The organism is Streptomyces sp. NPDC050738 (assembly GCF_040654175.1).
Lineage (GTDB): Bacteria > Actinomycetota > Actinomycetes > Streptomycetales > Streptomycetaceae > Streptomyces.
Map to the genome: position 1 here is coordinate 115344 of NZ_JBFAHN010000007.1, position 57671 is coordinate 173014.

The 57671-nt window shown below is 69.0% G+C and carries 54 protein-coding genes, 1 pseudogene and 1 riboswitch (1 of these 56 only partly in view); of the genes and pseudogenes, 38 read left to right on the plus strand and 17 right to left on the minus strand.

The features are described 5' to 3' along the window. Positions 1-50 carry the 5' portion of a helix-turn-helix domain-containing protein gene (locus AB0H78_RS19690; RefSeq protein WP_363235745.1) on the minus strand. It extends 709 nt beyond the left edge of the window, so only the first 50 of its 759 coding nucleotides appear in the window; it begins with the start codon at positions 48-50; its stop codon lies beyond the left edge, outside the window. Positions 51-290: 240 nt separating this feature from the next. Next, a complete protein-coding gene (locus tag AB0H78_RS19695; RefSeq protein ID WP_363235746.1) occupies positions 291-1166 on the minus strand; it encodes an extensin in 876 nt (291 codons plus the stop codon). Positions 1167-1219: 53 nt separating this feature from the next. Between AB0H78_RS19695 and AB0H78_RS19700 the strand changes: the two genes are divergently transcribed. Continuing rightward, a complete protein-coding gene (locus AB0H78_RS19700) occupies positions 1220-1726 on the plus strand; it encodes a hypothetical protein (protein WP_363235747.1) in 507 nt (168 codons plus the stop codon). A gap of 121 nt (positions 1727-1847) precedes the next feature. Here the strand turns inward: AB0H78_RS19700 and AB0H78_RS19705 are convergent, their stop codons facing one another. From AB0H78_RS19705 to AB0H78_RS19740, 8 genes are all read right to left on the minus strand, one after another. Next, on the minus strand, positions 1848-2768 hold the full coding sequence (locus tag AB0H78_RS19705; RefSeq protein WP_363235748.1) for a bifunctional lytic transglycosylase/C40 family peptidase: 921 nt from the start codon (positions 2766-2768) through the stop codon (positions 1848-1850). Then, complete coding sequence (locus AB0H78_RS19710) at positions 2765-3772, minus strand: replication-relaxation family protein (RefSeq protein WP_363235749.1); 1008 nt, start codon at positions 3770-3772, stop codon at positions 2765-2767. The genes AB0H78_RS19705 and AB0H78_RS19710 overlap by 4 nt, the downstream gene beginning before the upstream one ends. A 71-nt stretch (positions 3773-3843) precedes the next feature. Then, positions 3844-6255, minus strand: a complete 2412-nt coding sequence (locus AB0H78_RS19715) for a DUF87 domain-containing protein (protein WP_363235750.1) — start codon at positions 6253-6255, stop codon at positions 3844-3846. Continuing rightward, entirely contained in the window at positions 6252-8153 is a 1902-nt protein-coding gene (locus AB0H78_RS19720; RefSeq protein ID WP_363235751.1) for a DUF87 domain-containing protein, read from the minus strand. The genes AB0H78_RS19715 and AB0H78_RS19720 overlap by 4 nt, the downstream gene beginning before the upstream one ends. Further along, a complete protein-coding gene (locus AB0H78_RS19725) occupies positions 8150-9070 on the minus strand; it encodes a PrgI family protein (protein ID WP_363235752.1) in 921 nt (306 codons plus the stop codon). Before AB0H78_RS19725 ends, AB0H78_RS19720 begins: the two co-directional genes overlap by 4 nt. Continuing rightward, positions 9057-10988: a hypothetical protein gene (locus AB0H78_RS19730; protein WP_363235753.1), complete on the minus strand. Its 1932-nt coding sequence runs from the start codon at positions 10986-10988 to the stop codon at positions 9057-9059. Before AB0H78_RS19730 ends, AB0H78_RS19725 begins: the two co-directional genes overlap by 14 nt. Beyond that, on the minus strand, positions 10985-11230 hold the full coding sequence (locus AB0H78_RS19735; protein WP_363235754.1) for a pilin: 246 nt from the start codon (positions 11228-11230) through the stop codon (positions 10985-10987). Before AB0H78_RS19735 ends, AB0H78_RS19730 begins: the two co-directional genes overlap by 4 nt. A gap of 494 nt (positions 11231-11724) precedes the next feature. Beyond that, a complete protein-coding gene (locus tag AB0H78_RS19740) occupies positions 11725-12552 on the minus strand; it encodes a hypothetical protein (protein WP_363235755.1) in 828 nt (275 codons plus the stop codon). Here AB0H78_RS19740 and AB0H78_RS19745 point away from each other — a divergent pair. The 7 genes from AB0H78_RS19745 (at position 12547) to AB0H78_RS19775 (ending at position 20283) form a co-directional block, all read left to right on the plus strand. After that, positions 12547-12678: a hypothetical protein gene (locus tag AB0H78_RS19745; RefSeq protein WP_363235756.1), complete on the plus strand. Its 132-nt coding sequence runs from the start codon at positions 12547-12549 to the stop codon at positions 12676-12678. The two genes, AB0H78_RS19740 and AB0H78_RS19745, sit on opposite strands and share 6 nt — an antisense overlap. Before the next feature lie 261 nt (positions 12679-12939). Continuing rightward, on the plus strand, positions 12940-14337 hold the full coding sequence (locus AB0H78_RS19750; protein WP_363235757.1) for a pentapeptide repeat-containing protein: 1398 nt from the start codon (positions 12940-12942) through the stop codon (positions 14335-14337). Positions 14338-14843: 506 nt separating this feature from the next. Then, positions 14844-16412, plus strand: coding sequence for a hypothetical protein (locus AB0H78_RS19755; protein WP_363235758.1), 1569 nt, complete (start codon positions 14844-14846; stop codon positions 16410-16412). Further along, complete coding sequence (locus AB0H78_RS19760; RefSeq protein ID WP_363235759.1) at positions 16339-17154, plus strand: hypothetical protein; 816 nt, start codon at positions 16339-16341, stop codon at positions 17152-17154. The genes AB0H78_RS19755 and AB0H78_RS19760 overlap by 74 nt, the downstream gene beginning before the upstream one ends. A gap of 1 nt (position 17155) precedes the next feature. Beyond that, positions 17156-17851: a DUF6308 family protein gene (locus AB0H78_RS19765; protein WP_363235760.1), complete on the plus strand. Its 696-nt coding sequence runs from the start codon at positions 17156-17158 to the stop codon at positions 17849-17851. Positions 17852-18650: 799 nt separating this feature from the next. Continuing rightward, entirely contained in the window at positions 18651-19478 is an 828-nt protein-coding gene (locus AB0H78_RS19770; RefSeq protein WP_363235761.1) for a hypothetical protein, read from the plus strand. Positions 19479-19521: 43 nt separating this feature from the next. Further along, entirely contained in the window at positions 19522-20283 is a 762-nt protein-coding gene (locus AB0H78_RS19775) for a hypothetical protein (RefSeq protein ID WP_363235762.1), read from the plus strand. Positions 20284-20611: 328 nt separating this feature from the next. Here the strand turns inward: AB0H78_RS19775 and AB0H78_RS19780 are convergent, their stop codons facing one another. Further along, a complete protein-coding gene (locus AB0H78_RS19780) occupies positions 20612-20977 on the minus strand; it encodes a hypothetical protein (protein ID WP_363235763.1) in 366 nt (121 codons plus the stop codon). Then, entirely contained in the window at positions 20974-21237 is a 264-nt protein-coding gene (locus tag AB0H78_RS19785) for a hypothetical protein (protein ID WP_363235764.1), read from the minus strand. The genes AB0H78_RS19780 and AB0H78_RS19785 overlap by 4 nt, the downstream gene beginning before the upstream one ends. A 211-nt stretch (positions 21238-21448) precedes the next feature. On the opposite strand from AB0H78_RS19785, the gene AB0H78_RS19790 reads away from it, so the two are divergent. From AB0H78_RS19790 to AB0H78_RS19900, 23 genes are all read left to right on the plus strand, one after another. After that, positions 21449-22069, plus strand: coding sequence for a hypothetical protein (locus AB0H78_RS19790; protein ID WP_363235765.1), 621 nt, complete (start codon positions 21449-21451; stop codon positions 22067-22069). 2 nt (positions 22070-22071) lie between these two features. After that, positions 22072-23052 (plus strand): DNA methyltransferase, encoded by a 981-nt coding sequence (locus AB0H78_RS19795; protein ID WP_363235766.1) that lies wholly within the window; start codon positions 22072-22074, stop codon positions 23050-23052. Beyond that, complete coding sequence (dcm, locus tag AB0H78_RS19800) at positions 23039-24106, plus strand: DNA (cytosine-5-)-methyltransferase (protein WP_363235767.1); 1068 nt, start codon at positions 23039-23041, stop codon at positions 24104-24106. Before AB0H78_RS19795 ends, dcm begins: the two co-directional genes overlap by 14 nt. After that, on the plus strand, positions 24103-24306 hold the full coding sequence (locus AB0H78_RS19805) for a hypothetical protein (RefSeq protein WP_363235769.1): 204 nt from the start codon (positions 24103-24105) through the stop codon (positions 24304-24306). Before dcm ends, AB0H78_RS19805 begins: the two co-directional genes overlap by 4 nt. A 282-nt stretch (positions 24307-24588) precedes the next feature. Next, entirely contained in the window at positions 24589-24768 is a 180-nt protein-coding gene (locus AB0H78_RS19810) for a helix-turn-helix domain-containing protein (RefSeq protein ID WP_363236058.1), read from the plus strand. 173 nt (positions 24769-24941) lie between these two features. Then, positions 24942-26522 carry a tyrosine-type recombinase/integrase gene (locus AB0H78_RS19815; protein ID WP_363235770.1) on the plus strand — a complete coding sequence of 527 codons (1581 nt, stop codon included), beginning with the start codon at positions 24942-24944 and terminating at the stop codon, positions 26520-26522. Positions 26523-26662: 140 nt separating this feature from the next. After that, positions 26663-27775 (plus strand): hypothetical protein, encoded by a 1113-nt coding sequence (locus AB0H78_RS19820; protein ID WP_363235771.1) that lies wholly within the window; start codon positions 26663-26665, stop codon positions 27773-27775. After that, on the plus strand, positions 27772-27948 hold the full coding sequence (locus tag AB0H78_RS19825) for a hypothetical protein (RefSeq protein ID WP_363235772.1): 177 nt from the start codon (positions 27772-27774) through the stop codon (positions 27946-27948). The genes AB0H78_RS19820 and AB0H78_RS19825 overlap by 4 nt, the downstream gene beginning before the upstream one ends. 359 nt (positions 27949-28307) lie before the next feature. Continuing rightward, the gene (locus tag AB0H78_RS19830) at positions 28308-29102 is read left to right on the plus strand and encodes an ABC transporter ATP-binding protein (protein WP_363235773.1); all 795 of its coding nucleotides are present in this window, start codon (positions 28308-28310) and stop codon (positions 29100-29102) included. Between the two features lie 136 nt (positions 29103-29238). Beyond that, a complete protein-coding gene (locus AB0H78_RS19835) occupies positions 29239-29886 on the plus strand; it encodes an SRPBCC domain-containing protein (protein WP_363235774.1) in 648 nt (215 codons plus the stop codon). Next, entirely contained in the window at positions 29883-30743 is an 861-nt protein-coding gene (locus AB0H78_RS19840; RefSeq protein ID WP_363235775.1) for an aldolase/citrate lyase family protein, read from the plus strand. The genes AB0H78_RS19835 and AB0H78_RS19840 overlap by 4 nt, the downstream gene beginning before the upstream one ends. 66 nt (positions 30744-30809) lie before the next feature. Then, entirely contained in the window at positions 30810-31880 is a 1071-nt protein-coding gene (locus AB0H78_RS19845) for an amidohydrolase family protein (protein WP_363235776.1), read from the plus strand. After that, positions 31877-33529: a thiamine pyrophosphate-binding protein gene (locus AB0H78_RS19850; RefSeq protein ID WP_363235777.1), complete on the plus strand. Its 1653-nt coding sequence runs from the start codon at positions 31877-31879 to the stop codon at positions 33527-33529. Before AB0H78_RS19845 ends, AB0H78_RS19850 begins: the two co-directional genes overlap by 4 nt. A gap of 5 nt (positions 33530-33534) precedes the next feature. Then, positions 33535-34446, plus strand: a complete 912-nt coding sequence (locus AB0H78_RS19855) for a hypothetical protein (protein ID WP_363235778.1) — start codon at positions 33535-33537, stop codon at positions 34444-34446. A 51-nt stretch (positions 34447-34497) separates the two neighbouring features. After that, a complete protein-coding gene (locus AB0H78_RS19860; RefSeq protein ID WP_363235779.1) occupies positions 34498-35676 on the plus strand; it encodes a DUF3500 domain-containing protein in 1179 nt (392 codons plus the stop codon). Between the two features lie 33 nt (positions 35677-35709). Next, complete coding sequence (locus AB0H78_RS19865; RefSeq protein ID WP_363235780.1) at positions 35710-36588, plus strand: hypothetical protein; 879 nt, start codon at positions 35710-35712, stop codon at positions 36586-36588. Positions 36589-36645: 57 nt separating this feature from the next. Beyond that, positions 36646-37629, plus strand: a complete 984-nt coding sequence (locus tag AB0H78_RS19870) for an ABC transporter substrate-binding protein (RefSeq protein ID WP_363235781.1) — start codon at positions 36646-36648, stop codon at positions 37627-37629. Positions 37630-37678: 49 nt separating this feature from the next. Next, positions 37679-38539, plus strand: a complete 861-nt coding sequence (locus AB0H78_RS19875; protein WP_363235782.1) for an amidohydrolase family protein — start codon at positions 37679-37681, stop codon at positions 38537-38539. 66 nt (positions 38540-38605) lie between these two features. Beyond that, the gene (locus tag AB0H78_RS19880) at positions 38606-39298 is read left to right on the plus strand and encodes a GntR family transcriptional regulator (protein ID WP_363235783.1); all 693 of its coding nucleotides are present in this window, start codon (positions 38606-38608) and stop codon (positions 39296-39298) included. Between the two features lie 26 nt (positions 39299-39324). Further along, on the plus strand, positions 39325-40914 hold the full coding sequence (locus AB0H78_RS19885; protein ID WP_363235784.1) for a carboxylesterase family protein: 1590 nt from the start codon (positions 39325-39327) through the stop codon (positions 40912-40914). A 14-nt stretch (positions 40915-40928) separates the two neighbouring features. Next, the gene (locus AB0H78_RS19890) at positions 40929-41966 is read left to right on the plus strand and encodes an ABC transporter substrate-binding protein (RefSeq protein ID WP_363235785.1); all 1038 of its coding nucleotides are present in this window, start codon (positions 40929-40931) and stop codon (positions 41964-41966) included. Positions 41967-41998: 32 nt separating this feature from the next. Then, the gene (locus AB0H78_RS19895; protein ID WP_363235786.1) at positions 41999-42865 is read left to right on the plus strand and encodes an ABC transporter permease; all 867 of its coding nucleotides are present in this window, start codon (positions 41999-42001) and stop codon (positions 42863-42865) included. A gap of 59 nt (positions 42866-42924) precedes the next feature. Then, positions 42925-44175 carry a lactonase family protein gene (locus AB0H78_RS19900; protein ID WP_363235787.1) on the plus strand — a complete coding sequence of 417 codons (1251 nt, stop codon included), beginning with the start codon at positions 42925-42927 and terminating at the stop codon, positions 44173-44175. A gap of 31 nt (positions 44176-44206) precedes the next feature. On the opposite strand, the gene AB0H78_RS19905 is transcribed toward AB0H78_RS19900, so the two are convergent. Continuing rightward, on the minus strand, positions 44207-45466 hold the full coding sequence (locus AB0H78_RS19905; RefSeq protein WP_363235788.1) for an MFS transporter: 1260 nt from the start codon (positions 45464-45466) through the stop codon (positions 44207-44209). A 305-nt stretch (positions 45467-45771) separates the two neighbouring features. Then, the gene (locus tag AB0H78_RS19910; protein WP_363235789.1) at positions 45772-46257 is read right to left on the minus strand and encodes a MarR family transcriptional regulator; all 486 of its coding nucleotides are present in this window, start codon (positions 46255-46257) and stop codon (positions 45772-45774) included. A gap of 398 nt (positions 46258-46655) precedes the next feature. On the opposite strand from AB0H78_RS19910, the gene AB0H78_RS19915 reads away from it, so the two are divergent. The 4 genes from AB0H78_RS19915 (at position 46656) to AB0H78_RS19930 (ending at position 51019) form a co-directional block, all read left to right on the plus strand. After that, the gene (locus AB0H78_RS19915) at positions 46656-48560 is read left to right on the plus strand and encodes a hypothetical protein (protein WP_363235790.1); all 1905 of its coding nucleotides are present in this window, start codon (positions 46656-46658) and stop codon (positions 48558-48560) included. 221 nt (positions 48561-48781) lie between these two features. After that, positions 48782-48982 (plus strand): hypothetical protein, encoded by a 201-nt coding sequence (locus AB0H78_RS19920; protein WP_363235791.1) that lies wholly within the window; start codon positions 48782-48784, stop codon positions 48980-48982. 733 nt (positions 48983-49715) lie between these two features. Further along, positions 49716-50207 (plus strand): hypothetical protein, encoded by a 492-nt coding sequence (locus tag AB0H78_RS19925; RefSeq protein WP_363235792.1) that lies wholly within the window; start codon positions 49716-49718, stop codon positions 50205-50207. 44 nt (positions 50208-50251) lie between these two features. Continuing rightward, complete coding sequence (locus AB0H78_RS19930) at positions 50252-51019, plus strand: transposase family protein (protein ID WP_363236059.1); 768 nt, start codon at positions 50252-50254, stop codon at positions 51017-51019. Positions 51020-51120: 101 nt separating this feature from the next. Here AB0H78_RS19930 and AB0H78_RS19935 read toward each other — a convergent pair whose 3' ends face one another. Genes AB0H78_RS19935 through AB0H78_RS19945 form a run of 3 tightly spaced genes read right to left on the minus strand, consistent with a single transcriptional unit; the run spans position 51121 to position 53695 of the window. Next, positions 51121-51846 carry an FAD:protein FMN transferase gene (locus AB0H78_RS19935; RefSeq protein WP_363235793.1) on the minus strand — a complete coding sequence of 242 codons (726 nt, stop codon included), beginning with the start codon at positions 51844-51846 and terminating at the stop codon, positions 51121-51123. A gap of 34 nt (positions 51847-51880) precedes the next feature. Next, a complete protein-coding gene (locus tag AB0H78_RS19940) occupies positions 51881-52318 on the minus strand; it encodes an FMN-binding protein (RefSeq protein WP_363235794.1) in 438 nt (145 codons plus the stop codon). Positions 52319-52330: 12 nt separating this feature from the next. Then, on the minus strand, positions 52331-53695 hold the full coding sequence (locus AB0H78_RS19945; protein WP_363235795.1) for a ferric reductase-like transmembrane domain-containing protein: 1365 nt from the start codon (positions 53693-53695) through the stop codon (positions 52331-52333). Between the two features lie 182 nt (positions 53696-53877). Here AB0H78_RS19945 and AB0H78_RS19950 point away from each other — a divergent pair, with 182 nt between their 5' ends. From AB0H78_RS19950 to AB0H78_RS19960, 3 genes and pseudogenes are all read left to right on the plus strand, one after another. After that, the gene (locus tag AB0H78_RS19950) at positions 53878-54612 is read left to right on the plus strand and encodes a response regulator transcription factor (protein ID WP_363235796.1); all 735 of its coding nucleotides are present in this window, start codon (positions 53878-53880) and stop codon (positions 54610-54612) included. Continuing rightward, complete coding sequence (locus tag AB0H78_RS19955) at positions 54609-56093, plus strand: HAMP domain-containing sensor histidine kinase (protein WP_363235797.1); 1485 nt, start codon at positions 54609-54611, stop codon at positions 56091-56093. Before AB0H78_RS19950 ends, AB0H78_RS19955 begins: the two co-directional genes overlap by 4 nt. A 39-nt stretch (positions 56094-56132) precedes the next feature. Next, positions 56133-56765: pseudogene (locus tag AB0H78_RS19960) on the plus strand (GAF domain-containing protein); the annotation flags it as partial. A gap of 542 nt (positions 56766-57307) precedes the next feature. Next, a riboswitch (SAM riboswitch) is annotated at positions 57308-57417 on the plus strand. The last annotated feature ends 254 nt before the right edge of the window (positions 57418-57671 follow it).

Here is a 57671-nt window from a genome sequence, read left to right on the forward strand (position 1 = left end):
GGGTCGGGTACGGCTTGGAGCGTGCGGGTGGGTGTGGCGGTGTCGGACATGGTGGGGCCTCAACTTCCGTGGAGCGTGGGGTGGGTGAGGTCCCCGGCCGGGGGTGCGGCACGCGGGGCGTGCTGCACGGGTCGATCGGGCGCGTGCGCACCGCGTTGGTCCCGATCGGTTTCGGCCCGCCCGCGTACGGGGTGTGCGATCTGGTGTTCCGTTGCCGCTGGGGGCCGACCACCATGGACGCTCTGCTTGCGCGGCAAGTCAAGCGGGTCGAACAGATCGCTCCGATCGGCTCATTCGGTGGGATCGGTGCTGGTCACAAGAGCGGTAGTCGGTTGGTTGGGGTGGTGGGCGAGGAGCTGGTCGCGGATCTGTGTGGCGCGGTCGGGGCCGATGCGCAGATCGGTGCGCAGCCGCCATACGCTCACGGGCCGCCCCCGGCTGGCGCGTGCCGTGGCGTCCAGGGCCACCGCGCGCGCCCACACGTCGGCGTTTCCCGCACCGCCCGAGGGTGGCGGGGGCTGCGGCGGGTGCGCCGGCCTCGCGGGTGGGGGGCGGGCGTGGACGAGGTCTGGTGAGGCGGTTGCCGGACCGGGCGAGGCTTCGAGGTGCCTTTCGGCGGTTGGATTTGCGGGAGCTGCACCCGGATCTGTGCAGGGCCCGGCTGTCTCGGCGATGGTGGTGGCGGTCGGTGAAGGTGCGGTCCGATCGGTGGACCCGATCGTCTCCAGGAGTACAGCGACGGTGCGCCGATAGGCGGCGATCGTTTCCGTCAGTGCGATCAGCAGGAGCGGTGGGACGAGGTGGAGCAGGACCGCTGCTGGATCGGCACGATCGGGCCAACCGATCTGTCCGTCGGGCCACAGACTCTGCCAGGAATTCATCGCCGCAGCTGTGCACCCGGCGCTCCATCGCAGTGTGGTCGACCAGGCCGGTGGGCGTACGCCCCAGGACGCGAGACGGGCGTCGGCGTACAGGACGGCGGCGAGCGCGAGCGAGAGCATCGGGTCGAGCAGGATGGCGATGGGCAGGGGGATGCCGCGGGTGCGGGCGAAGAGCGTGATGTTGACGGCGGTGAAGACCAGGGCGAGCACGGCGACCGTGCACAGGACGATGGTCAGGGTGCGCAGCAATCGCTGTACCTCGGCCTGCGCGGGGGTGTGAGGCATCAGGCCGCACCCCTGGCGGGTGTGCGGGGTGGTGGGTAAATCGGTGGCCGGGAGTGCCTGAGCGGCGCAACATCGAGGGCATGTATGTGTTCCGATGCCGCCGCTGTCACGCCGACCTGACCGGTCCGCTGCGTGAGGTGGCTCTGCCGGATGAGGATGATGCCCCGCTTCCGTTCGAGCTGCCCGAGGGTCAGGACGAGTGCCCGCAGCGCATGGACGTCGGCTGCTTCGCCTTTGATCCGCCGCCCCTCCAGGCACAGCACCTGGTGCCCACCGGTCGCGGCGCCATCCGGATTCCGGCGTTCACGAAGGTGGACGGTGTACTGGTGAATCAGGGGGACGCACCCGGGCTCGCTCGGGTGACGTTGCGGGGTCGGCTCAACGGCTGTTGCGGTCTCGACGGATGCGACGGGCCGAACCTGCAGTGCCGCTTCTGCACGGCGGAGGTCGCTGTGGAGCGCTCGGACTGCTGGACCCCGCAGCAGGTCACGTTCGTTGCGAGGGCCGTGGAGTTCGTGCTCGCTCCGCCTGCGGAGCACGGCGAGGCCACGCGGGGGTGAGGTGCGGCGGGAGGCGGGCAACGCGGGCATCGAGTGGCTCCTTCGTACGGTGACCGGCCACCGACTCGGTAGGTGATGCAGGGCTAGAGCAGGGCGCCGTGGGGTTCGAGGGCGCAGCTTCTTACCGGCTACGGGCGGCCGGTCGGCTGGCTCCGAGGTAGTCCTTCCAGCGGTAGTCCTCTTGGCGGACGACGGACCGCGGGTTGGGTGCGTTGATCATTTGGGTGCCGCCGGTGTAGATCCCGACGTGGTGGATGTGGCCGGGGGTGCCGAAGAACAGCAGGTCTCCGGGGTGGAGTTGAGCGCCCCGTGGGACTTTGGGGGTGGCGTCGTACTGGGCCTGGGCGACGCGGGGGATGGTGATGCCGGCGGCCCGGTAGGCGGCCTGGGTGAGGCCGGAGCAGTCGAAGCCGCCTTCGGCCGGCCCGTCACCGCCCCATACGTAGGGGGTGCCGAGCTGTGCGCGGGCGAAGGCAACCGCCTTGGCGGCTGCGCCGGTTGGGGCTGGTGCCGCCTTTCCGTACGCGGCTGCTTGGTCGAGGACCTTGTTCACGTACCAGTCCGCGTGGTTGTAGCTGAAGATCGCTTTGCGGAGGTCTCTGCCGTCGCGGGCACCGTTCGCGCACAGCAGCCGTCCGGCCGCGTACACGGCGTCGACGGGGTCCCACGGCGTGGGTGGTTTCTTCCCGCCGGGTGGTACCGGGTTGGCGTACTCGGGGAACGTCGAGGGCATGAACTGCATCGGTCCCACCGCGCCGGCCGAGGAGATCATCGTGGGGTGGCGGCCGTGGTTGGTTTCGACCTTCCCGATCGCCGCGAGCACCGTCCAGGACAGGCCCGGGCATTCAGGTGCGGCGCGTTGATAGAGCGCCAGGTAGTACGGGGGGATGTCGGCGAGCGCGGCCTTGCTGGGGGCGGCCGTCGCGTCTCCGCCGCCGGGGAGCAGGCTGCCGAGGGCGGCGATCACGGTGATCGCGGCGAGCAGGGGCAGGGCGAGGATGGCGCAGCCTGCCGTGCCCGCGGTCTTCGCGAGGCCGCTCATGGTGCGGTATGCGGTGCGGGCGGCAGCGGCGGGACGGGGAGGGTGAGGGGGGTGTCGGCGTCGGTTGCCTCCAGGCCGGTGGCGGGAGTGAGGGGGTGCCAGCGGACGGCGAGGCCGGTGAGGGTGAGGCGCCCGGCGGTGGGCTCCAGGGGCATCCACCAGCGGGCGTGCGGTGTGTCGGTGGTCTGGTCGAGGGAGGCGGTGGCCAGGCGGAGGCCGAGGTCCCGGGCGGGGTCGGTCAGGCGGCGGCGCAGGGCGAGTTCGCGGGAGGCGGTGCGGGTGTGGATCAGGAGGGCGGGGGCGGTGCCGGTGGCGGTGGTGAAGGCGGCGTAGCCGGGGAGTTTCGCCTCGACGCGTGCCAGGGTCTGGCTGCCGGTGTCGTATTCGAGGAAGAAGGGCAGCAGGCGCTCGCCGTGCGGGGTGGTTTCGGTCCAGTGGGCGTAGGCGTCGGGGCGGATGATGTCGCCCCAGCGCCGGGCGCAGGAGTTTTCGGAGAGCCAGAGCGGCAGGCGTGTGTGGGGGTGGTGACGGGTGTGGGCGGCGAGGTGGGTGAGGAGTTCGTTGACGCCGGTGTCATGTCCCAGCCAGGGGGAGTAGGCGATGCGGCCGGTGGAGGTGGGGCGCCAGAGGGTGTCGGTCATGTCCCGGGCGGCCTGGGCTGCGAGGAGCTGGGCTCCTGCGGGGCCGAGTGTGTAGTGCTCGGGGGCGGAGCCGGAGACGGTCAGGGGGCGGAAGGAGTCGAGGACGCCGTAGTGGTGCAGGGTGCGCAGGCGGCGTTGTGCGGAGCGGGTCGAGGTGAAGGCGAGGCGGGTGATCTGCTGGGCGGTCAGGACCCGGTGTTCGTGGATGAGCGCGGTGAGCCACAGGTCGCGGGCGGTGAGGCGCCGGGCGAGGGCGACGATGTCGGGCTTGGCACGGGCGGGGGTGGGGCGGGTGCGGGTGGTGGCGGCGCGGGCGGTGTAGCGGGAGCCGGGACCGGTGGCCGGGCGGGGCAGTGCGGGCATGCGGATGTCACCACCAAGAAGCGGGTTCGGAGCGGGAGTTGGGTAGCGGAGGGTCCGGGGTTTCGGAGGGTTTACGGGGTGGGGCGGGTGCGGGTGGAGGTGTAGCCGAAGCGGGCTGCGGCGGCGGTTCGTAGTTCGGCGGACCGGCCTGGGACGACTGGGGGCAGCGGCCGGGTGGTGAGGGTGAATGCCGCGGACTCCGCGCCGTCGGTGAGGAGGTGCGCGGCGGCCTGGTAGGGGCCCAGGTGGGCGAGGTCGTGGGCGCCGAGGGCGGGCAGGGTGTGGCGCTCCAGTACGTGGGCGTCTTCGGGGGAGGCGTTGAAGAAGATCTTGTTGCGGGCGTTTGCGGAGATGCCTTCGCGCAGGTCGCGGGGGAGCTGTGCGAGGTGCTGGTGGGCCAGGTTCATGGAGAGGCGGTAGCCGCGGGCCTCGGCGAGCATGTCCTCCAACGGGTAGGGCAGGGTGAGGAAGTTGTGGGCTTCGTCGATGTAGAGGGAGGCGTCGATGCGCAGGTGTTCGGGCGTGCGGGCGCGGGTGGCGGCGGACTGCCAGGTTTTCGCCACGATGAAGGACCCCAGCAGCCGTGCGGTCTCCTCGCCGAGGGCTCCTTTGGGGAGGCGGGCCAGCAGGATTCCGCCATCCAGGATGTCGCCGAGGTCGAAGGTGGAGGGCCCGGCGGTGATCGTCCGGCGGGCGAAGTCGCGGAGCAGGAACGCGCGGAGTTTGTTCATGACGGGGCCGACGACCGCGGCGCGGGAGGGCTCCGACATCGATTCGTACCAGGCCCAGAATCCGCGGAGCACCGGGTCGCCGAGGGCAGGGACGATCCGCAGCCGGTAGGCGGATTCGCCGAGCAGGCGCGGGACGTCGGCGAGGGTCACCAACTGTCCGGTGCGCTTGGAGTGTTTGAGCAGGGACAGGCAGGCGGCGCGCATCACGTCGTCGGTCCGCGGGCCCCAGAACGCGGAGAAGATTCGTCGGAAGATGCCGGTGATGTTGTCGACGACGACGTCGATGTCCGCGCCGTCCAGGACGTTGAAGCAGGGCGGGGCGTGCGCGTCATCGGGGTCGATGAGGACCAGGCGGTCGGTGCAGGTGTCGGGGAGGCGGTGCAGGAGGTCGGTGATCAGGTCGCCCTTGGGGTCGATGACGATCACCCCGCGGTGATGGGCCACGTCCTCCAGGGCCAGGTTCGCGACCAGCGTGGACTTTCCCGAGCCGGTGGCGCCCATCAGGTGCAGGTGGTGGCGGGCGTCGGGCACGGAGAGTCCGACCGGGCGCCTGGATCCGGTGTCCGAGTGCCCCAGCGCCTTCACGCCGCCGCCGGGGGCGGGTTGGGGGATGGAGGGTGGTGGCAGGACGGAGCGGGCGCCGGCGCGTTGCAGGCCCGGGGCGTCGGGGTCGGCGGGCAGGTGGGCCAGGGCGGCGAGTTCGGGCACCGACAGCAGGAACGGCCGCTGCGGCATGCGGCGGGTATCGGCGTGGTGTTCGGGGCGGGGCAGACGGGTGCGGATGAGGTGGTTGCGCCCTGCATAGAGGGAGAAGGCGGAGGTCAGCGCGTGTGCCCGCCCCCGTACCTGAACCGCGGCCTGGGGATCTTTGGTGCGCTGGGTGGCGGCGTACAGGATGCTGCACTGCCACTGGGGTCCGGTGAGTTTTGTGGCTGCTTGGCGTACCAGGGCGGTGTGTTCGGGATCCTGCCGCCCGGCCGCCGCATCCTGGGGGCGATGGGTGAGCAGCGCGAAGAGGGCAGGCATGCGCGGGGCGAGGTGCCCGGCCTTGAGGCGCCGCGCGGCACTTCGGGCGCGGCGGAGCGCACGGCCGGTGGCGGGACGCGCCAGGACTTGTACGAGCGCGCTCTGCCCCTCGTCCATGGCGGTGGCTGCCTGGAGCAGCGCGCGCAGCGGATCCTCCTTGTGATCGGTGCGCAGCGGCAGGATGTCGGGGCGGGCCAGGCGCAGCCGGCCGGCCGTCACGGTGTGCCCGGTCGGGAGCAGCGGGCCGGTGGCGTCGTGGACGCGGGTGTGGGCGCCTGGCCAGGCCGCCTCGATCGCCCGGCGCACCAACTCCAGGGGGATCGGCCCGGGCACCCACAGGCTGATGCGCAGACCGGCGGCACTCCACGCGTACTCGAACACCAGATGCGGCTGCCCGAACAGCAGCCGCCGCAGGCGGGGGCGCAGCAGCCCGGCGAGCTGCGCCCACAGGACTTGTCCGCCGTGCGGGGGCACTACGGGCGGGGCGAGGATCTCCACCCGGTGCGCCCCCAGCACCAGCAGGGCGGCGCGATGCTTGCGCACGACACGGCGCACCGCGGGCGCGGCCAGCAGGCAAAGGACCAAGGCGGGGATCAACAGCGGGGCATGCTCGGCGAACGGGCCGGCGAGCGTGTGCAGGAGGCGGGCGGTGAGGGATGCGGGATCGGTGAGGAAGCGCACCAGCGGGCTGTCCGCGCCAGGCGTGGGCACCGGCGGCGCGCTCACCACTCCTCCCCGAACTCATCCAGGCCCGGGCCCGGTTCGCCGAACGCGCCCGAGGCAGCGGTCTGCGTCCACGCGTAGGGGCCATCGGTCCCGGAGTTCGCCTCGGAGGTATGAAGCGAGGAGAGTTCCGCCGGGTCGGTGGTGATGACCCCGTGTTCTTCGGGGGCCGCGATGCTGATCAATGCGACCCTTTGGCGGCGCTCCCCGGCGAGCAGAAGCGCCTCCCCGCGATCCGCGGACAGCAAGAACTCCCGTTCACCGTGGGAGAGATGGAAGGTGTCGGCGATCTGGTCGATGGCCTGCGGGGCCTGGCGGAGGAGGACCTGGGTGGTGGCGTTGGAGACGATCGCCCGCCCGAGCTCGCAGGCCAGGACGTCATCGGCGTCCTGGGTGATCACCGCGAGGCCGGTCCAGTACTTCCGGGCGGCCTTGGCCATACGGAACAGGAAGCGGGCGCCTGCGCCCTGGCGCATCAACAGCCACGCCTCGTCGACGACGACCAGGTGCCGGCCGGGGGCGGGCCGGGAGGTGACCTGGCGCCAGACGGCGTCCAGGGCGAGGAGCATCGCGGGGGCCTTGACCTCCTCGGGCAGCCGGCGCAACGCGTAAACGGTCAGATGCCCGGGGGATGTGGTGGTGCTCGGGCCGTTGAACAACTGGGCGTGCGAGCCGCTCACATACGGTGCGAGTCGCTGCGCCAGCTCGCCCGACAACGGGCCTCCGTCCGCTTCCAACGCGGCGGCGAGATCGGATAGTTGGGGCACCGTGCGGGTCCACGTGCGGGCGTCGGCGTTGATACCCGCCTTGTGGTAGGTGGCCAGGAGAGCCCGGTCCAGGACCGCCTTGTGCCCCGCGCCCAGGTCCTCCTCGCCGAGCAGCACGGTCAGGAAGCTGTGCAGGAACAGCACCCGGCGCGTCAGCACGTCACTGGCCGGGTCGGGGTGGGCGGGCAGGTCGAAGGGGTTGAGCCGCACCTCTGGGGCGCCGAGCGCGATGACCTGCCCGCCGACGCTCTGTGCGAGGGAGACGTATTCGTCTTCGGGGTCGATGACAGCCGCGCTCACTCCGGTGAACAGCAGGCGGAGCAGCTCGAGCTTGGCCAGGTAGGACTTGCCGGACCCGGAGCGGGCCAGGGTGATGGAGTTGTAGTTGTCCTGCCCGAAGCGGTCCCACAACACCGGCGCCCCCGACAGGGCGTTGAGCCCGTACAGCACCCCGCTCGGCACAACCTCCCCACCACCGCTCGTGAGGGTGGTGGGGGGTGGCAGGTCGGGGCTGGTGAAGGGGAAGCAGGCGGCGAGCGCCGCAGTGTCGAACGTGCGGCGGATCTTGAGCGTGTCGATGCCGAGCGGCAGGGTGGCCAGCCAGCCGGGCAGCGCCCGGTAGGTGGTGGGAGCCACGCTCAGCAGCAGCGACTCGGCCACCGCCCGCACGGAGGCGAGCTGCTCGGCAAGATGGGTTTCGTCGGCGGCGTGCACGGTCAGATACAGGGCGGTGTGGAAGAGCTTTCCCTCGCCGCGGGCGATGCGGTAGGCGAGGTCGGCGGCATCGGCCGCGGCCGCCTCCACCTCCGGGTCATCCAGACGGCCCCGCTCCCACCCGGTGCGCCTCCCCGATTCCAGCCGGGCGCGCTGCTTCTTCAGCCCGGCGGCGGCGATCGGGTTGGGGATCGGTTCGATGTGCAGGGCGATGTCGAGGTGGCCGGGGAAGTTCAGCAGAGGGGCCAGCCAGCCCGGGGTGACCTCGGCCGGATACCCGGTGACCACCAGCGTGGAAAGAAGATGCGCGCCCACGGCCAGCGTGCGGGCATGCACCTCGACGGCCTCGGGGCCCACCGGGTGCAGGAGTCGCGTGGCCGAGACGACGCCTGGCAAGGGGGTGCGGGGGCGACGTTTCATGAGGGTTCTCCTTGCCGGCGGGTGGGGGTGTCGGGGTTGCAGGCCGCGCTGAGCAGATCCGCGCTCTCTGCGGCACTGAGCGCGGTGACCGTCAGGTCGGCGGGGGCCAGCGCGCGGATGGCTTCCTGCAGCCGCTGGCCGGTGCGGCCCCCGCTTGCTCCGGCGGGTTCGCGGGCCACCAGCACGATCTGACGGGCCAGCAGGTCGCGGCCCGAGGACAGGTCGGTGAGGAAGTCGGCGTGCGCGCGGGCGGCGGCCTCCAGGGCCGGATGGGCCAGGGTGGGGGCATCGTGCTGCAGCTGGTCGATCAGCGGGGCGAGATCGGTACGGTGACAGCGCACCAGCACCTGCGTGGGTCCGGTCAGCGAGTTCAGCCAACGGGCGAACGCCCCGGTCAGCGTCTGCTGTTCGGCCCCCGAACGCAGATCGAAATTGATGGTGGAGCACGTCGCCAGCGCGGCCATGCCGTGCTCGCGCAGATCCACCACTCCGCTCTCGCTGACGCCGGTGAACGGCATGTCCATCGAGGCCGGTGGCGGGCCCGCCGCTCGGGCCAGGCGGGGGTTGATCAAGGTGGGCAGTGGTGGGATGCCGTCGGGGGCATGAACGCGGCGGCGCGGGGTGCGGGCCTGGGCAAGTGCGGCAACCGCGAAGCGGTCCAGGTTGATTCCCTCCCGCCGGCCCATAGCCACGGCGGCGAGCAGTCCGGCGATCGGGGTGATCAGGGCGGCGTAGGCGAGCGGCGCCATGAACGCCCTGCAAGCCCACCAGCCGCCGTACAACACCAGTGCACCAGAGGCGAGTAGGGCGCACTGGCGGGCGGTGAACGGGCCGATGATCTTGTCGGGGCGGCCGGTGTCGGCGGGAATCCTGGCCACCGTCACGCTGTCGGCGCCATCACTCTCATACGGGCTCACGGGTTGCCCTCCTCGTGGGTGCGGGCCGTGCGGGCGATGTGGTGCGCGGCGGCTCAAGCGGCAGACGCAGCTGAACGGGGCGGGGCGGACGGACCGGGATACGGGCGGCGGGGACCGGCAGGGCCAGCTGGCGATGACGGGCGCCCGGGACAGCGCTGGCCGGGGGTGCGGAAGGTACGGATGGGGTTGGGCGGGGGATGCGCGCGGCGGTGACCGGCAGCCAGGTCTGCGTCGCACGCGGCCGCCCCGGCACCCGGGGCGCCGCGATGGGGAGGGTGAGCTGGCGAGTACGGAGGGGCACTCCCTGACCTCCGCCGGGCCCCGGTGCGGCGGCGCGCGGCACGGCAGCGGGCGGGGAACCCGGCGCCGCGGGGCCAGGGTGGGGGACGCCGGTGGGGCCAGGGCCCGCGGGGCGGGGCGCAGGTGCCCCGCCACCACCGGGTGCTCCCGGCCCACCGGGGGCGCCGGGCGGCGGACCTGCAGGCCCGGGCCCACCAGGGCCGGGGCCGGGCGGTCGTCCCCCGCCCCCGGGCCGGCCGCCCCCGCCGGGACCGGGGCGGGGGCCGGGGCGGCGTCCTGCGCCTGGGATGGGGCGCGCGAGACCGACGTGCTGGGGGCGGCGGGCGCGACGCAGGAGAGTGCCTGCGCCGGGGGCGAACTTGTTGAGCAGGGACCACAGAGCGATCCTGCTGATCATCCGCAGGACGCGAGAGCCGTTGGGCGGGGTGTAGGGGGTGCCGCGGAAGATGAGCTGGGTGGCCCAGCCGGGGATCTTGAACAGGGTCCAGAACAGGGCGAGCCCGGCCAGCGGGGTGCCCAGCGCGGAGGGCCGGGGGAAGCCCAGGACGCCAGCGTCGGGTGCGAAGAACAGCTTCAGGGAAATGACCAGGGTCATCGACTGGGCGATCTGGATGAGCAGACACCCGGCCAGGGCCCGCCACCACATCTTCGCCAGCCCCGCGGTGGCCGGATGGGCGTAGCAGGACAGGACCAGGGGAGCGGCGACGGCGAGCAGCGCGACCACCGCGATCCGCACCACGTAACCCAGGACCAGGGCGAAAAGTATGAACACCGAGGACGCGTAGAGCAGCAGCAGGTAGATCGCACCGTTGGCCGGAGCCGCCAGCAGACCGCCCAACGTGTCCTCGACCAGTCCCTGGCCGGCATCGGACAGATCGGTGTGCATCACGGCGGCCGACAGGGAGTTGGCGAGACGGATCGCGTACCCCATCAACTCCAGGGAGGAGACCGCGGCCACGATGCCCAACAGCAGGCGCGGGGCGATCTCCTTGAGGGCATAGCGACTCTGCAGCGTCTCGTAACCCATCACGGTGACGCCGCCCGCGGTGATGAACAGGACGTAGAGGCCCACCGCCAGGGCGAGGGTGTCCTTCCACATGCGCGCTACGGCCGGCTGCTTCGTGACGTCCGGCGTGGCGAGCAGGGTGTCGGCGAGCAGCGCCCGCAGGGGCTTCATGGCTTGATCGACCAGCGTGCCCAGAAACTTGGTGACCGCCTGGGTGACCATGCCCGGGACGTCGATCAGATCCCCGAACCCGAAACCGCCACCACCCGTGCAGTCGACATGCGCGACGTCGCAGGCGTTCGGGATCTCCCCCGGGGCCGGCTGCGGGGAGGGTTTTGGACGCGGGGCGGCCGGGGACGTGGCTCCGCCACCGGGCTTGCCCGGAGTCGGGGCGGGGCCTGGGGCCGGATGCGGTACGGGGGTGGGGCCCGGCGCAGGCTGCGGGTGCGGTTCGGGATCCAGCGGTGCACGAACGGCCTCAACTCCCCTCGCCGCCACGGCGGGTGACGCTGCGGCCGCAGTGGCGGGAAGCGCGAGGGAGGCAGTAGAGGCGAGCAGCGCAAGCCACGGGAGCAGCAGCCGAAGCCGGCGGTGGTGCGATGCGGGGTTCACTGTCCGCCCCCGGTGCCGACGATCTGCTGGAGCACGGTCACCAGGACCGGCGCCAACACCGCCAGCCCGTAGCCGATTGCTGCGGCCTTCAACGCCCGCTTGGCCGACTCGACTTCCCCCGGATCCCCGCCGGCCATCAGATACCGCAGTCCGCCGAGGGTGAGGAACAAGGTGGCCAGCGCGGCCAGCAAGCCCACCACCCAGTTCCGTACGTTCTCGATCACTTCGGGCACCGTCGCCACCGCCCAGGACGATGGCGGATCACTCAGCAACGCCAAGGCGGCGACAAGGAAAACGAACACGCCGCGCGACATCCAGCGCCCGATGCGACGAATCCGCCACTGCGGGCGGCGAAGGGGACACGGCACGAGAGCACCTCCACACAACACAGAAGGAAAGGGCGAAGAAGAGACGGGGAGACGACCACGCGTGTGCGGGATACCGGTCGGAAGGCGGGCCGCCCCGGACGCCGTTCCTCCCTCACAGGGGGTACGGGGCGGGGGCATGTCGGTGGTGTCAGCACGAAGACGGCACCCGACCGGTACCCGGCACAGCCCCCGAAACCAGACCCCTTGCCGCCGCAGCGACAAAGGGGGACACCGATTTCTCCGGGGCTTCCCGATTCACCCGGTGGCCACGGGGTGAAGCGAGGTTGCTGCTCTGTATGGAGACTTCCGGCGCCGCTTTTGACATGCGACGCCGCACGACTTTCCCGGCAGGGGTGGAGCGCCGGGCTCTACGCCTCGAGCGCGAGGGCGGCCAGATGAGCGGCCAGGCGCTGCTCGGCGGCCGTGCGATACCGGTAGACCTGCCGCAGACTCACGCCCCGCTCACCGGCCAGCACCCCCATGGCGACCCCCTCCAGCCGGCTGCGCGCGATCAACTGCGCCTCCGCGACATCGATCACCCGGCAGTCCACCGCCGCGGCCAGCACCCCGTACTCATCGCATTCCTCCCCGCCCTTGTGCTCCTGGGTGCCGGTCACCGAGATTTGCCTGCGGTCCAGCCGGCCCAGATGCACCGCGGATCCGTCGGTGAGAACCTCACTGCGGTGGTGCCGCTGCTCGACACGGCGCAGTCGGTGGATGGCCCGGTCACAGGCCCGCAGGAGATCCCAGTCCAGCGCTTCAGCCTGCACATCGGCTGTGCTGATCGCATGGGCGAGCGCGGTCAGGGCCTCCTGCTCTACTTCCTGCAGCTGCCAGACCGTCAACGGCCGCGGCAGGCGCACCAGCTGGCGGCGCACGGCCGGGATCGCCATCCCCAGCGCCACCAACGACCACGGCTCGCCGAGCACTTGCGCCCGGCGTACCACCTCGCGCCAGATCCGGGTGCGGACCTCGGGCCGCGTACTGGGGTGTACGAGACGGGCCCGCACCTGATCCACCGGCAGCACATCCACCTCCACCACGGACTGCAGGAGGGCGGTGGGCAGAGTCAGCGGGCGAGTGGGATCGGCCAGCGCGAGGAACGCGGCGTCCACCGCACCCAACGGCGAGCACGGGTAGGGGCCGTGGCGGCGGACGGCGGGTGCAGGGTGGGAAGCGGAGGAACGGTGGTGCATGTCGACTCCCGGAGGATCAGCGACGAGCGGGACATCGCCATCACCACAGGCCCCCGGACCATCACCGCACCCGGCCCGAACCCGCCCCGCACCGCCAGCGAGCCACCCACCCCCGCGACGTCGTAGCTCCAGGCCTGCGACCAGCGCAGATCCTGCGCGTCCCACCGTGTTGGATACTGGAATTAATCTTGAAATACGGTTCTCTGCAACCCCTCAGGCTGTGTCCTCATCCAACGGTTGGCTCGCCACCGGCTCTCTACTGGCACGGCACTGGCCCGACTTGAAGACGGTCAGCCGCCCGTTCTGCGCCCCGAGCGGTCGGGCAGACGTTTATCGAAGACGTTCTTGCGCCCGTCATCGTCTGCCTCGTCCCTCTCCTCGACCAGCGTGTTGCGCTCGGCCAGCGAGCCGACCTGGGGAACGGGGCCGAAGTGGTTTCGGCGAAGGCCGCTGATGTCGCCATCTGCCGCGCCCCTCTCTGACCAATGGGGACGGCATCGCGCTGCCCGCTGCAACCAAGGATCTCCACATCTTGTCTCCTTCACCATGACACTCAGCCGGCGGCCGCGATCAACCCGCGACGATCGGGAGTTGCGCCTATGGAAGGTCGGCCGGGTCCTATCCGTTGCCTTCGTGGCTGCTCTCCTGGTCGCGGGCGGCATCTTTTACGGCCTGGTGAACCTGCTGGACTTCAAGGAGATCGACAGCACCGCGAAGCTCGACGCGAAGACGCTCTTCGATCTGGTAAAAATCTCCTTCGGCGCAGTGGCTGGTGCGGGCGCGCTCGTCGCGCTGGTCGTCGCTTACCGTCGCCAGCGCGTCGACGAAGCAGGCGCACACCGCGAAGCCACCCGGCTGCATACCGAACGGTTCTCCCAGGCCGTCGAGAAGCTCGGCTCCAACTCTCCGGCCGTGCGACTCGGCGGAGTACACGCCCTGGCCGGCCTCGCCGACGACGCCCCCGACGAAAACCTCCGCCAGACCTGCATCGACGTCCTGTGCGCCTACCTCCAGCTGCCCTTCACCCCCGATCCGGGCGATGACCCGGCCGACCGGGCCGAACACCACCATTACCTGGCCCTGCGCAACGTCCGGCACACCATCCTGAGGCTCATCGGGGACCACTACCGGCGCCCCGCGGGCACCCCACGCTCCTGGCAGGGCCACGACCTCGACCTCACCGGCGTCACCATTGACGGCCCAATGGACTTCACCGGCGCGACCTTCGCGCAAGGCACAGTGAACTTCCGCGATGCCGTGTTCTCCGGTGGCATGCTGCGCTTCAACCAAGCGCTCTTGTGCGGCGGCGCATTGCACTTCAACCGGGCCCTGCTCTCCGGCGGGGCTTTGTACTTCAGCGGCGCGGTGTTCTCCGGGGCCACCGTGAGCTTCGGCGAGGCAACCTTCTCCCGTGGCGCTCTCTACTTCAGCGGTGCCATGTTCTCCGGCGGCACAGTGCACTTCACCGAGGCGACGTTCTCCGGCGGCACAGTGCACTTCAGCGACGCGACGTTCTCCGGCGCCACCATCCACTTCAACGAAGCAACCTTCTCCACCGGCATGCTCGACTTCCGAGGTGCGATCTTCGCCAGCGGGATGGTGAACTTCCGTGCCGCCGCGTTCACCAACACCATGGTCCACTTCACCGGTTCGGCGTTCCACGGTGCCACGGTCAACTTCGGAAGCGTCACAGGCCCCGCCCCGCATGGGCTCCTTACCGCGGTCGGCACCCCGATTCCTCCCACGGTCGGCCTCGCCTCCGCTTGGCTGTCCCGAGGTGCGTAGCACCCAGAATGCCGGCCCCGGGTGCGAGCGGGCCCGTTGACCACGGCGGCAGAGCGACGCCTGCAACGCGGTGAGACCGCAGGACGCTCAGTACTCCAGCAGCACTTCGCTACTCCTGCTGCGCAGCGGCCTCGTTTTGCGGAGAGGCGTCCGCGTACGACCTCAGTTTCACTACCGGGTGCAGTTCCTCGAAGAGCGCCGCTGCGTGGTGAGCGCCGCGACGTGGGCGCACAGATCCACCGGGCCCGTACGGAACTGGCCGACAGCAGCACGGGAATCCGGAAACTCCTCGCCCTGGAAAACGCTGCTCAACATGCCCGCGACAGCGGGCTCCCGCAGACGCGGCCGACGCGGGCAAGCCTCCGGCAGAAGCGGGAAAGCCCAAGTCCATATCGGGAAAGCCCTGCCGTCGACACACAAGAGGTTGCCCAGCTTCACAATCCACTCGTTCCCGGCCAGGACGGTCGCCTAGAGTTCGACCGCTACACCTGGAGTCAGGACTCGAGATGGATGCTCAGCCAGCAGTTCTCAGCGCGGTGAACAGCGGAGTCGACTCCTGCGAACCACTGCACAATGTCGGGCGGAAACTACGCGCTGGCTGGTCGCACACGAACCCGGGCGAGGAGGAGCACGACCACTTCGCAGCCCTGTGGGCGGCCATGGAGTTCCGGCTGCGGGACGGCACCTGGAACGTCGTCCTCGGACCGTTCCGCACCCCTGACGACAACGGTGACCTGGTTCCGAGGGCCGTGAAAGATATGGCGCCCGCGGTCCTTGAGGCCTGGACTGCCTACGCCCCCGAGACGATCCACCCCCTGGTCCGGGCCCGACTTCATCATCTGCTCTGGGAGGCCCGGCACGGAACACGGCCCATCGAGCACCTCCGCTCCGCGGTACACAGCTACCGGGATGCTGCCGGCGCGTTGCTGACGAAGGCCGAGATACACCTGGAGGCACTTGTCCTCCCTCCGGAGCCGGGCGGGGCGACAACCATCGAAGTCGAGGTGGCCCGACTTCGTGCAGCGGACGCCCTGGTACTCGCCTACGACCTGACGGCCGCCACGCGGCAGCCGGAGCGTGCCGACATCGTCGGCGAGATGATCACCCTCGGCCAGGCCGCGCTCGCCTGGAAGCCCCCGTCGTCAGGCGTGCTCGGCCTCATGACCGCCCCGCTCGTGGCCAGCACATACGACAAGCCCGCCGTGCGCCCCCTAATCGAACGTGCCGTCGACGAGTACTGCGGAGAGGGCCAGCTCCACCACCGGGTGGAGTTCCTCGAAGAGCTCCGTCGCGTGGTGGGCGCCGACGAGCACCGCGACGTGAACGAAAAGACCCACCGAGCCCGTATGGAACTGGCCGACAACAGCACCGGTCTGCGAAAACTCCTCGCCCTGGAAGACGCTGCTCAACATGCCCGCGACAGCGGGCTGACCGACGCCCTCGACGAGGTGCGCCGAACACAGCAGAGAATCGGGCGGGACGACATGTCCATGGACACCATCCGCACCCCGGTCCCCCTGCCGCCGGGCTACCTGAAGGCCGTGAGCGCGGCCGTCGACGCCGCCGACAGCATGGAGCACGCACTTCACTGCATCGCCACCACCCCTCCCACGAGGAGTGACTCCGCAGCCCCGCCGTCTGACCTGCTGTCCCTGCCGACGGTGTACATCAACCCCAACGGCCCCGTCGTGACGCGCACCGTCGGCAGGGACAGTGCCGGCGGGGAGGGTTTTTTCTGTCCGCAGCACATCTTGGCCCTCGAGGTACACGGCCTGGTCGTCGAAGCCCAGTTGGACCGAATTCGCGACCGGTTTCACCCGACGGCGGAGGACCTCGCACCGTTCCTCGCCAGCCCCCAGCACGCTTTGGAGACTCGGACGCGCGGTCTCGCCCGCGCCTTCGAAGCGTTCTGGGAGGGCGATGTCGACACGGGCCCTGGCCCTCGCGCTGCCGCGCCTCGAAGGCACGCTGCGCCGCCGGCTCCAGGCAGCCGACATCGGCGTGATCACGCACGCACAAGGGGAGACCATCGGACAGGTCCAGCAGCTTGGCTCCCTCCTCGACAAGCTGCATGAACTCGGCTTCCCCGAGCCGTGGCCCTTCGTCCTCCGGACAGTGCTGGGCAACGCCGAGGGGCAGATGAACCTCCGCAACAACGTCCTGCACGACCTGGTCGACACCCCGCCCCGGCACCAGGCAGCGCTCGTTCTCCAGATCGCCCTGGCCGTGCTCTTCCTCGGAGAGGAGCCACCGGCCCGAACGGGGTCTGCCGACAGCGGCACGCGGATGCCGTTGCCGTGGAACGCCGCCGCCGATCAGCACCTGTCGTTCCCCGTGCCCGACCGCCGGGCCCACCACTTCGTCACCCAGTACGCCGACATGCACGACATCGTCGCCGACTTGACGCTGCCCTCCGGCATCCCGCAGTCCGCGGCAACGGTGCTGCACACCGCCCGCGAGCTCCTGCGCCACTCCTACTTCTGCTACGAGTTCTCCACCGTGGCCCTCCTGCACGCCCTGATCGCGATGGAGATCGTCCTCCGAGCCAAGATCCCAGACTCCGGCACGAAGCCGCTCCACGCCCTCATCAAGCAGGGCCAAGAGAATGGCCTCCTGACCGAGCGACAGACGGAGTTCCTCCACACGGGGCGCAAGCTCCGCAACCGCATCGCCCACGGCCAGAGGACCCATTCCGTCATGCCCCCACGCTGGGGGGCCGGGATGCTCACCACGTCCTTCACCTTGATCAGCGAGGTATGGGCGGCCCAGCCGACGCCACCGACCACAACGGACACCGATGAGGGCACAGGTATCTGAGATGAACAAGCTCGTCACGGGGCCTGGTTCCTCCGGCAGAGAGCCGTCCGTAGTGGGGCAGCGCCTGCACGTCGTTCTTGATGCGGAGCGGGTGGTTGACGACCTGCGCCGCTACTTCGGGATCGGCCTGCCCCCGGGCGCCGCCGCGTTCACAGGGGGCCGGTTCGAACACCTGGCGGGCGGGGGTGACCGTCGGCAGGTCGCGGACCGGTTCACCGCAGAGGACCTGGTGGCCGTGCAGACCTTGTCGGTGGCCGTCCCCGCTCCCGTCGCCCTGGACCTGCTGGAAGGCCCGCTGGGCACTCAACTGTCCGCATTGCTGAGAGAGATCCCTTCTGACACCGATCTCTCCGACGCCGATGCCTCGGTTGTCGCGGACGGCTCGCCAGCGCACCGGGCCTGGTGCTTGTTGGAGGACCAGTACAAGATTGGGTGGGTGATCGCCGGGAAGCTCTTAGCCCGCAAGCGGCCGCGGCTGCTGCCGGTCTACGACCGGGTCGTGCGCTGTGCGCTCGGCCGCCCGCCGTCGTTCTGGTCCGATCTTCGCATCGCCCTGCGCGAGGACGGCGCGGCCCTGCACCACCGGCTCCTTGGCCTGCACCAGAGTGCGGGCCTGCCCGAGACAGTCAGCGCGCTACGGGTCGCCGATGTCGCGGTATGGATGGCCCACCCCGCCCCGGGCCACCGCTGCCCCTGAGGACCCGCCTCAGGGATGGTCAAGTGCTGACGCTCGAAAGGGGGCTTGTTGATGTGTGGGGTGCTGGCTGGCCTGGTGTGTTGTGCGTTCCGCTCCCAGTCCTACGTCAGTGTCGGCCACGACTTCCGCCTCGGTCTCGTCGCTGACGGCCTGGAGCAGCCCGCCGATTCCAGCCTCGTTCGCGGCGTCCTTCGTGAAGTCGTACGTGGCGTGCAGCTACGCCCAGCCGACCCGCTCCCTGGCCGCCATAGCGATGTCGGTGAGCACATCGATGCCCAGCGAGGCCAGCAGCAGCCCGCTGTGGAGGTCTTCCATCTGAGGAACCAGCTGAACATCGGCACAGACGGCGCTGGTGATACGCGCCAGCAGCCGCCCCCGCCCCGCACCACCAGCGAGCCACCACCGAACCACCCGCCTCCGCCACGCCGTCGGCTCATGCCGGTGACCAGCACAGATGTACCGCGTCCCCACGTCGCGCGGCTCCGGAAAGAATCTTTAACTCCGGCTCCCAGCACTGGCTCAGACCGGACCCGGACACCGGTGGTGGCTCGTCACCGGCTCGCTACTGGCTCGGCACTGGCCCGCCCCGATGGCAGCCGGCCGGCCGGTCCGCGCCCCGACGCGAAGAGCCCGACGGTGACATCGTCATGGACCCGCGCGTACCGCACCTTGACCGGTGCACAGAAGGTGGAGTGGGTGGACGCGCCGGTGCTCTCGCGGGCCAGGGTTGGTGTCGCGGGCGGTGGGGCATGGTGCGTGTGCACCATCCCGCACCGAACTCGCCAACCGGAGGACGCGGATGGAACCTGCCGACTTCGACGACCTGATCCTGATGCTGATGGAAGGCGAGGTGGAACCCAACAGCACTGACATGATCGTCCTGTTGCGGGCAAGGGAACCGGCCCACCGGGAGACGGATTCCGACTGGTCGGACTCCCCGATGATCGCCGAGATCGCGGCGCTCGCCGACCAGGCCTTCTCCGATGACCCGGCCGAGATCGAGCCCGCCAGGGAAGTCCTCTTCGCGCTGCGCCAGGCGGAGGCGTCCGATGCGGCGAATGACCGGGAGGAGGGCGTCCGGCAGAGCGAGGCGATTCTGCGGCACGTCGATGTCGCCCGTTTCCCCGTCACCGCGGCCGGAGCGCACCTGAAGCTCGGCGGGGCGCTGCCCAACATGTCGCGGACTGACGAGGGAGTGGACAGATCTGTGCTGCGGCGTGCCGCCGGCCATCTGGAGAGCGCGCTGGCGCTGCTGCCGGAAGCGGAGGCGGACCTGCGGGCGATGGCCCGCTACAACGCAGCCCTGGCCTTTCGTGATCTGTGGCGGTCGGGCGATGAATGGGACGATGACGATGACGACCGAGGCAAGGTCCTTGAGCACGGGCTGGAGGCGCTCGGAGCGATGGACCGAGGTGAGTTCTCCGGCGACCGGAGCGCCATGAGCCGGGCCGTGCTGGCGGTCCTGATGGCCGACGGTGAACCGAGAGATCCCGAAGGGCGCGATCAGATCATCGCCGTCCTGCAGACATGGCTGGCCTCGCGCGAGGGGAAGTTGCTGCCACGCGCCGAGAGACGCGCACTGAAAGAGGCGCGCGACCACCTGATCGCCGGCCGGGACCGCGGCTGAGCGCCCAGGTGATGTGCCGTGCTCCCGCGAGGAGGGATCGCCTGTGTTCCGGGACTACCTGTACATCGACCGGCCCCGGCTGGTGAGTTACGCCGAGCAGATCGGCGCGACGGCCGCGAAGGTCAAGAACCGCCAGTGGCGGGTTGCCCTCGGCCTCACCGGCCCCGTGGTGGAACACCAGCGGGGGGCGGCGGAACGCGCCGCGAACGACCATGAACTGGCCGAGTCCGTGACCCGTCATCTGCGGAAGAAGAGCGAGTTGCGCACGACCCGCCCGGCATCCCTGGACGATGTGGACGAAGGACAGGCCACGTTCGTGCTGGAGACCATGCGGGCACAAAAGGTGATCTTCATGTTGGGTGGAGGCGGCCCGCGCGGGCTGCGCGAGCTCGCGGTATGGGTGTCGAACCCCTTGGAGAATCCGTCGTCGCGCGACGCGGCGGGCGTCCGCGACGAAGAGGCGACGGGCATGTTCGTATATCTGCTCGAAGGCTACTGGGACGACGCACCCGCCCAGCGCGCCTACTCGACGATGACCGCGCTCAACGTTCTGCTCCGCACGCTGCGCAACGCCGGTGTGCCGCCCGGAACGATCGGCGGGTCCGATACGTCGCGGGACGACTACGCGACGCCAGTCAACATCCTGGTGCGCAACGGCGGCGTCAAGGGCGATATGCGCACCATCACGGCGCTATACCGGGTGCGGTCGGTCTCGGAGAACAAGATCGTCAACGTCGGCGGGCGCACCCTGCGCTGCCACGACCTCTTCGCCTACCCTCTGTACGTGGCCGCAGGGAACGGGTGAGAGCCCGGAGCGCCTCGCCGGACAGGGTGGCCCCGCAGCCTTCCATGGTCACGCGCATATCGAAGGCCACACCGGCGTGTCCGCTCGATGTCGCGGCGCTGTTGTCGGAGCCGGCAACTCACCGGGGCACCACCACACGCTTCCATCCGCGCCCAGGCGTACCGGACGCGGCGGTCGGTTCCGTGCGCGGTTCGATGCTGTGGCGACCGATGCGCTGGTGGAGATGACCCCGATCCTTTTGGGGCTGACCACGATCCCCTCGGGGCTGACCACGATGTGCCGGGGGAGCAGAGAGGTCTTCTTGGCGGACGTGGGAAGGCCTCCTGGATCAGCTTGTCCACGTCTTGATCTGCGAGGCGACCTCCCGCACCGGGAGCCCGTCGCGGGCCGCGCGGGCCAGAGGAAGAACGGTGTCCAGACCGGGGGTCACCGTCAGACCGCAAGCCGACAAGTAAGCCGCGGTCACGGTGGCCGCGAACAGTAGATTCCTCACCTCCAGACTGGGGTTCCGTGCCAGCTCACACAGCAGTGCCGCGGCCTTGTGGTGGGGCTCGGGGTAGACCTCGTGGTCGAGGACCTCCGCCCGGTGGCGCGCCTCCGCCGCAACCGGCACCCCGTAATCGACGACCTGCGGGTCTCCCGGGATCTGCTGTGCCACGGCCAGGATCCAGGCGAGGTCGATGCGCAGACTCACGCGGCATCCCTCGGCGCGGTCTTTGCCAGTCCCTCCGGGAGGCCCGGGTAGCGGTCCTCACCGAACTCCGCCTCGAAGGTGTCCGTGTACGCGGCCAGGAATGCCGAGGCGCCGGCCATGAAGGCGGCACGCGCCTGGTTCACATCGGCCTCGATCAGATCGGCCACGTACCCCTGCAGGCTCAGGCCCCGCCGCTTGGCCCGGTCCTCGGCGGCCGCCCGCACCGCGTCGTCCAGCCTGATGTTCGTCTGCTTTCCCATACCACCACCATAGCTAGAACCTGATACCAGCAGCTAGCAAACGGGAAGACGGCCCCACGCAGCGCCGTGATTCTGAGCCGGGACCGCACCACAGCCCATCGCGCTCGCCGAGCACAACAAACCAAGGCCTCGATGACAAAAGGGGTACCGCTCGCGTCCATAGAGACGTCAGCATCAGACGGCCGGGCCACGCCGGACGCCGCACCACCCCATGACCCACCTCGCACCGCCCAACAATCTCTGGGTCCCGCCCACCGGCACCAGCACCCTGGTACCGACTCCACCGGACGTGCTGCCCAACTGGGCGCTCGAGCGGGTACGCACCGAGTTCTGCCAGCGCCCCGACCGGCTCCCCGCAGCCCTGCTGCGCGTAAGGATCAACGACACCGCCCCCGGCATGGACGCCCGCGCCACCACCCGCCGCGACACCGGACATGCCCCCGGGCAGGGGCGCCCGAGCACGGTCCTGCTCGCCGAACTCCACCCCGACACCCTGCCCACCGCAACACCCCACAGCGCGTATGGCGCCGACGGGCAGGGAGCGCTCGACGACGGCTGGCCCGGATTCTTCCACCGCGCCCACCGGCTCCTGCAAGCCGACGACCTCCTCCTGATCGCCACCCGCCAGCGCCGCGACGCCGGGCGGATGACCGACCCGCTCGGCCTGCTCATCTCCACCGCCCGCACCGCCGGATTCCGCTACCTCCAACACCTGGCCGTCGTCCACGGAACCTTGGGCACCGACACAATCCACCCCACTCCGCCCGACCCCACCACCCCGGAGCTCATCCACTCCGATCTGCTCGTCCTCGATGTCGTGACGGGAGCCTGACCATGCCCAACTCCCCGCTGTCGGTATGGAATACCGCCCCCACCTCGGCCCCTGCCCAGCGCGGCGACCGCTACGTCACCGGATCAGCCGCGCACCCGGCCAAGATGCTGCCCGCCCTTGCGGCCCACGCCATCGCTACGTACACGAAGCCCGGTGACCTCGTCCTGGACCCGATGTGCGGCATCGGCACCACCCTCGTCGAAGCCGTACGACTCGGCCGCCACGCGTTGGGCGTCGAGTACGAACCCGCCTGGGCCCACCTCGCGGAGAAGAACCTGCGCCACGCCGAAACCCAGGGCGCCACCGGCGGCGGAAGCGTCTATCTCGGCGACGCCCGCCAGGCCACCGGCCACATCCCCACCGCCTTCCACGGCCTGGTCGACCTCGTCGTCACCTCACCCCCCTACGGCGCGAGCGTCCACGGCCAGGTCCGCTCCACCCGCGAGTCCGGCGAGCGCGGAGTGACGAAGAGGCACTACCGCTACAGCCGCGACCCCAACAACCTCGCCCACGTCGGCCTCGACGCCCTAGTGGAAGCGTTCACCGAGATCCTCACCCAGTGCCGCCACCTGCTGCGCCCCGGCGGCCACGCCGTGATCACCACCCGGCCCTTCCGCGAGCGCGGCGAACTCATCGACCTGCCCTCCGCCGCCCTGGCGGCCGCGGTGAGCGCGGGGCTGATCCCCGCCGAACGCAACATCGCCCTCCTCGCCGGGATCCGCGACGGCCGCCTCATCGCCCGCCCCTCGTTCTTCCAGATGAAGAACGTCCGCGACGCCCGCCGCTCCGGCCTGCCCCTCGCGATCATCCAGCACGAGGACGCTCTTGTGGTTCGCAAAGCCCCGCCGCTCCCGGCCGCGCCACCACTGCGGGCACCGAACAGCGAGCACACCCCCACGCCCCGCGCCCCGCGCAAGGACACCCGAAGCGGCTTCAACTCCCGTACCTGCACCGGGAGGGGCAGCAACCATGCCGATTCCTGACGCACCGGCGATTGCCTCACTCTGCTCGGGCGTCGGCGGCCTCGACCTCGGGGTACTCGCCGCCCTCGGCGGACACATCGCCTGGCACGCCGAGACTGATGAAGCCGCCTCCAGGGTGCTCGCCCACCACTGGCCCAACACCCCGAACTACGGCGACCTCCGCACCATCGACTGGAGCCGCGTCCCTCCAGTGGATGTGATCTGCGCGGGCTTCCCATGCCAGGACCTCTCCGTCGCGGGCCCTCGCACCGGACTTGCTCCGGGCGGCCGCTCCGGTGTCTGGCACAACATCGTCGCAGCAATCCGTGAACTGCATCCGAAAGTCGTGGTCATCGAGAATGTGCGCGGAATCCTCTCCACCCCCGCCGGAACCCACCCCACCACCAACGCCGTTCGCGACCTGGAATCCTGCCCGCGCTGTCTGGGAGACCTCCCGAGCCTGCCCCGCATGCGGGCGCTCGGCGCCGTACTCGGGAGTCTGGCCGACCTGGGGTATCGCAGTTCTTGGGCGGTGGTCCGGGCCAGCGATGTCGGAGCTCCGCATCAGCGCGCACGCGTCGTCCTCGCCGCCCACCCCCACGAAACTCCCCCTGCTGAAGACTCCGACCGCGAACCTCGGGACGAACGGCGGCACTCAGCACCCCGAGAAACGCAAGAAGGGCGGCCACGGCCCCACTCTGGCCGACGAGATCGAGCACCTGCTGCCCACCCCGCGAGCGAGCGACGGCACCAAGGGCTCTCCGAACCAGTGCTACCGCAACGGCTCACCCACCCTTGCCGCCACCGCAGCGACTCTGAGCGACTGCGGGGCCCGGGAGCGGCTGCTGCCCACCCCGACGCGAACGGCGGTGCGGGTACGACACCCAAACGCAAGGGCGGCATGAACCTGCGAACTGCCGTCACTCTCCTGCCGGATGGTGGGCCGACTACCTCCCCGCCATCCGCCGCTGGGAACACGCAACCGGCCACCCCGCACCCGCCCCCACCGTCCCCGGCACCCGACGACTCTCCGCCGAATTCGTCGAATGGATGCTCCTGCCCCCTGGATGGGTGACCAGCGTCCCCGGCCTCAGCCGCGCCACCCAGCTCCGCCTCCTGGGCAACTCCGCGATTCCGGCCCAAGTCGCCTACGCCCTGGCCCAGCTCCTTCACCCGCCCGAGCTGGTGCACACCCCGGTGACCACCACCGCATCCCAGGCCGCCGTACCGCGCGATGTCACCCCCGCCGCCCCACGGCCCCGGAGCGCACCATGACAGGCCGCAACCCGAGCGAATCCAACTCCACCCCGGCCAGGATGCCGAGCCCGGCCTCGGCCGCGCCCGGGCTGGAACAACTGCTCTCACTGACCCCCGGAGACCAACCACCCGCCCACCACACCACTGTGCTGCGACGCCTCACCGACCACGGCACCAGCCGCCCCGGCCCAGACCGTGCAGCCAACACCAGCCAGCGCCTCGACCGAACCGGCGGACGCCGGCGCAGACGGCGCCAGAGCGCACGCGGAGTGAACTACGCCGGACCCGGATGCGCTGCGGCTGCTCACCGCCGACCAAGCCGCCCATCACCTGCGAGTCACTGCGTCCTGGCTACGGAAGAAGGCCGCCGCCGGCCACATCGCACACACCAGGATCGGCCGCCACCTGCGCTTCTCCGCAGCCGATCTGCACGGTCTGATCCGGTCCGGCAACCGGCCGCCGCGCGACCCGTTGCGGTGACGGTTCGTACACAGGACCGCGCTTCCGCTCTGTGAACCGGCGGAGCCTGAATGGTCCCCCGGCCACCGGCACCCATACCCCGGCGCCCACCGCCAGGAGCCCATTCCCTCCCGCGGGCGGGGTCGGCACACGCCGCCCCCGCCGCGACCACCCCACCCGCAAGGAGTGATCCCATGGCCTGGGTCGAACGACGCGGCAACCGCTACCGCGTCCGCCACTGGACCCCCGACGGACACGCCGCCACCGCCGGCGTCTTCGCCACCCGCGACGCAGCCAAGGAGCACGCCGACACCCTCACCACACCACCCGCACCACAAGTCGCCGTGCCGGTCGCGGACTTGCTGCCCATGCCGCACCCCGCACCGTCCCCGCCCGCGCCGGCCTACCTGTCGCTCCCGCTCACCCCACCACCCGCGCACCCAGCCCCGCCCTGGACCCCCGCAGCACCGCCCGCTCCTGCACTGCCTTCGTCACCGGGACTGCCCACGGCCCCCACCGCGCCGATCACCCAGCAGATCCCCGCCGGACAATCGCACCGCCAAGGGTGGCCCGCGCGTCTCACCCCACCGCCCGCCTCACCCCTGCTCGCACCCCCGGAGCGGGGACTGCCCGCCCGCATGACCACCGACCAACCCACCCCCACCCAAATCATCGCTCTGACACCTCACCCCGGCCCCCCGCCGCCCCTGGTCCCCGTCCCCGCCGCAGCGGCCGCATTTGCGCCGCACTCGCACCCTCACCCCGGCGCTTACCAGCCGGTCCGCGAGGTCCTGCTCACCGACTGGGTCCAACGCTGGTGGCTCACCCTCGACATCGGCCCCAACACCGCCTGCCACTACCGCAGCTTGCTCAAAAACCACATCCTGCCCCGCTGGGGCGCCATGCCCCTGCACCACATCATCCCCAGCGACGTCACCCTCTGGCTCAAATCCCTCCACCAGCGCTACGCCCGCACCACCGTCACTTCCATCGGTAAACTCCTCTCCCTCCTCATGGCAGGCGCTGTCATTGAAGGACACCTCACCACCAATCCCGTCCACCTCCCACGCCGCCGCGGCCGCGAACGCGACCACCACACCGAAGACCAAATGTGGGCCACCGAACACGAAGTCATCGCCCTCGCCCGCCGCATCACCTACCTCGCCGGACCCACCCAAGGACTCCTCGTCATCACCGCCGCCTACACCGGCATGCGCTGGGGAGAACTCGCCGCCCTACGCCGCACCGCCCACGACCACCAAGCCGCCACCCTCACCATCCACCGCGAAGACGGGAACCTCCTCGAAGTCAACGGCCACCACTCCTACGGCCCGCCCAAAACCGCCGCCTCCGTACGCACCGTCACCCTCCCCCCACTCCTCAACACCCTTCTCCAGCAGGACCAGACCCGCCACAAGCACGACCACCTCTTCACCAGCCGCCGCGGCAACAACCTCCGACGCTCCGCCTTCTCCCGCCGCCAATGGATCCCCGCCACCCAAGCCAAAACCCTCCCCGACGGCACCACCTGGCCCGCACTCAAACCAGGCCTGACCTTCCACAACCTCCGCCACACCCACAAAACCTGGCTCATCGAAGACAACATCCCCGACGTCGCCCAGGCCCGCCGCCTGGGCCACACCCTCAAAGGCATCGACGACGTCTACGCCCACGTCGCCACCACCGTCAACGATCGCCTCCTCGCCGCCCTCGAAGCCCGCTGGCACCGCTCCCTCACCCACCACGCTCTCCCGCAGGACAACCCCGGATCCTGACCGAGGCACCCGTGCGCATCACCGTCAGTGACGGCCTGCTGGTCCAGTGGGTACTCAGCGACGGAGACCTTGACATCGTTACCGCCATCCGAGAGCACGCCGTGCGCGTCAAATTGTCCGTACTGCAGCGCACTTGACGCATGGCAAGGGCGACGCTGATGGGCTGCGAGCGTGGCGTCGGTTGCCGGTATGAGAACACGCCGTCATCGTCGGCTGGTGCAGCGAATCCCGCTCCTCGCCGTGAATCCGGCACGCTCTGCCGACCACTCCAATCAGTTGCCCCAGTCCGCCCTGGCGGCAGCGGTCCGGAGACAATTGCGGCGCTGGTCGGGCTTGATTCCCTGCTGATCGAGATCGCCAAGCTGATCGACGTACGCAAACTCGGCCTGCCCAACGGGCGGTTCGCGGACTGCTCGGAGAAGCTGCTGGCCGCATGGCGGGCCCGAGCGATCAAGATGCGCCTTTCGGACTTCCGGAACATCGCCGAGGACGTACGGATTGCGCTGCTCGCGGCGCTGTGCTCCTCCCGGCAGGCGGAGATCACCGATGCCCTGGTGGATCTGCTGGTCGCCCTCGTGAAGAAGATCAACACCCGTGCCGAGCGCCGGGTAGAGAGGCAGCTGACGGCGGACCTGAAGCAGGTCCGCGGCAAGGAGGGCATCCTCTTCCGGCTCGCCGACGCCGCGATCGGCAAGCCGGACGAGGTCGTGCGCACGGCTCTGTACCCGGTCGTCGGCGAGAAGACGCTGCGCGACCTAGTCGCCGAGGCGAAGGCGAACGAGAAGTTCTTCAAGGTCAAGGTCTGCACCACATGCCGGTCGCCGTACAGCTCGTACTACCGGCAGATGCTGCCGCCCCTGCTGAACACGCTGGGCTTCAGGTGCAACAACACCGCCCACCGGCAGGTGACGGACGTGATGAAGCTGCTGGCCAAGTACGCCGACGTTGACGGCAAGACTCGCTTCTACGACGTCGCCGACCAAGTGCCGATGGACGGAGTCGTACGCAAGGACTGGCACGGGGCGGTTGTTGACGACAAGGGCAAGGTCGAGCGCATCCTCTACGAGCTGTGTGCTGGTCGTGCTGCAGGACGCGATCTGCCGCCGCGAGATCTACATCGAGGGTGCGCCCGGTGGTGCAATCCCGAGGACGACCTGTCCGGCGACTTCGAGGCGGCCCGTACTGTGCACTGCGCCGCGATCCGCCAGCCCATGGACCGACAGGCGTTCATCACGGACCGAAACGGCGCATGACCGACGGCCTGGACCGGCTGTCGGCCGCACTCGCGGACTGCTCGGCGGGCGGGGTGAAGGTCACTACCCGGCACGGCGAGCCGTGGATCACCGTGCCCAAGCTGGAGGAGCTGGACGAGCCGACCGGCCTCCAGGCTCTCAAGGACGAGGTCGTACGCCCCGGGCAGCGGTAAGGGCGCGACCTCTGGCCACCCTGCGTAATGGATCTGTCACCCCACGGGTGTGCGCTGGGTTTGTCCGACAGTTTTCCGCCGGGTAACTCGGCATTTCTGTGAATTACAGGTTCTTCCTGCGCACTTCTTGTGCCGCCCGATGGGCGATGTTAGCTTCGCCTCATCGGTTGTCAGACAATCTCGACGCCTCCAAGCGTCGCCCATGACTCCACCGGCAGGAGGAGTTGGTCACCTTCCGATGCCCGGTTGCATCCATCGGACGCACCACCGTCACAGCACCGCCACCCACGACCGCCGCCACAGGCGCGAGCGCACGGCCCCGCTTCATCTCTTGCGAGGAGGAGGCCGAGGAGACTGATATGGCGACCACACAGCCCAACTCCCACTCCGAGGCACTCCGCCTCGAGCACGTCACACTGGAGTTTCCCGGGTCCCATCGACCGGCGATCGAAGACGTGTCGTTCACCGTCGACCGCGGCAAAGTCGTAGCCGTGATCGGGCCCAGCGGCTGCGGGAAGAGCACCATCCTCAACCTGGCCGCCGGACTGCTCACCCCCACCCGGGGGCAGGTCCACTACGCCGGCGAGCCGGTCACATCCGTCAACTCCGATGCGGCGTACGTGACTCAGCAGTCGCACTTGCTGCCCTGGCTGAGCGTCAAGTCCAACATCGGCCTGGCGCTGAAGTTCCGCAAGGTTCCCAAGGGCGAGCGTGAGGAGCGGATCGCGCACTGGGTCAAGCTCGTTGGCCTGACCGGATTCGAGCATCACTTCCCCCGGGAGCTGTCGGGCGGGATGCAGAAGCGCTGCGCGATAGCGCGAGCGCTGATCTACAACCCGTCCATCGTGCTGATGGACGAGCCGTTCGGGCCGCTCGACGCCATCACCCGGCTCGAACTGCAGCAGGAACTGCTCAACATCTGGCGAGAGCAGAAAGGGACGCTGATCTTCGTCACGCACGACCTCAACGAGGCCATCTACCTGGCCGACGAGGTCATCGTGATGTCAAAGGGTCCCGGCACGATCCGCCGTGTCATGCAGGTCCCCTTCGAGCGGCCGCGCCAGATCGGTTCGCTCGTCGAGTCTCCCGAATTCGCGGAGCTCTACAACGACCTCTGGGGGCTCTTCGCCGCCGAGCGGAAGGCCGCCGCGTAACCGCGCGGCCCAACCCCCACCACCGTAGCCCGCGGCGCGGACCCCTGGTCCGCCGTCCGGAGCTCCGCACCCCAAGCCGCCATGCCGGTTGTTTCGTCATGCCCCTTTTTCCGGCAGGCGTCGCGCCTGCCGCCGAGTGAGGTTCACCGCTTTGATATCGATCACGGAAGAGATCGCTGTTCCGAGTCCTCCCCAACGCGTCTGGGAGATCATTTCCGATCCCTCTGCCGTCGTGTCCTGCATCGGCGGCGCCGAACTCGGTCCGTCGCACGAGGACGGGTCCTTCGACGGGACCCTGGCCATCAGATTCGGCGGTCTGCGGGTCAAGTTCGCCGCCCGCATCTCCCTGGACCTGGACGAGCCCGCACGTGAGGGCGTTCTCACGGCCCGCGGCGCGGACGGGCAGGGCGCCACCCGTTTCAGCGCCCACGCCACCTTCCGGGTCGTGGAGGGGGACACCCCCGACACCTCGAAGGTCTTCTGCGATGGAGAGATCAAACTCAACGGCAAGCTCGTCAAGTTGATCGAGTCGGGGGCGGGGATGGTGGCCTCCCGCATGACGGTGGAGTTCACCGAACAGCTGATCCAGAAGTGCGCCCCGGCGTCCGCGGAACCACTCGTGGAAGCGTCCGGCAGTGGGCACGCGGTGCCGCCCCGGCCGACCGGTCTGTTCGCCCGGCTGCGGGCGTGGTGGGCAGGGCGAAAGTCCAAGCGTCAGGGGCAGTCGCTCCCGCGCTCCGAGAGCAGGTCCGCTGAAGCACTCGACCAGGGAGGTCGGCGATGACAACGTCCAGGCTCAACAAGGTGATCGGCGCCCTCGCCGCGGGGGAGCACGTCTTCGCGACCTTCGCCATGGCTGATCCGACGTCCGCGATCGAGCTGAGCAACTCGGACTACGACGCCGTGGTGTTCGAGATGGAACACAAGCCCTGGGACATCAATGCGCTGAAGGACAGTTTTCAGTACCTGCTGAGCAGGCGCCGGGTCCATGAGGCGGACAGCCTCGCACCGGACGTCACCCCTATCGTGCGTATCCCCGCCAACGGTGCGGAGAAGGCACAGTGGCACGCCAAGCAGGCACTGGATCTCGGTGCGTTCGGCATTATCTGGCCGCACATCTCCACGGTGGAGGAAGCCCGTAACGCCGTTGCCGCCTGCCGCTACCCGCGGATGCCCGACGCCCCCCTCTACGAGCCGGCCGGTCTGCGCGGGGACGGCCCGCACGCGGCGACCCGCTACTGGGGCATATCGAACATCGAGTACTACGCCAAGGCCGACGTCTGGCCGCTCGCCCCGAACGGAGAGATCCTCGTCGGGCTCATGATCGAAGACCAGCTCGGCATCAAGAACCTGCCGGACATCCTCGACCAGGTGCCGGGCATCGGGCTGATCCTCATCGGCGAGGGCGACATGAGCCAGGAACTGGGCTTTCCCCGCCAGTACGAGCACCCGCGCGTCCTGGAGTGCAAGCGGCAGATCCTCGACATCTGCAACGCACGCGGAGTCGCCGTGGCCCACCCGCACGTCACCGCCGGCAACGTCAAGCAAGTGCTCGACGACGGTTACCGGTTCCTGATGTCGGCTCCGGTGCGCACCTACCCCGGCCTGGACAAGGCCCGGGAGCTGACCGGCCGCGCCTGACAGGCTCTGCGGCCCGCCCGCAGACCATGCGACCACCGCACCGCACTGCAAGTTTCGGAGTAACTCATGATCATCGACAGTCATGGCCACTTCACCACGGCGCCTCCCGCTTTGGGCGCGTGGCGGGAGAGGCAGATCCGGGTGTTCGAGGAGTCCGGCGCCAGGGTCTCGCCGGGCGAGCTGCGCATCAGCGACGACGAGATCCGTACCGCCATCGAGAACGGTCAGCTGAAGCTGCAGACCGAGCGCGGCACCGACCTGACGCTCTTCTCGCCGGGCGCGGGCAAGATGGCCCACCACTACGGGGACGAGCGGACCAGCCTCGACTGGTCCCGGGTCAGCAACGACCTCATCGCCCGGGTGTGCGGCCTCTTCCCCGAGCGGTTCGTAGGCGTGTGCCAGCTCCCGCAGTCCCCGGGAGACGCACTGCCCGCGTCCGTGGCCAACTCCGTCACCGAACTGGAGCGCTGCGTCGAGGAGTTGGGATTCGTCGGTGCACTGCTCAACCCGGACCCCTCGGACGGCTACTACCAGGCGCCGCCGCTGACCGACCGGGTCTACTACCCGCTCTACGAGAAGATGGTCGAACTCGGCGTCCCCGCGATGATCCACGTCGCGATGTCGAGGAACCCCGCGATGCAGGGCACGTGCGCCCACTACCTCGCAGGCGACACCGCGGCGTTCATGCAGCTGTGCGAGTCGGACCTGTTCAAGGACTTCCCCGAGCTGAAACTGATCATCCCGCACGGCGGCGGCGCCGTCCCGTACCACTGGGGCCGCTACCGCGGAATGATGCAGGACCGCGGCCGGCCGCCGCTGGAGGAGTCGATCCTCCGCAACGTCTACTTCGACACCTGCGTGTACCACAAGCGCGGCATGGAACTGCTGCTGGACATCATCCCCGCGCAGAACGTCCTGTTCGCCTCGGAGATGATCGGCGCCGTCCGCAGCGTGGACCCCGAGACCGGCCGCCGGTTCGACGACACCAAATACACCCTCGACTCCATCGACAGCCTGAGTGACACCGACCGCCGGGCGGTCTACGGAGGCAACGCCCTGCGTGTCTTCGCACGGCTCGACGGCGTCCTGAAAGCGCGGACGACGGCCGCGACGAACCTCAAGGAGTCCCAGAAGTGAAGGTCTACGAAGCACTGGCCGAGGCGTTCGTCAAGGAAGGCGCCACCGATGTCTTCGGCATGATGGGCGACGCCAACATGCACTGGATGGCCGCGCTCGCCGACCGCGGTGTGCGGTTGTACGAGGTACGGCACGAGGGCTCCGGCCTCGGTATGGCGGACGGCTGGGCCCGCGGTTCGGGACAGCCCGGCGTCGTCACCACGACCAGCGGCCCCGGCGTCTCACAGCTGGCCACCTCGATGCTCTGCGCCAGCCGGGCGGGCACCCCCCTGGTCGCGTTCTGCGGAGAGACCCCGCTGGGCGACGAAGGCGCCACCCAGTACCTGGACCAGCGCCGCTTCGCCGCCGCGATCGAGTGCGAGTTCATCCAGGTGACCCGTCCCGAGCAGGCCCAGGAAGCCGTGCGAGACGCCTTCTACCTGGCGCGTACCAAGTCCAGGCCTGTCATGATCAGCGCGCCCTTCGACGTGCAGGTCGCCGACATGGACGACTACGACGAGAACTACGTACCGTCCACCGCCCTGCTCAACAAGGCGCGGCTGCTGCCGGACCCGGCCGGAATCCAGTCGGCCTGCGACCTGATCCAGGACGCCAAGCGCGTGGTGATCATCGCGGGACGCGGTGCACGCAAGGCGGACTCCGGCGAGGAGATCATTGCCCTACAGAAGCTCACCGGCGCCCTGCTGGCCACCACACTGCAGGCGAAGAACTGGCTGTGCGACCGCACCGACTTCCACGTCGGCCTCTCAGGCCTCTTCGGCGACAAACTTTCGATGGAACTGCTCCAGGAAGCCGACTGCGTCATCGCGGTGGGAGCCAGCCTGAACCACTACACGATCGAGAGCGGCTACCTCTACCCCGAGGCCAAGTACATCCAGATCGACACCGCCCCACACCTGGTGATGGGCAACGGCAAGGTCGCCGACTGCTACCTGCAGGCGGACGCCATCACCGCACTCACCGAGCTGACGGGGGAACTGACGGCGCGGTCCGTCCGCCTGGAGGGTTTCCACACCGATGAGGTCAAGCAGCACCTCAACGGCCGCATCGAGCAGCCGGAGTACGTGAACGAGCCCGGACTGCTCGACCCGCGCGAGGCGATCTGGATCCTCGACCACGAACTCCCCGGCGAGATAGGCCTCGTGCTGGGCAGCGGTCACCAGACCGACTTCGGCACCATGCTCTTCCAGCGCTCCCGCGACGTGCTCTCCAACTACGGCATGTTCGGCGCCATCGGCCAGGCCCCGCTGATCGCCATGGGCCAGATGGTCGCGAAGGGCAACAAGCCCGGCTTCGTGGTGGAGGGCGACGCGAGCTTCATCATGCACCTGTCGGAGTTCGAGACGGCGTGCCGGTACGACATCCCGCTGCTCGTCGTCGTGATGAACGACCAGGGGCTCGGCGCCGAATACCACAAGGCGAAGGCCAAGGGGCTCGACCCGGACCTGGCGACCATCTCCACACCCGAACTGGGGGCGGTTGCGCAGGCGTTGGGCGGTGGAGGTGCCACGGTCCGCACTGCGCAGGAGCTGCGCGACGCGCTGGCGGAGTACGTGCGCTCCCCGCGGCCCACCGTGATCGACGTCCGTATCACTCGCGAGGTGCTGAGCACCCCGTACCGGCGCATCCAGTACGGCGAGGACGTGTGAGCGCCATGCGAGAGACACATCCGACGGCGCCCGTGTCCGTCCTCCTCGGCAACTACCCGCACACCCGGGCGCTGAAGGACGGGACCGTCCCCGCGGAAGGGGTGGACTGCCGCTTCCCCGAATCCTCGCCGCTGCCCCCGGCCTTCGCCCGGATGGTCCGCGAACTGGCCTACGACATCTGCGAGATGCCGACCGCCACCTACCTCCAGGCGCGCGACGCCGGCGTCCCGATCACCCTGCTGCCCGTGGTACTGGTGGGAAGCACACACCACCGCTCCCTGACCAAACTGCCCGAGGCCCCGGAGCTCAGCCCCCGGGACCTCGTCGGCCGGCGCGTGGGCGTGCGTTCGTACGGCCAGACCACCGGTCTGTGGGTACGCGGCTGGCTGCGCGAGGAGTACGGAGTCGAAGCCTCCGACGTCACCTGGGTGACCACCGAGGACGTCCACGTCGCCCAGTACGCCAATCCCGTGTACGTGGAGCGGTCGGCGGCCGCGAAGGTCGCGGACCTGCTCCGCTCCCACGACGTCACCGCGGCCGTACTCGGCCCGAAGGCGATCGGCGGGCAGGGCGCAGGCCTGGTCCCGCTCGTGACGGACGCCGAGAACGCAGGCCTCGCCTGGGCAGAACGGCACGGGACGATCCCGGCGAACCATCTGCTGGTGGTGCGCGACGACATCCTGCGCACCCGCCCCGACGCCGTGCTCGCCGTCTGCCGGGCCCTGAAGAAAGCGATCGCGGACACCGCGGGCGAGCGCGACGACTCGCCCGCCGGGCGTGCGGTCACGGCCGGCTGGAGCGCATCGCTGACCTCCTGCCTGGAGGTCGCCGGACGGTACGCCCTGGAGCAGAACCTCATCCGGGAGCCGGTCGACGTCGCGGCCGTCGAGAAGCAGACGGCCTTCCTCGACCTGTGAGGACCCGATGAAGCACCACCGAATAAAGCAACACCGAATGGAGGAGCAGCGATGGGAGAGCCGGTAGGCCTGCGGAAGCGGGGCAACCCGCCCACGCGCAAGCCGGAAGTCTGGACACCGGACCTGCTCGAAAAGGTCGCCTGGCGGGTGAAGGCGGCGGACGAGCCCTTCCGGGGAGTGGCCACCTCCCAGGGCGTCCAGCCGGGACTGTTCCCGCTGCGCGAGACGGGCTCGGACGTCCGCAAGGTGTATCAGGCGGCGGAGGACTACCTCGCAGGCCTGACGCAGAAGCAGCTCGTCGATGGCCGCTTCCCGATGGACGACGTGAGCTGGCGCCACTGGAACAACGGCGCCCGGTACTTCCTGCGCCACGGCCTGCTGCTGGAGGACTTCGACGACGCGGGCCGCGAACGGGCCCTGGCCGTCGTACGGGAGAGCCTCAGTGCGGACGGGTATCGCCAGATGGTCGACCTGATGCGCCTCAATCTCACCATCGGCGAGATGAGCGACAACACGCACGGGCTCAACGAGTGGCTGTACTGGTTCTCCCTCTATGGCGAGCCGGAGAACGGCGGTCCCTGGGGCTGGCAGCTCGACGGGCACCACGTCAACATCAACTGCGTGTTCGTCGGGGACCAGATGGTCCTCACCCCCTCCTTTCTCGGCGCCGAGCCGGTGATCGCGGGATCCGGGAAGTACGCCGGGACCGTGGCGTTCCGAGGTGAGGAGGCCCTGGGCCACGAGCTGTTCACTCAACTCGACGGCCGGCAGCGGGAGCGGGCGGTCGTCGCGGACACGATGCCTCAGGAGTTGTTCGTCGGAGCCTTCCGGGACAACTTCGAGCTCGACTACCAGGGGCTGCCGCTGAGCGGGATGTCCTCCGGCCAGCGGGACACCGCGCTCCGGCTGCTCGGGCTGTACGTGAACCGGGCCGGCGAACATCACGCCCGCGTACGAATGGACGAGGTGCGGGCCCACGAAGGGGACACCCACTTCGCCTGGGCCGGAGACCCCGACGGCACCTTCTACTACCGCTTTCACAGCCCGGTGATCCTCGTCGAGTTCGAGCACATGGCCGGTGTCCTCTTCGACAACGACTACCCCTCGCGCCGGCACATCCACACCATCGTGCGCACCCCCAACGGCAACGATTTCGGCGCCGATCTGCTGCGCCAACACCACGAGCGGCACCACACGCCGCCGACCGCGCCTTCGGACCAGCGGTCCTGACCCGCCACGTTCTTGTCACAGGAGGAGAGAGAAATGCAGTTGGTACTCGGCCGTGACGATCTCGCGGCAGCCGCGCTGTCGGCGGCCCGCGAAGCGGGTGCGGAGCCGGAGCGGGTCGACATCAAGCCGGTGCACAAGGCCTCCCGCGGCTTCGTGAACGCGTCGAACGTGGACCTGTGCGAGCTTGCCATCGTGACCGTCCTGCAGGCCGTCGCCCACGGCAAGCCGGTGCTGCTCCTTCCGGTCACCACGCTGGGACGTCACCAGCACCAGACCCTGGTGACCCTCGGCAAGCTGTCGGTCGCCGACGTGGAGGGGCACAGCGTCGGGGTCCGCGCCTGGAGTCAGACCACCGGTGTGTGGATGCGCGGATTCCTCACCGAGCAGTACGGCATCGACCTGCGCAAGGCCCAGTGGACGACGTACGAGGGCCACCACGTCAACGGCGCCGAGGACCCGGCCTGGGTGAAGCGGGCACAGGCGGGGGTGAAGTTGCCCGCTGATTTCATGGATGGCCGGGTCGACTTCGGGATCATGGGCAACGAACTGCCCGCCGACGACCGCATCCGCACCGCCGTCGACGACGCCCGTCAGGTCGCCGAACAGTGGGCCGCAGAACAGGGATTCATCCCGGTCAACCACGTGGTCGCCGTGTCCGAGGCCGCTGTTGCGCAGCACCCGGCCGCGATCCTCGCCGCGTACGACGCGATGCGTTCGGTGCTCACCGCCAAGGAAGCGGGCGGCTCCTATCCCCTGCACCCGGTGGGCTTCGAGTCACTGCGCGCGGCCTTCACCAAGGCGGCCACGTACGCCCTGGAGCAGGACGTGATCCCGCGGGCGGTCGACTACGACGAGCTCGTCGAGCGGACCTGTGCGGCACTCGGCGTCACCCCGGCACGCCTCGGGGGCTGAAAAGCAGCAGCACGCACGGACCGTCGGACCAGATTCAGACACAGCAAAGGACAGAGCATGGACAAGCTCACGGTGGTTCTCGGAGATTTCCCGCACGCGCAGGCGGTCCTGGACGGCGAGGCCGAGATCGACGGCTTGCTGGTCGATCCCGTGGAGGTCAAGCCGGTGATCGGCGCCTACCGGCGGATGATCAGGGACCTGGAGTTCGACGTGTGCGAACTGGCGCCGGTCTCCTACCTGATGGCACGCCAGGAAGGGATCGCGCTCACAGCGATCCCGGTGTTCCTCAACCGGCGCTTCCACCACGGCGACGTGCAGTGCGCCGCCAACTCCGGCATCCGCGTACCGCGCGATCTGGAAGGACGCCGGATCGGAGTGCGCGCCTACTCGGTGAGCACGGGCGTGTGGGTACGCGGCGTACTGCGCGACCAGTACGGGGTGGACATCGACACGATCACCTGGGTGGTGGACGACGACGACCACATCGAGGGCCGGGTCCCCGCCAACGTCGAGCGCGTCACCGACGGCCGCTCGCTGGGCGAGCTGCTGCGTACCGGGGAGATCGACGCCGCCCTGACCGGCAACGCCGGAACCGGCCGGGCCGGCGCGCCCAAGGCCGGCTGGGCCGCGACGGCCGCCCCTGAGCCCACCATCGACGAGGGCCCCTACCCGCTCTTCCCCGAAGCCGGCACGCTCGCTGTGGATCACTACCTGCGCACCGGCGTCTACCCGCTGCACTCGCTGATCTCGGTCCGCACCGAACTCGTGGAGCGCGACCCGGGCCTGCCGACCAAGCTGTACGCGGCCTTCGCCGAGAGCAAGCGCCGTCACCTCGCCGTCGCGCCCGGCTGGTCGGCCGTGCCCCGGCTCGGTCGCCAGGGGCGCGCGATCGGCGGCGACCCCGTTCCGTACGGCATCACGGCCAACGAGCCCAGCCTGAACGCGATGGTGCGCTTCGCGAAGGACCAGGGCCTGCTCGACGCGGACTTCCCCGCCGGCTTGACGTCGCTGTTCGCCGAAGGCGACTACCCGGACGCCTGAGCCCAATTCGGCCCGCAGCGCACCTACCAAAGACAAGGGAGCACCACACGTGGACTTCGTCGACGCACACTGCCACATCATCTCCGAGGACCTGACCTCCTACCCCAAGGCCCCGATCGGAGGCAAGCAGTCGGAGTGGGCCGCGAGTAGGCCCGTGACCGCCGAGGGCATGCTCGCCCGGATGGACGAGACCGGCATCGGCCAGGCCGTCCTGGTCCAGGCGACCACGAACTACGGCTACGACAACTCGTATGTCCTCGACAGCAGCCTGCGTCATCCGGAACGCTTCATAGCCGTCGGCACCGTTGACCCGCTGCGCCCCGACGCGGCCGCGAACCTGAAGGCCGTGGCCGGTGAGGGCGGTCTGTCGGGGGTGCGCCTGTTCACCAGCGGCAGCACCGTACCCACACAGGGCGAATGGTTCATCGCCCCGGAGACGTTCCCCTTCTGGGAGCAGGCCGCGGAACTGGACCTGCCGGTCTGCCTCCAGATGCGCCTGGGCGCGGCCACCGGCCAACTGGTGGAACTGCTGAAGCGCTTCCCCGGCGTGAAGGTGCTTCTCGACCACATCGGCTACCCCGACATCGCCGCCTCGCCCGACCGCGCAGGCGCCGACGTCGCGGAACTCGGCGTGCACCCCGGCCTGCACCTCAAACTCACCCACCGCAACCTCGAACGGCTCCAGGACGCCGGGGAGCAGGCAGGCGACTTCCTCACCCCGGTCGTCGAGGCGTTCGGCGCCGGGCGGATCGCCTGGGGGTCGAACCTGCCGGCCGCCGAGCAGTCCCTGCCCGACCTCCGCAGCCTCGCCGAAGAGGTCCTCGCGGGGCTGCCCGAGCAGGACCGGCAGGAGATCTTCGCGGGTACGGCCCGACGCCTGTACCCGTTTCTGGGCACGCACGGGAGCTGACGACCATGCCGTCAGCTACTGTTCCCGCCTCAGTTCTCACTTTTACGAACACCGAAGGTGGCCGAGGTGGACAGCGAAAGCACCAGTGCCGATACGCACGAGAAAGCGTCCGGCACCCGCTACAGCCATGTCTACGAGGGGCTGCGCTCCTTGCTGATGTCGGGGAGCGTCGAGCCCGGCACACGGCTGACCGAAGCGGACCTGACGCGGATGTTCGACGTGTCGCGGAGCACCGTACGCAGCGCGTTGGTGCGGCTGACGCAGGAGGGCTACGTCACCAGCGAGGCCAATCGTGGGGTGCGTACCAGGAGCTTTGCCATCGAGGAAGCGGTGGACATCCTGGAGGCCCGCGAGATTCTGGAGGCCGCGCTGGCCGGCAAGGCGGCGGAGCGGGCCACGGCCGAGGAGGTCGAGGGGCTGCGCGCCACGCTCCACGAGATGGAGGAGGCGCAGTCCCGAGGAGATCAGGACGCCTACTCACGTGGCAACCGGAGCTTCCATCAGCAGATCAAGCACGCCGCACACCAAGTGACGCTGGCCCGCGCCTACGACACGTTGCTCTACCCGTTGGTGATGCGGCAGTACCGCAACCTCACCGTGCAGCACCCGAGGACCGGGTCGGTCGAGGAGCACCAGGCGATCTTCCTCGCCATCTTCACCCGCAACCCCGACGCGGCGAACGCGGCGATGCGTCATCACGTCGGCTCCGCCCGCAGGGCGCTGCTCCTAAATACGTCCCCAGAGCCACTCCGCGACTGACGGATGGCAGGGGCGGAAAGGACTCCATGGTCCGCCCCACCGCGCACACCGAAGCGGGACCCGTCGAAGGCATCCTCTGCCGGGACCGCACCGTCACCGCCTTCCGGGGCATCCCGTACGCAGCCCCGCCCGTCGGTGACCTCCGCTGGCGGCCGCCGCAGCCGCCCCCGGCCTGGGCGGACACCCTGCTGGCGGCTCGGTTCGGCCCCATGTGCCCACAGGCGCCGGCCGAAGCTGCCGCAACAGGCGTCGACGTCCCCATGAGCGAAGACTGCCTGAACCTCAACATCTGGACGGGCTCGGCCTACCGGCAGGAGCGGCGCCCGGTCCTTCTCTGGATCTACGGTGGCGGATTCCGCGAGGGCACAGGGGCGAACCCTCGCTACGACGGCGAGAACCTGGCCCGCGACGGCCTCGTCGTGGTGACCTTCAACTACCGCCTGGGCGTCTTCGGTTTCCTGGCCGCACCCGATCTGAGCGAGGAGTCGGGACAACAGTCCTCAGGCAACTACGGACTGCTCGACTGTGTCGCCGCGCTGCGCTGGGTGCGCGACAACATCGCGCACTTCGGCGGCGACCGGGACCGCGTCACCATCGCGGGCCAGTCCGCAGGGGCCGGCATGGTCAACTTCCTGTCCATGTCCCCGCTCGCCAAGGGCCTGTTCCACCGTGCGATCGCGCAGAGCCATGCCCGGTACGCAAGCGATCCCGAGCTCCGCTATCTGTCCACCTCCTACCGCACGTCCGCCGATGCCGAGAGCGCCGGGGAGCGCTATGTGCGGACCCAAGGTGCGAGCACAGCACGACAACTGCGCGCCCTGCCCTGGCGGAAGCTCATCGACGGCCGCCATCCCGTCGACGCGAGCGTCGACACCGGTGGTCTCGCGTCGCCTCCGTTGTTCCGTCCCGTCCTGGACGGCTGGGCGCTGCCCGCCGGCTACGACGAGACGTACTCCAAGGGCCTGCAGAACGACGTCGACTACCTCACCGGGAACAATCTCGACGAGAGCGGTGCGATACCGGAGGCCCTGGTCGACGCCCTGCGCCGCGGTCGCAGGATCCTCAGGCCGGGCTCGCCTGCGGTCAACGTGACCCTTGAGCACCATGTCGCGGCGGCCAGTCGCAAGTTCGGGGAGATGGCCGGGGAATTCCTGCGGCTCTACCCGGCCGCCACGGACAACGAGGCGGCACGCGCCAGCAGCCGTGCGGTACGCGACAACTCCCGCATCTCGACGTGTCTGTGGGGCGCGGACTGGACCCGCCACGCCACCGGCAACGTGCACACCTACTTCTGGACCCATCGCGCCCCGGCACCGGACGGCGGACCCAGACGGGCCGGCCACGGTTCGGAAATCGACTACATCTTCCGCAACCCCGCCGGCGGCACAGGGGCGTGGACCGAGGAGGACCACAGGGTCGCGCGGACCGTCTCCGCGTACTGGATCAACTTCATCGCCACCGGCGACCCCAACGGCGGCGACCTGCCGTCCTGGCCGGCCTTCTCGGGTGACGACACCGTTATGGAGATCGGCGCGCACTTCCGGACGATTCCTGTCTCGGATCCGGCCTGCACGGATTTCTGGATCCGCTTCTTCCGTACTCAGCAAGCCTGGTGAACAAAGGAGTTCCCATGAACCACCGCATGAACCGCACGCACCTCGCACTGACTGTCTCCGTACTGTGCGGCGCCGCATGTCTGACCGCCTGTAGCAGCGGCAGTTCGTCGTCGGTCGGCTCGGACGGCAAGAGGACCGTCTCGGTCGGCGTGAGCGGCAACGTCTTCGACATGTCCATCCGCCTGGCGGACGAACAGGGTTACTTCGCCAAGCAGAACATCAAGATCAAGTATGTGACGCTGACCGCCGCCACGGGCACCTCGGCCCTGCAGTCGGGGTCGGTGCAGTTCCTCAATTCCAGCCCGACCAGCTTCCTGGCGGGTATCTCCAAGGGCCTGCCGGAGCTGTCGGTCGCCACGAACGGCGGAGGTAATCCCCTCGGTATAGCCGTCAGCACCAAGTTCGCGAAGAGCCACAACCTGACCGCCGACACTCCGGCGGCAGATGTGGCCAAGGCACTGGCCGACTCGACGGCCGGCGCGAGCTCCGCCAACACCAAGGCCGAGGCTGGCATCTTCCTCAAAGCGCACGACGTCGACCCGACGAAGCTGAAGTGGGTCTCGCTTCCGAGTCCCGCCGCTGACAAGGCCGCACTGGTCAAGGGCGAGGTCGACTGGTTCATCACCTCCGAACCGATTCCGCTGCAGGTCCAGCACGAGGGCGACGGCGTCGTGGTGGCCGACCGGTCAAAGGTTCCGGAGTGGGGCTCCGCACAGGCCGGATACGGCCAGGTCGTCGTCGTGAAGAAGGACTACGCGAAGTCCGACAGTGCCACGGTGAAGGGGTTCGCCACCGCAGTCCAGAAGGCGGTCGCCTACCTCAGCGCGCACCCGTCCACCGACGCGAAGGTACTGGCCGCGGCACGCAAGACCCTGCCGGGCCTGCCCGATGACGTACTGAGCGCTTCCGTCGGACAGGTCGACTGGCCGAGCAGTGGCAAGCAGGACGACGCCGGGTGGAAGAAGACCCTGGGCTTCGTGAAGGACGGCATCGGCGCGGTGCCTGATGCCAGCGTGTCCTCCGACAACTGGACCAACACCTACCTGCCGTGACACGGCCGAGCCCGCCCGGAAGGGAGCAGAACATGGCAACCGTCACCGACCAGACCGTGACCACGCGCGATCGAGAGACCGCGGGCCGGCCCGTCCAGAAGGCGCGTACCTTCTGGCGGAGTACCACCGCCGTCGTCGTGCTGCGCATCCTGGTGATCATCATTGCCCTCGCCCTGTGGCAGGTGATGAGTGGTCCCGTCCTGCCCGAGTACGCGGTCAGCAAGCCCGACGCCGTGTACCACGCCCTCGTCAAAATGCTGAGTTCGGCGAGCGGCTGGACCGACATCAAGGTGACCACCGTCGAAGTGCTGGCCGGCTTCGGACTCGGCGTCGCCGCCGGAACCGTGATGGGCCTGGTACTCGGATCCTTCCCGCTGCTTGGCCGAGTGCTCGAACCCCTCGTGGCAGCCGTCAACGGCATCCCGAAGATCGCACTCGCCCCGCTGTTCCTGCTGTTCTTCGGCATCGGCCCCTGGTCGAAGATCACCATCGCGATGACCGGTGTCGCCTTCGTGGTCTTCTACAACGTCTACCTCGGCCTGCGGCTGAGGGAACGCGAACTCGTCGAGGTCGTCCAGGTGATGGGCGGCCGCAAGCACCACGTCCTGGGTTACGTGACGATCCCGACGCTCGCCGCCCCCTTCTTTGCCGCGCTCAAGACGGGCGGGCCCCTGGCCATCCTCGGTGTCATCGGCGGCGAGTTCATCGCCTCGTCGGAAGGCGTGGGACACGAACTCTTCACCGCGGCTCAGAATCTCGACGCGGCCTCGGAGTTCGCCGGACTCATCGTTCTCGTCGCCCTGACGCTCGGTCTCAACGCTGTGCTGAGCGCTCTGGACTCGTACGCCCTGAAGCGCCTCGGACTCGCCGCACGCCGCCGCCCGCAGCCCAAGCGCTGAAACACCCAGGGCGTCCGCCGCGCGCACACGCCCCGTCAAGGGAAAGGACTGCTCCACCGATGAACGAACACCCGCACACCGCACCGTCCCCCGGCCGGGACGACGGGCCGCCGTCCTCCCTGCGGCCCTCCCGCCGAGCAGTGCTGGCAGCGATCGCGGCGTCGACCGCAACCGCCGTGCCAATGCTCTCCGCCACACCGGCGGCCGCTGCCTCTGACCCGCACAGGGACCTGCTCTACGTCGGTACCTGGGGTCAGAGCCAGCTCCATGCCGTCCGGTTCGACCCCGTCAGCGGGACCATGAACGCCCTGGGGTCCGTGGCGACAGTCAGCTCCAACTGGGTCGCGGTGCACCCGACCCGCCCGGTCCTCTACGTCGCCGGCGCGGAAGTCGGCGGCTTCATCCGTACCTTCCGTCTCGACGACGCTTCGGGCGCGGTCCGGCAGACAGCGGAGATCGGGACGGAGGCCGTCCCGGGCGGCAGCGGCGGGCTGTCGTACATCGGGCTGAACTCGGACGCGGACACGCTGCTGGTCGCCGACTTCGCGACCGGCTCCGCGGCGACGCTATCCGTCGGACGCACCGGCCGGCTGGGCGGCGTGGCCTCCAGGGTGCAGGACACGGGTTCGGGGCCGAATCCGCGACAGGCGGCGCCGCACGTGCATCACGTGGTCATCGACCCGAGCCGCAGGTTCGCTCTGGTCGCGGACTTCGGAGCCGACCGAGTGTTCGTACACGGCTACGACCGGGCCACCCACGAGTTGTCCGCCAGGCCGGACGGCGATGGCGCCTACGCGACGGCCCCTGGGTCGGGTCCGCGGCGTCTGGTCTTCCACCCGAGCGGCAGGACGGTTTACCTGCTGAACGAACTCACCGCGGACATCCAGGTCTTGGGATGGAACGCACGGACCGGCGTACTGACACCCCAGCAGCTCCTCACGACCAATGCGCCCGATCACACCGGCGCCATGAGCGCGGCGGAACTGGCCATCAGCCAGGACGGCCGACACGTCTACGTCTCCAACCGCGGCGACAACACCCTCGTCGTCTTCTCGGCCGACCCGCACACCGGCCTGCTCACCGAGGTGCAGCGTCTGTCCTGCGGGGGCACCACACCGTGGAGCATCTCCCTGCACCCCGGGGGGCGCTGGCTGTTCGTCGCGAACAAGGCCAGCAATACGGTCAACCTCTTCGGTGTGGAACCGCGATCCGGGCGTCTCTCGGACACCGGTACCTCCGTAGCCGTCCCCGCTGCCGACTGCATCGCCATCCGCTCCTCGCAGGGCACAGCAGGATCCACCCGCTTCTGACCACGAGACGCTGCTTGTCGGGCCCGGCCGGTCACCCACCGCCGGGCCCGACTACGTCGCGGCGTCGGGGAGGCGACGGCAGAGCGAGCATGGCAAGTCCCACGGCCGCCGCAGCGAGCCCACCGAGCAGGAGAGCACTGCGTGGGCCGCTGACCGTCGCGATCGCCCCGACGATCGGCGCGCCGATGACGGTGCCGCCCATCCAGCCGATCGACCAGATGGACACCACACGCCCACGCATCTGTGGCGCGGCTCCAACTTGCAGGAGCGTCTTGGCCGATGCGTTGAACGTGATCGATCCGGAGCCGACGAGCACCAGGGCTGCCAGCGCCAGCGGCAGATTCGGAGCCAGCGCCGCGACACAGATCAAAGCCCCCCAGATGACCGCCGACACCGACAGGGACCGCGAGGTCACCCGGGGGCGCCGCATCGCGAAGCACCCTCCCAGAACCGCCCCGGCACTCATGAAGGCCGTTGCGGCGCCGAACCCTTCGGGGCCGGCATGAAGGACCAAGGTGGTGAAGAGCGGGAGAGTCACCGGGAACTCCCACGTCAGGATTCCTGTCACGTACACCATGACCATCGGGCGCAACAGTTCGGGGGTGTGGCAGATGTAGGCGATGCCGGCGCGGATCTGCCCCCTGGCGTGTATCTCGCGCTCGGCGGGTTGCATCTCCGCCGCGCGCAGTGCGCGGAGGCTGACGATGACGACCAGGAAGGACAGAGTGTCCAGGGCAAAGCACGGGGTCACCCCGAGAGTGGCGATGATGACTCCGGCGAGACCGGGCCCTACGAGCTTCGCGGTGTTGACGAGCGTGGAGTTGATGGCGATCGCGTTGGGCAGATGCTCCCGGTCGACCAGTTCGCTGATCAGACTCTGGCGGGCCGGGCTGTCGAAGACGTTGACGAAACCGAGCGCCAGCATGAACGCGACGAGCAGCGGAAGTTCCATCAGGCCGGCCCACGACAGCACAGTCAGCAAAGCGGCTTGTACGGCGAAGCAGACCTGCGTGAGGGTGAGCAGCCGACGACGGTCGTGCCGGTCCACCACCAGGCCGCCCCAGGCCCCCAGAAGCAGGATGGGCAGGTACCGGGCGGCGGTGACGATGCCGAGCATCGTCCCGCTGTGCGTGAGCTGCAGCGCCAGCCAACCCACGGCAATGCTCTGCATCCAGTTGCCGGCCACCGAAATCGACTGACCGAGCATGTACAGGCGGTAGTTGCGGATCTTGAGCGAGGTGAAGCTGCTCGGGCGCGGGACGCCGACGGCTTGCGGCCGAAGGGATGGCATGAAGCTCCCTTGCGGGTTGCGAGCTCCGATCGGCGGCGGCTCCAGGAAGAAGCCGCTGTCTTGTCGGGCTCGTAGAAAGTTCTAGTTCGGTACTAGTTTCCACAGGGGAAGGTCGCGCAGTTAACGGTATTTCACGCACACGCGCGGAAGCAAGACCCCGATCAGTTGCCCAACTGGGCAGGTCTGCTGCCTCTTTCAGGCGACCAAGAGGTCGCGCGGGCTCCCATCAGGTGGCGGACAGATCCGTCGACCAGCCGACCGGTGCCGAATGAAGTACCCAGACGAAACCAACTATGCCAGCTGCTTCAGGACCCGACCCCGCGGGACTCCAGTCCGTCAGCCGGTCGCACTTCGGCAGGAGTGGCCAGCCGTTCCAGCAGCATCACGGCGGCCTCGAGCATCACCTTCTCGGCCTCCGAAAAGCCGGCGATGCGGGCACGGAAGAACGTGTCCGTGCGCTCCGAGGTGGACGCAAGGACCTCCCTGCCCTCGGGTGTTATGCCGACCAGTGTGGAACGGCCGTCGTTGGCGTCCGGGGCGACCTCGACCAGGCCGTCCGCCGAAAGATTGCTCACGATGCGCGTGACGGACGACTTGCTGATCTTTTCCAGGCGCGCGAGGTCGGTCATCCGCAGAGGACCGAACGCTTCCACAGCCCACAAGGTGGAGTGGCGCGACGGTGTGATCGGCGTCTCGACGTCGGACGGCTCACGCATCTGCCGTGACAGCCACATCGTCACGGTACGCAGTCTCGCCAGCGTCGCCCCGTCGCCCAGGCTCTCGGCCGTCACCTTCACCCACCTCGAACCCTCGGTTCCATGACGCCAGAAGTCTAACGGGCACGCGTGTCCTTGGATTTGGTGCTCACCTCACCGTAACCAGCAAGGATTGTCGGACAAGAAAACCTGACCCTCAGGCGGCACTTCGCCAAATGTGCTGCATGTTTGCAGGATCTCTTGTGGCCGATTTTCTCCAGTGTTACGGTCACGCCCATCTTGTTCGACAATCCATGCGGCGGGCGCATGTGATCAACGAACCGAACGGCCCCGCGAGAACGATCAGAGCCGTGGCCGGAACGCCCTCCCAGAGCCCTCCGACAGAGCCGACGATCACGTCCTGCGAGGTGACGTCCTCCGAAACCGCGCGTCCGCCGACAACGAAAGGACACCAGACAGCGATGTCTCCTGACATGAAGCGTCGAGCGTTCCTCACGGCCAGTGCCGCCGTCGCCGGCACCGCGTTCCTGCCCAAGCCCTTCGCTGTGGCAGCAGCTGCGTCCGGCAAGAAGGGCGTGATGCTGATGAACCGGATCGGGCCATCGGCATCGACCCTGTACATCGCCAACTCCGACGGCTCCAACGAGCGCAAGCTGCTGGACAGTTCGACGTACGACCGCCACGCCGCCTTCTCGGCCGATGGCAAGAAGGTGTTCTTCACCTCGGAGCGGACCGGCGACGGCAACTCCTGCATCTACTGGGCCAGTCTCAACGGATCCGGCCAAGGAGTAGGCGTCCAGCCCCTGGTGACCGGGCCGGCCATGGACGACGCCGCTGCCCTGTCCCCGGACGGCAACACGCTCGCCTTCGCCTCCACGCGCTCGGCGGACCACCTCTCGCAGATATGGCTGCTCGACCTGCGCACCCAGAAACTGACCAACCTGACCGGCACGGCGGCCCTGGCCGGCAACGCTTCCAGCCCTGACGGTCATTTCCGCCCGTCCTGGTCCCCCGACGGCAAGTGGATCGCCTTCTCCAGCGACCGCAACACGATCTGGCGCGGACACAATGACGGCCAGGGCTGGGAACACACCCAGGAACTGAGCATCTACGTCATCAAGAAGGATGGCACCGGGTTCCGCCAGGTGGCCACGAAGCCGGGGTTCTGTCTGGGCTCACCGAAGTGGTCGCCGAACGGTGCCAGGATCGTCTACTACGAGATCACCACCGAGGGCACCTGGGGAGCCCACCGCCCGGAAGCCATCGGCATCGTCGAATCCCAGATCGTGTCCGTCGACGCAGCGACCGGCGCCAACCGGATCGAACACACCTCGGGCCCCCACCTCAAGGTCGCACCCCAGTACGTGAACGCCACCGAAATCGGCTACCTCATCAAGGGCGGAGCCGATGAGGGACTGGCCTACGTGTCGGGGACGCTGCCCTCCGTCAAGCGGTCGCTGCGCTCGCCGGTCTGGTCACCGGACGGCCGGTCAGTGATCTACGAGAAGGTCGATTTCACCCCCCGCGCACTCGACGCCCCGCTGTACAGCTGGGACGCGGACTGGGACTACCGCTTCTGTGACGTGTTCCCCGTCCTCTCGGCACAGGGCCGTCTCGCGATGACGGAGAAGCAGACCGGCGCGGGCAAGTCCTCGATCGTCACCATGAACCCCGACGGTTCCGACGCCCAGGTCGTCTTCAACACCGCCGACAGCGGACTCGACCCGGTCATGGTCGCCAAGGGGCTGGCCGGCGCCTTCCGCCCCACATGGTCGCCGGACGGAGAGTGGATCGCATTCGGCCTGGGCGGATGGTTCCAGGAGCGTGCGGTGACCACAGCCACGGTGATGAGGGTACGCAGCGACGGCTCAGCCCTGGAAGCGCTCACGGACAACACCACGAACGCCGGCTTCCCAAGCTACTCGGCCGACGGAACACGCGTCGTGTACCGCGTGTGGGGCGCAGAGAACGGCCTGCGCATCCTAGATCTTTCCACCGGTACGACGACCGTCCTGACCACCGAATCCGACAACCTGCCGGACTGGTCGCCGGACGGCAGCCTGATCCTCTTCACCCGCAAAACGAGTGCGACCAACTTCGACGTGTGCACCATCCGCCCGGACGGAACCGGCCTGCGCGTGCTGACCAGCACCGGCGCGAACGACGGTCACGCCGTGTGGAAATGCGACGGACGCATTCTGTACAACAGCGGCATGTACGGGTTCCGGGAGGAGGCGGCGCTCTACGACAACACCTTCCAGCCCTACGGTCAGATCCTCAGCATGAATTCCGACGGGTCCGGCAAGAAGCTGCTGACCGACAGCCAGTGGGAGGACTCCATGCCGCTCTACCTGCCGCAGGAGGTTCTCGTCCAGTGACCTGAGCTCCCCCCCGGCGTTCCTTTGGCCGGGCACACCGGGCCCACCGGGCCCACCGGCCAGGAGCGGGTCATTACTCACCGGAGCAGCCGTGTCAGCTACAAGATGAGCGTCCGATGGACCTCGTCCGTTGCCGTATCGAGTCTCCAACAGTGGAGGGTGCCCCCGACGCGAGTTGGTCGAGCAGTGTGGCCATGGCAGCGGAGGACGAACCAACCGCTATGGCTCGGCAGCGACTCACGGCCCAGCGTCTGATCCTCGAAGCGTGCACGGCCACCGACCTGCGCAGGCCCGCTGGGAAGTCGCTGCGATACGCCGTGCGTTGCCTGCTGTCCCCCTACACAGGGCACCCGGACTTCCGCGACGTACGGCTGCCCCGGCAGGGCGCGCATCCGGCGGCTTCCATCGCGCAGCGCCGGTGATCCGCAGGCGGACGTACCTGGCGGTGAAGGCAGGGACGGTGCGGTCGGTGAGGATGGAGGTGTTGCCGGTGACCGCGTCGACGTCCGTCCACGCCGTTCCGTCGATGCTCTTCTGGAGCTGGAAGTCGCGCAGGTCGTGGGCCTGGAAGCCCCTGTTCGTCCTCGCCGCGCTCGTTGGCTCTCTCGGCTGGCTGGAACCGACCGGGGCCAACGTGCTGGTGCTGGCGCCTTGGGGCCTGCGGGCCCGACGGACGCGTCGGCGGATCGGTGAGGGGGTGGCTCTGGCGCGTCCTATGTGGAGCAATGTCTGGTATTGCTGTCGCTGCGATGTGGTCTGGCGCTGCGGTGAGGGGGGCGGAGGCCGTGTCGCCCGCCCGTTTTCAGATGGACCTCTGGGGCCGTGGCGGCTATCTCGACCTGATGAGACCTACTCCGCGCTGAGGCACACGACTCTCTATCCCTGAGCTTGTTCTTTAACCTCGGGCTGTCCCGTGACGACGCAGATGGGGCTCAATACTACGGGCGAAGACTCGTCGCGTACGGAGCGGGATACGGAGTGGCACTGCTGGCCGTGACTTCGTGCACGGCGGCTCCGCCGTCGGGATCTACGCCGCAGAAGTCGCAGCGGGCGCAGGCCTCGCCCACTGTGTCACCCTCGCTGCCCAAGCCGGGATCCTCGTCGGGGCCCGCCGTCCCGGTCGGGGCGGCACGGCCTACAGTCGGCGATGCGCCGATGCTGGCGTCGGTCCGAAAGAGCATGAAGGTGATGCCCTCCTACGAAATGCCGTCCGACGAGTTCGTCGCGGTGATCAGGCGGGACGCGCCAGATGCCGGTGAGCTCCTGTGGATGAAGGACGACCGTATGTACTGTTCTGCGATCGTCTGCGAGGGGCTGGCGAGGGTCGAATGCGGGTCGCTGCCGGAGAGCTGGCCGCGTAAGGGCGTGCTGATGGTGACGATGGGCGCGCCGTATGAGGCGAAGCCCGGTGAGCAGCCCGGCCTGTTTGCCTTTCTTGCCGTTGTCGAGGGTGAGCATGGCCCGTACGCCTACAAAGGGGCGGAGCCAGGGGCGGCGGGCCCAGTTCACGACGGCGTCGTGACCTTCGCTTCGGGCCGCAAGCTGGGCCTGATCTCCTACGAGAAGCACTCGAGCCCGATTCCGAAGACCGAGATCTGCGGCGAGGACGGCGCCGTGTGCTTCCCGGCCTACTACCCGAACCGCTAAAGGGTGTTGGGCAAGGCTGTGAACTGGGCATCTTCGGTGTATCGCTGGGGGTGTTGAGGGCTGAACGGGTGTGGGTGGAGGCGTTCACGGGGCTGCGGATGGAGCAGTTCGGTCGGCTGCTGAGGGTGGTCTGGGAGCGGGGCGGGAACGGCACCCTGCGGGGGCGCCCGTGGAGTCTGTCGCTGGCCGAGCGGGTGCTGATCGTCGCGGTGTACTACCGGACGAACCTGACCATGCGGCAACGGGGACCGCTGTTCGGTGTCTCTTCTTCCACTGTGTGCCGGGTGGTCCAAAGGCTCGGGCCGCTGCTCGCCATCAAGCCTCTCTCCCGCCCGACCGGTGCCGCCGACCGGTTGTGGATCGTGGGCGGCACCCTCATTCCGGTCCGTGACCGGCAGGTCGGAGCGTCCAGCCGCAACTACCGGTTCTCCGCGAACGTCCAGGTCATCGTGGATGCCGAGACCCGGCTCGTGATCGCGACGGCCCGACCGGTGCCGGGCACCACCGCGGACGCCCACGCCTGGCGCGCCTCCGGCCTGGCCGAGCACTGCCAGGACGTGACCATCCTCGGCGACGGCGCCTACCTCAACGGCCAGTTGGTCGTCCCGCACCGCAAACGCCCCCGACGGCCCCTGCTCCCGGGCGAGGAAGCCGACAACGCCGCCCACGGCAAGGTCCGTGCCCGGGTGGAGCATGTGATCGGCCGCATGAAGAACTACAAGATCCTCCGTGACTGCCGGCAGCACGGCAACGGCCTCCACCACGCCGCCCAGGCCGTTGCCCATTTGCACAATCTCGCGATCGCATCATGACCAGAGGAATGTCCTCACACGCCCCGACCTGCCCGAACACAGCCTTGTGCAACACCCTTTAAGGCTTGGCCTTCGTGATTGGTCTTAGGGGCGAATGCAACTCATGATCCGTATCGGCTGAATCCTGAGGTTTGTCGTTGCTGACTATCAGGCAGGATCGCGAACCCTTCGTACTCTTCCAGGGATTCCAGCCAGGCCCAGGCACCCTTGCCTCGGGCGAATGCGGCGGTGGCGTACGTATCCGTCATGGTCAGACGTGGGCCAATAAGGGTCAGGGAAGCGAACGAGGTGACGGGGGTGCCTCGGTGCGGGTCGAGAATGTGCGCGCCTCGTTCGGCGATGCCGGATGTTGCGATGGCCAAGTCGTGGTGCGCCGCGATGACTGTGGCCAGTTCGCCGGGCCGCTGAGGGTGGGCGATGCCGATACGCCATGGGATACCGGGGGCTGCTTGGCCTCGGAGCTGGATGTCACCTCCTCCATTGACGCAGGTATTGCGGGCGCCGGCGGCGTGGAGGAGTTGGGATGCGGCTTCGGTGGCCCAGCCTTTGACGAGACCCGAGGGGTCGAGCGTTCCAGCTGAGACGATGCTGAACCAGCCGTCACTGTCATGGGTGGCCTCTGCGCACAGCGACAGAACCTCGTGGACTTCGGGTGGGCAGTCCGAGAGCCGGATTTCGCCACGGTCGAGTCGGTTGATGTGGCTGTCGGTCCGGTAGGTGGAGAACACGGCGTCGACCCGGTGGAGATGGCGTACGGCCTCGGCGAGGGCGTCGTGGATGGCCGGGGTGGGCCTGTCCCGGACATCGAAGGAGAAGACGGTGCCCATCACATGCTCGACGTGGCGCAGTCCGTGTGCGGTGTCAGGCATGAGCCTGGTCCAGGGCGCTCTGTAGCGACTGGATATAGCCCTCACTGGTGTAACTGGCTCCGGAGACGGAATCGATCTGCGCGCTTTGGGCGCCGAGCGCCTCCTGGGTGAGACGGGGCAGGGCGTAGGCCGAGATCTGCTGATCGCGGCCGTTCTGATTCGGTGCCTGGAGGACCTGAATCGCTGTGATCATTCCCTTGTCCAGGGTGGTGGCGACTTGGACGGTGCCGTACTCGGTTTCTACGGGATCCCCGGTGAACGTTCCCGTCCCATTGGAGGTGCCCGTTGAGGTTGCCGTCGGGGTCGGGTGGGAGGTCGCGGGTGTTCGCGACGTGCTGCCGGCCAGTGGCGGGGCCTGGTGGGGTTTGAGGGCGAGCAACGCGACGACCAGGGCACTGATCCCGGTGGTGGCGACGATGGCTCTGCGCATGGCGGGTTCTCCTCAGAACGCGAACGACTCGTGGTGGATGCGGGAAGCCGGTACACCGGCTTCCCGCAGGGCGTCCATGGCGGCCTGCGTCATTCCCGGTGGCCCGCACACATAGACGTCGTGTGCGGCCAGGTCCGGGACCAGGGCGATCAGGCTCCGAGCGGTGATCGGGGACGATTGGCCGGGCGGTCCGTCGAGGAGGTAGTGCACGGTGGCGCGTCGGCGGCTGGCTATCGCGTCGATCTCGCCGCGTAGAGCAAGGTCTTCGACACGACGGGCCCGGTAGACGAGGGTCACGTCGCCCGGAAGCGTCTCGAAGAGAGAGCGCAGGGGGGTGATGCCGACACCACCGGCGAGGAGCAGCACTTCCGGGGCGGTTCGGCGCATCGCGGTGAAGCTGCCGTACGGTCCCTCGGCCCACACCCGGGTGCCGGGCGCCAGGCGGGCGAGCGCGGCGCTGTGCCCGCCGGCGGTCTTCACGGTGATGCGCAGGTGGCGGGGGAGTGCAGGCGCGGACAGGGAGTAGGGGTTGGCGGTCCACCACAGGCCGCGGGCCAGGAAGCGCCAGCGCAGGAACTGGCCCGGCGCGCCGCCCAGCTCGTCCAGATGCTCGCCCGTGAGGTACACGGAGACCACCCCCGGGGCCTCGGGACGGACCGCGGCAACCCGCATCCGGTGGCGCAGGCCGCGACGCACGGGGACAGCGAATCGGAACCAGGCGACCAGGGTGGCAATGCTCAGGAACAGCGTGTACCAGGCGGTCTGGGCGAGGCGGTTGCCGACGAAGTCGGCCCCGTTGGAGAGCTGATGGCCGAAGGTGAGGAAGACGGCCAGGTAGGTGAGGAAGTGCAGATAGTGCCATGTCTCGTAACTCAGCCTGCGGCGGGCCGCGCGCGCCGAGATGACCCCAGTGAGCAGGAACAGCAGAAATCCGATCGTGCCCTTGAGCAGGTCTGGATAGTGGAAGACCAGCGTGGACGTCTGGCCCACCACGCTCGTACGGGAGGCCAGTGAGTAGCCCCAGATGATGAGCAGGGTGTGGGCCAGGGCCAGCGAGACGGTGCAGCGCCCGCCCAGGGCGTGCCAACGGGCGAGCCTGTCCGTGCCGATGGTGTGGTCGAGGAGCGGCATGCGGGCCATCAACGCCAGAAGCACCGCGCAGGCGTAGCCGGCGAGCAGCCCGGTGATACGCCCAGCGCCGGTCAGCCAGCCTGCAGTGCCGACCACCGAGGTCGTGTCGCTCCACCACAATGCCAGCACTCCCGCGCCACCGGACCAGATCACCAGGGACACCAGGAACGGCACGGGACTGCGGCGTGGACGGCGGTGACGTATTTCGTTTTGCGCATATCTGGTACGGGTGAACGCGACGGTCATGGACACCTCCACTTGGACCCCGCCGCAGGGTCTGCTCCGGCGAGGGGCGGCCAGCCTCACAGCCCAACCTCTGTGAACCCTCTGAGCGGGTCGCCGCAGTCCGCGCGCAGCGCCGATTCAGAGGAAACTCAAAGACTGCGTCCGTCCAGTTCCCGCCCGCGCCGGGGGATGCTGGACGAATCATGGACGCACCGCGCAAGACACCCCAGCTGCACCATCCCGACGGAGAGCCGGTGCGGGTCCTCGTCGTCGACGACGAACCCGACGTCACCGACGTCCTGGCCGGCGTCATGACGGGGGAGGGCTGGCAGGTGCGCTGCGCCGCGGACGGCGCGAGTGCACTCGCGACAGCACGCGACTTCCGCCCCGACGCGGTGGTCCTGGACTGGATGCTGCCCGACCTCGACGGCTTGCAGGTACTGCGAGCCCTGCGACGCGAGGCCCCCCGTGTCTGCGTCCTGTTCCTGACCGCCCGAGACGCGGTCGAGGACCGGATCGCCGGCATCACCGCCGGGGGCGACGACTACGTCACCAAGCCGTACAGCCTGGAAGAAGTCCTGGCCCGGCTGCGCGGACTCCTGAGGCGGGCCGGCATGAGAGCGGAACCCGGCACCAACTGGCTCTCCGTGGGGGATCTCAGCATGGACGAGGAAGCGAGGGAAGTCCGGCGCGGCGGAGTGACCGTCGATCTGTCACGCACCGAGTTCGAACTCTTGCGGTTCCTCATGCGCAACCCGCGCAGGGTGCTGTCCAAGGACCAGATCCTCGACCGGGTCTGGGCCTACGACTTCGGCGGGCGCGCGCACATCGTCGAGCTCTACATCAGCTACCTGCGCAAGAAAATCGACGCAGGCCGCACCCCGATGATCCACACCGTGCGCGGCGTCGGCTACGTCCTCAAGCCGGACGTCTCGTGAGGCGCCTGCCGCCCCGCACGCTGCGGGGCCAGCTCACCGTCGGGCTCGTCACCCTGCTCGCCTTCGCCTGCCTGGCTGTCGGGATCACCACAGCTCTCGCGCTGCGCGGCTTCCTGATGGGACGCCTGGATGAGCAACTCACCGCCTCCGGCGGCCGGTTCGCCGCCAGTCTGGAACACGAGACCAGGCCGGACGGGGACAATCGCCCCGACACCCGGGGGCAGGCCGACTCCACCTTCGGTGCCCGTCTCCTGAACGGAACCGTCACCCAGGCGGCCGTCGTGGACGACACGACCGATCGCCCCCTGACCCTGTCCGACAATGATCGCCGCGTCCTGGCGCGGCTCCCCGTGGACGGACGCGGGCACAGCATTCGGCTCTCCACACTGGGGAAGTATCGTGTCACCGCTGTCCGGGGTGACGACCAGGACACCATGATCACCGGCCTGCCCCTGCACCCAGTGGAAGAGACCGTCCACCGTCTCGAAGCCGTCGAAACCGCACTGTTCGCAGCCGCCCTCCTGCTTTCCGGTATCGCCGCGGCGCTGTGGGTACGTTTCTCCCTCCGGCCCCTCCAGAAGGTCACGGCGCGCGCCGCGGAGGTGGCCGGGCTGCCGCTCGCCAGCGGCGAGATCGCCATGCCGGGCCCGCTTCCCGATGCCGACCCCCGCACCGAGGTCGGCCAGGTCGGCGGCGCACTCAACCACATGCTCGGCCACGTGGAGGACGCCCTCACCCGCCGCCAGGCCAGCGAGGAACGGCTCCGGCACTTCGCCGCCGACGCAAGCCATGAACTGCGTACCCCCGTAGCGAATATCCGTGGGCACGCCGAACTAGCTCTCCGCCTCGGCGGCCCGGTGCCTCAAGAGGTACGGCACGCGCTTGAACGCATCGACGGGGAATCGCAGAGGATGACACGCCTTGTCGACGACCTGCTCCTGCTCGCCCGTCTGGACGCCGGGCGCCCCCTGGAGCGAGAACCGGTGGACCTGACGCTGCTGGTACTGACCGCCACGGACGACGCACGTGCAGCAGGCCCGGCCCACCGCTGGATTCTCGACCTTCCCGCAGACCCCATCACCGTCACCGGCGACGCCCACCGCCTGCAACAGGCCATCGGAAACCTTCTCGCCAATGCCCGCACGCACACTCCGCCAGACACCGAAGTGAGCATCGCCCTGACCAGAGGTGAAGCAGAGGTGTGCCTCAGCGTGACCGACAACGGGCCGGGTATCGCCGACGAGATTCAACCGGAAATCTTCGGCCGCTTCGTCCGCGCCGACCACGCCCGCTCCCGCAGTACGGGAAGCACCGGTCTTGGCCTCGCCATCGTGCAGGCCGTCATCACCGCCCACGGCGGAGACATCACCGTCGCCAGCAGCCCTGGGCACACCACTTTCCGGCTGACGCTCCCAGGTACCGATGGACAACGTGGGCACAACGGCGGGCAGTTGCCGCCCGGTGGCGCAGCTTTGAATTGACCACGGACTGCTTCCGCGTGGGCTGGGTGGGGGAAACCATTGAGGCCGAAAGAACCGGAAGGCTCGGGTGGGTCGCTGGGGCGGTTACGGCTCGATGATCTACCGGACGAACTTCAGGTGCGGATCGACACGGTCCGCGGGACCCGGGACCGGTAGAGCGGCCTGCTGGAGGCCGTGCACTCGGTGGGGCGTGAACTGGAGCTGTCGCAGGTCCTTCGCGGGGTGATTGAGGTTGCCGTCGCCCTGGTGGATGCCGAATACGGCGCGCTTGGCGTGATCGCTGACGGGCAGCGGCTCTCAGAATTCCTGCCGGTGGGGATGAACGAGGAACTCCGGGCCCGGGTCGGTGATCTGCCGTCCGGGCACGGGCTGTTGGGGGAGTTGATCCGTCACCCGGAGGCGCTGCGCCTCGCCGACCTGGCCGAGCACCCGGCGTCGTCTGGAATTCCCGCGCACCATCCGCCGTTGCACTCCTTCCTCGGGGTGCGGGACGAGGTGTTCGGCAATCTCTATCTGACTGATAAGCGCGGCGGCGCCCAGTTCGGCGAGGAGGACGAGGCGGTCCTGTCGACGCTGGCCGTGGCGGCCGGGATCGCCATCGAGAACGCCCGTCTGTACGAGGAGTCGCAGCTGCGCGAGCAATGGCTGGCAGCCGGCGCGGAGTTCACCAGCGGGCTGGCGGCGGCGCTGAGTCCGGGGAATTGCCCGGCGGGACAGGCGCCGTGGGCATAACACGAGCGTGTCCGGGTCAGGTTCACGGTATGAGCGACGGGTCGCAATGCGGCTGGCAACGGCGATGAACGTCCGGACAAGCGCTGTGTGGTTGCGCGTCGCTCCCAACAGCGTTGTGTTGATCGTAACGACCTCGAAAGACGTCGTCGCTCCGCTCAGCACGTGCCACAGCGCGTCCCGTCCGTGCCGGAGGTCTGCCCGAACAGGGCCGATGCTAGGCCGAACTTCGCTGATTCCGTGGCCAGTTGGGCGGTGGCATCGACCTGGTTCGATGTGCCGGACGTGTTGAGTGCTGCTCCAACAGTCATGTCGGTGGGAACGGCCGCCGGTCGGCCTCGCATTCCGGTCGGCGTGTGACAGCTTTTTGTCATTCATGTGTACCGGGTCCGGGGCAGGGCTACGCGCGCCGCCCAGTAGCCGTTCCACCCGTTGGACCGGCGTTGACATCAGCTTGGGCCTTTGTCTTTACTGCGAGCCAGAACGGTCATGAGTGTCAGCGACAGGCCCTGGCTTGCTGACCGGCAACCCTCGCACCGCGGTGGGGTGCCCCAGGTGACGACCGGACCGGATGACGTTTCGGTAAGCGCGAGGCCCACTGGGCCGGAACAGTGACGGTGACGCCATGTACGCAGCGCTGAGGATGGCCCCTTGCCGCCCTCAGGGCTGCGTACGGTCGTACGCCTGCCTGCTGGTCGCCGACCGCACCGTCGATCTGCTCCGCGTGAACAGCGCGCTGTGTACCGCACCGGGCCGTGCCCGCTGTCGGGGCTAACACCTCTCTTCAGCCCCCTGTTCCCGGACGAACACCGCTTGCGCGGTGTCACGCCGTCCTCCCAGCCCCCGCCC

What these genes read in the sequence shown, in the direction of transcription:
- AB0H78_RS19695 (WP_363235746.1), bottom strand. Translation starts at nt 1,166, where the DNA reads ATGCCTCACACCCCCGCGCAGGCCGAGGTACAGCGATTGCTGCGCACC.
- AB0H78_RS19705 (WP_363235748.1), bottom strand. Translation starts at nt 2,768, where the DNA reads ATGAGCGGCCTCGCGAAGACCGCGGGCACGGCAGGCTGCGCCATCCTC.
- AB0H78_RS19710 (WP_363235749.1), bottom strand. Translation starts at nt 3,772, where the DNA reads ATGCCCGCACTGCCCCGCCCGGCCACCGGTCCCGGCTCCCGCTACACC.
- AB0H78_RS19720 (WP_363235751.1), bottom strand. Translation starts at nt 8,153, where the DNA reads ATGAAACGTCGCCCCCGCACCCCCTTGCCAGGCGTCGTCTCGGCCACG.
- AB0H78_RS19740 (WP_363235755.1), bottom strand. Translation starts at nt 12,552, where the DNA reads ATGCACCACCGTTCCTCCGCTTCCCACCCTGCACCCGCCGTCCGCCGC.
- AB0H78_RS19755 (WP_363235758.1), top strand. Translation starts at nt 14,844, where the DNA reads ATGGATGCTCAGCCAGCAGTTCTCAGCGCGGTGAACAGCGGAGTCGAC.
- AB0H78_RS19765 (WP_363235760.1), top strand. Translation starts at nt 17,156, where the DNA reads ATGAACAAGCTCGTCACGGGGCCTGGTTCCTCCGGCAGAGAGCCGTCC.
- AB0H78_RS19770 (WP_363235761.1), top strand. Translation starts at nt 18,651, where the DNA reads ATGGAACCTGCCGACTTCGACGACCTGATCCTGATGCTGATGGAAGGC.
- AB0H78_RS19785 (WP_363235764.1), bottom strand. Translation starts at nt 21,237, where the DNA reads ATGGGAAAGCAGACGAACATCAGGCTGGACGACGCGGTGCGGGCGGCC.
- AB0H78_RS19790 (WP_363235765.1), top strand. Translation starts at nt 21,449, where the DNA reads ATGACCCACCTCGCACCGCCCAACAATCTCTGGGTCCCGCCCACCGGC.
- AB0H78_RS19795 (WP_363235766.1), top strand. Translation starts at nt 22,072, where the DNA reads ATGCCCAACTCCCCGCTGTCGGTATGGAATACCGCCCCCACCTCGGCC.
- dcm (WP_363235767.1), top strand. Translation starts at nt 23,039, where the DNA reads ATGCCGATTCCTGACGCACCGGCGATTGCCTCACTCTGCTCGGGCGTC.
- AB0H78_RS19815 (WP_363235770.1), top strand. Translation starts at nt 24,942, where the DNA reads ATGGCCTGGGTCGAACGACGCGGCAACCGCTACCGCGTCCGCCACTGG.
- AB0H78_RS19820 (WP_363235771.1), top strand. Translation starts at nt 26,663, where the DNA reads ATGGCAAGGGCGACGCTGATGGGCTGCGAGCGTGGCGTCGGTTGCCGG.
- AB0H78_RS19825 (WP_363235772.1), top strand. Translation starts at nt 27,772, where the DNA reads ATGACCGACGGCCTGGACCGGCTGTCGGCCGCACTCGCGGACTGCTCG.
- AB0H78_RS19830 (WP_363235773.1), top strand. Translation starts at nt 28,308, where the DNA reads ATGGCGACCACACAGCCCAACTCCCACTCCGAGGCACTCCGCCTCGAG.
- AB0H78_RS19840 (WP_363235775.1), top strand. Translation starts at nt 29,883, where the DNA reads ATGACAACGTCCAGGCTCAACAAGGTGATCGGCGCCCTCGCCGCGGGG.
- AB0H78_RS19845 (WP_363235776.1), top strand. Translation starts at nt 30,810, where the DNA reads ATGATCATCGACAGTCATGGCCACTTCACCACGGCGCCTCCCGCTTTG.
- AB0H78_RS19855 (WP_363235778.1), top strand. Translation starts at nt 33,535, where the DNA reads ATGCGAGAGACACATCCGACGGCGCCCGTGTCCGTCCTCCTCGGCAAC.
- AB0H78_RS19860 (WP_363235779.1), top strand. Translation starts at nt 34,498, where the DNA reads ATGGGAGAGCCGGTAGGCCTGCGGAAGCGGGGCAACCCGCCCACGCGC.
- AB0H78_RS19865 (WP_363235780.1), top strand. Translation starts at nt 35,710, where the DNA reads ATGCAGTTGGTACTCGGCCGTGACGATCTCGCGGCAGCCGCGCTGTCG.
- AB0H78_RS19870 (WP_363235781.1), top strand. Translation starts at nt 36,646, where the DNA reads ATGGACAAGCTCACGGTGGTTCTCGGAGATTTCCCGCACGCGCAGGCG.
- AB0H78_RS19885 (WP_363235784.1), top strand. Translation starts at nt 39,325, where the DNA reads ATGGTCCGCCCCACCGCGCACACCGAAGCGGGACCCGTCGAAGGCATC.
- AB0H78_RS19890 (WP_363235785.1), top strand. Translation starts at nt 40,929, where the DNA reads ATGAACCACCGCATGAACCGCACGCACCTCGCACTGACTGTCTCCGTA.
- AB0H78_RS19895 (WP_363235786.1), top strand. Translation starts at nt 41,999, where the DNA reads ATGGCAACCGTCACCGACCAGACCGTGACCACGCGCGATCGAGAGACC.
- AB0H78_RS19900 (WP_363235787.1), top strand. Translation starts at nt 42,925, where the DNA reads ATGAACGAACACCCGCACACCGCACCGTCCCCCGGCCGGGACGACGGG.
- AB0H78_RS19905 (WP_363235788.1), bottom strand. Translation starts at nt 45,466, where the DNA reads ATGCCATCCCTTCGGCCGCAAGCCGTCGGCGTCCCGCGCCCGAGCAGC.
- AB0H78_RS19915 (WP_363235790.1), top strand. Translation starts at nt 46,656, where the DNA reads ATGAAGCGTCGAGCGTTCCTCACGGCCAGTGCCGCCGTCGCCGGCACC.
- AB0H78_RS19920 (WP_363235791.1), top strand. Translation starts at nt 48,782, where the DNA reads ATGGCTCGGCAGCGACTCACGGCCCAGCGTCTGATCCTCGAAGCGTGC.
- AB0H78_RS19925 (WP_363235792.1), top strand. Translation starts at nt 49,716, where the DNA reads ATGCTGGCGTCGGTCCGAAAGAGCATGAAGGTGATGCCCTCCTACGAA.
- AB0H78_RS19935 (WP_363235793.1), bottom strand. Translation starts at nt 51,846, where the DNA reads ATGGGCACCGTCTTCTCCTTCGATGTCCGGGACAGGCCCACCCCGGCC.
- AB0H78_RS19940 (WP_363235794.1), bottom strand. Translation starts at nt 52,318, where the DNA reads ATGCGCAGAGCCATCGTCGCCACCACCGGGATCAGTGCCCTGGTCGTC.
- AB0H78_RS19945 (WP_363235795.1), bottom strand. Translation starts at nt 53,695, where the DNA reads ATGACCGTCGCGTTCACCCGTACCAGATATGCGCAAAACGAAATACGT.
- AB0H78_RS19950 (WP_363235796.1), top strand. Translation starts at nt 53,878, where the DNA reads ATGGACGCACCGCGCAAGACACCCCAGCTGCACCATCCCGACGGAGAG.